This window comes from Nocardia sp. NPDC055053 (assembly GCF_053608285.1).
In genome coordinates this window covers 1-57,671 of sequence record NZ_JBSGVD010000003.1, presented here as the reverse complement: position 1 = coordinate 57,671, position 57,671 = coordinate 1, and the positions used below count along the sequence as shown (strand labels likewise).

At 69.7% G+C, this 57,671-nt stretch carries 34 protein-coding genes (1 of these 34 running past the window's edge); 19 read left to right on the top strand and 15 right to left on the bottom strand.

The window, feature by feature from the left end; genetic code table 11:
* The 6 genes in view from ACWF82_RS04070 to ACWF82_RS04045 are tightly spaced (at most 26 nt apart) and all read left to right on the top strand, a layout consistent with a single transcriptional unit that may run on beyond the window.
* On the top strand, positions 1-685 hold the 3' portion of the coding sequence (locus tag ACWF82_RS04070; protein WP_452497783.1) for an alpha/beta hydrolase family protein. 389 nt of this gene lie to the left of the window's left edge; the window shows 685 of its 1,074 coding nt (coding positions 390-1,074); the start codon falls outside the window, past its left edge; the stop codon is at positions 683-685.
* Positions 682-1,635: a cyclase family protein gene (locus ACWF82_RS04065; protein WP_452497781.1), complete on the top strand. Its 954-nt coding sequence runs from the start codon at positions 682-684 to the stop codon at positions 1,633-1,635. Before ACWF82_RS04070 ends, ACWF82_RS04065 begins: the two co-directional genes overlap by 4 nt.
* A 23-nt stretch (positions 1,636-1,658) precedes the next feature.
* Positions 1,659-2,441, top strand: a complete 783-nt coding sequence (locus tag ACWF82_RS04060) for a cyclase family protein (protein ID WP_452497779.1) — start codon at positions 1,659-1,661, stop codon at positions 2,439-2,441.
* Positions 2,438-3,409 carry a fumarylacetoacetate hydrolase family protein gene (locus tag ACWF82_RS04055; protein WP_452497777.1) on the top strand — a complete coding sequence of 324 codons (972 nt, stop codon included), beginning with the start codon at positions 2,438-2,440 and terminating at the stop codon, positions 3,407-3,409. Before ACWF82_RS04060 ends, ACWF82_RS04055 begins: the two co-directional genes overlap by 4 nt.
* Before the next feature lie 26 nt (positions 3,410-3,435).
* Positions 3,436-5,427 carry an acetoacetate--CoA ligase gene (locus ACWF82_RS04050; RefSeq protein ID WP_452497775.1) on the top strand — a complete coding sequence of 664 codons (1,992 nt, stop codon included), beginning with the start codon at positions 3,436-3,438 and terminating at the stop codon, positions 5,425-5,427.
* Between the two features lie 13 nt (positions 5,428-5,440).
* Positions 5,441-5,950 (top strand): PaaI family thioesterase, encoded by a 510-nt coding sequence (locus ACWF82_RS04045; RefSeq protein ID WP_452497773.1) that lies wholly within the window; start codon positions 5,441-5,443, stop codon positions 5,948-5,950.
* A 17-nt stretch (positions 5,951-5,967) separates the two neighbouring features.
* Here ACWF82_RS04045 and ACWF82_RS04040 read toward each other — a convergent pair whose 3' ends face one another.
* Positions 5,968-6,660 carry a TetR/AcrR family transcriptional regulator gene (locus ACWF82_RS04040; RefSeq protein ID WP_452497772.1) on the bottom strand — a complete coding sequence of 231 codons (693 nt, stop codon included), beginning with the start codon at positions 6,658-6,660 and terminating at the stop codon, positions 5,968-5,970.
* A gap of 91 nt (positions 6,661-6,751) precedes the next feature.
* Between ACWF82_RS04040 and ACWF82_RS04035 the strand changes: the two genes are divergently transcribed.
* The 4 genes from ACWF82_RS04035 to ACWF82_RS04020 are packed head-to-tail and all read left to right on the top strand — an operon-like array spanning position 6,752 to position 10,343.
* Positions 6,752-8,221, top strand: coding sequence for an MFS transporter (locus ACWF82_RS04035; RefSeq protein ID WP_452497770.1), 1,470 nt, complete (start codon positions 6,752-6,754; stop codon positions 8,219-8,221).
* Positions 8,222-8,280: 59 nt separating this feature from the next.
* Positions 8,281-8,931 carry an urease accessory protein UreF gene (locus ACWF82_RS04030; RefSeq protein WP_452497769.1) on the top strand — a complete coding sequence of 217 codons (651 nt, stop codon included), beginning with the start codon at positions 8,281-8,283 and terminating at the stop codon, positions 8,929-8,931.
* 37 nt (positions 8,932-8,968) lie between these two features.
* Complete coding sequence (ureG, locus tag ACWF82_RS04025; protein WP_452497767.1) at positions 8,969-9,676, top strand: urease accessory protein UreG; 708 nt, start codon at positions 8,969-8,971, stop codon at positions 9,674-9,676.
* Positions 9,666-10,343, top strand: a complete 678-nt coding sequence (locus ACWF82_RS04020) for an urease accessory protein UreD (protein ID WP_452497765.1) — start codon at positions 9,666-9,668, stop codon at positions 10,341-10,343. The genes ureG and ACWF82_RS04020 overlap by 11 nt, the downstream gene beginning before the upstream one ends.
* A 61-nt stretch (positions 10,344-10,404) precedes the next feature.
* Here the strand turns inward: ACWF82_RS04020 and ACWF82_RS04015 are convergent, their stop codons facing one another.
* The 4 genes from ACWF82_RS04015 to ACWF82_RS04000 form a co-directional block, all read right to left on the bottom strand.
* On the bottom strand, positions 10,405-11,214 hold the full coding sequence (locus ACWF82_RS04015) for a hypothetical protein (RefSeq protein ID WP_452497763.1): 810 nt from the start codon (positions 11,212-11,214) through the stop codon (positions 10,405-10,407).
* Between the two features lie 176 nt (positions 11,215-11,390).
* Entirely contained in the window at positions 11,391-12,824 is a 1,434-nt protein-coding gene (locus ACWF82_RS04010; RefSeq protein ID WP_452497761.1) for an NAD(P)/FAD-dependent oxidoreductase, read from the bottom strand.
* 204 nt (positions 12,825-13,028) lie between these two features.
* Entirely contained in the window at positions 13,029-13,925 is an 897-nt protein-coding gene (locus ACWF82_RS04005; RefSeq protein WP_452498172.1) for a tat pathway signal sequence, read from the bottom strand.
* 84 nt (positions 13,926-14,009) lie between these two features.
* Positions 14,010-14,276, bottom strand: coding sequence for a hypothetical protein (locus ACWF82_RS04000; protein WP_378848373.1), 267 nt, complete (start codon positions 14,274-14,276; stop codon positions 14,010-14,012).
* Between the two features lie 129 nt (positions 14,277-14,405).
* On the opposite strand from ACWF82_RS04000, the gene recC reads away from it, so the two are divergent.
* From recC to ACWF82_RS03985, 3 genes are read left to right on the top strand one after another with little or no spacing between them, the layout of a single operon-like run.
* Positions 14,406-17,741, top strand: coding sequence for an exodeoxyribonuclease V subunit gamma (gene recC / locus ACWF82_RS03995; RefSeq protein ID WP_452497758.1), 3,336 nt, complete (start codon positions 14,406-14,408; stop codon positions 17,739-17,741).
* Positions 17,738-21,103, top strand: coding sequence for a UvrD-helicase domain-containing protein (locus ACWF82_RS03990; RefSeq protein WP_452497756.1), 3,366 nt, complete (start codon positions 17,738-17,740; stop codon positions 21,101-21,103). Before recC ends, ACWF82_RS03990 begins: the two co-directional genes overlap by 4 nt.
* A complete protein-coding gene (locus ACWF82_RS03985; protein ID WP_452497755.1) occupies positions 21,100-23,175 on the top strand; it encodes an AAA family ATPase in 2,076 nt (691 codons plus the stop codon). Before ACWF82_RS03990 ends, ACWF82_RS03985 begins: the two co-directional genes overlap by 4 nt.
* A gap of 3 nt (positions 23,176-23,178) precedes the next feature.
* On the opposite strand, the gene ACWF82_RS03980 is transcribed toward ACWF82_RS03985, so the two are convergent.
* From ACWF82_RS03980 to ACWF82_RS03965, 4 genes are all read right to left on the bottom strand, one after another.
* Complete coding sequence (locus tag ACWF82_RS03980) at positions 23,179-25,359, bottom strand: DUF4153 domain-containing protein (protein ID WP_452497753.1); 2,181 nt, start codon at positions 25,357-25,359, stop codon at positions 23,179-23,181.
* Positions 25,360-25,435: 76 nt separating this feature from the next.
* Positions 25,436-26,479: a HAMP domain-containing sensor histidine kinase gene (locus tag ACWF82_RS03975; RefSeq protein ID WP_452497751.1), complete on the bottom strand. Its 1,044-nt coding sequence runs from the start codon at positions 26,477-26,479 to the stop codon at positions 25,436-25,438.
* On the bottom strand, positions 26,476-27,177 hold the full coding sequence (locus ACWF82_RS03970) for a response regulator (protein ID WP_379309531.1): 702 nt from the start codon (positions 27,175-27,177) through the stop codon (positions 26,476-26,478). Before ACWF82_RS03970 ends, ACWF82_RS03975 begins: the two co-directional genes overlap by 4 nt.
* A 67-nt stretch (positions 27,178-27,244) precedes the next feature.
* On the bottom strand, positions 27,245-28,486 hold the full coding sequence (locus ACWF82_RS03965) for a cytochrome P450 (protein ID WP_452497749.1): 1,242 nt from the start codon (positions 28,484-28,486) through the stop codon (positions 27,245-27,247).
* A gap of 151 nt (positions 28,487-28,637) precedes the next feature.
* Between ACWF82_RS03965 and ACWF82_RS03960 the strand changes: the two genes are divergently transcribed.
* A complete protein-coding gene (locus ACWF82_RS03960) occupies positions 28,638-30,260 on the top strand; it encodes a GMC oxidoreductase (RefSeq protein ID WP_452497747.1) in 1,623 nt (540 codons plus the stop codon).
* Positions 30,261-30,449: 189 nt separating this feature from the next.
* Positions 30,450-47,525 carry an amino acid adenylation domain-containing protein gene (locus tag ACWF82_RS03955; RefSeq protein WP_452497745.1) on the top strand — a complete coding sequence of 5,692 codons (17,076 nt, stop codon included), beginning with the start codon at positions 30,450-30,452 and terminating at the stop codon, positions 47,523-47,525.
* Here ACWF82_RS03955 and ACWF82_RS03950 read toward each other — a convergent pair.
* The gene (locus ACWF82_RS03950; RefSeq protein WP_452497743.1) at positions 47,486-48,166 is read right to left on the bottom strand and encodes a TetR/AcrR family transcriptional regulator; all 681 of its coding nucleotides are present in this window, start codon (positions 48,164-48,166) and stop codon (positions 47,486-47,488) included. The two genes, ACWF82_RS03955 and ACWF82_RS03950, sit on opposite strands and share 40 nt — an antisense overlap.
* Before the next feature lie 146 nt (positions 48,167-48,312).
* Between ACWF82_RS03950 and ACWF82_RS03945 the strand changes: the two genes are divergently transcribed.
* Together ACWF82_RS03945 and ACWF82_RS03940 are read left to right on the top strand one after the other, a co-directional pair.
* Positions 48,313-49,887 (top strand): succinic semialdehyde dehydrogenase, encoded by a 1,575-nt coding sequence (locus ACWF82_RS03945; RefSeq protein ID WP_379309536.1) that lies wholly within the window; start codon positions 48,313-48,315, stop codon positions 49,885-49,887.
* 35 nt (positions 49,888-49,922) lie between these two features.
* The gene (locus tag ACWF82_RS03940; protein ID WP_379309537.1) at positions 49,923-50,750 is read left to right on the top strand and encodes an SDR family NAD(P)-dependent oxidoreductase; all 828 of its coding nucleotides are present in this window, start codon (positions 49,923-49,925) and stop codon (positions 50,748-50,750) included.
* A gap of 174 nt (positions 50,751-50,924) precedes the next feature.
* Here ACWF82_RS03940 and ACWF82_RS03935 read toward each other — a convergent pair whose 3' ends face one another.
* Complete coding sequence (locus tag ACWF82_RS03935) at positions 50,925-51,737, bottom strand: putative protein N(5)-glutamine methyltransferase (protein ID WP_452497741.1); 813 nt, start codon at positions 51,735-51,737, stop codon at positions 50,925-50,927.
* A gap of 46 nt (positions 51,738-51,783) precedes the next feature.
* Positions 51,784-52,656 carry a YdcF family protein gene (locus ACWF82_RS03930; protein ID WP_452497739.1) on the bottom strand — a complete coding sequence of 291 codons (873 nt, stop codon included), beginning with the start codon at positions 52,654-52,656 and terminating at the stop codon, positions 51,784-51,786.
* Positions 52,657-52,826: 170 nt separating this feature from the next.
* On the opposite strand from ACWF82_RS03930, the gene ACWF82_RS03925 reads away from it, so the two are divergent.
* Positions 52,827-53,678 (top strand): bifunctional 5,10-methylenetetrahydrofolate dehydrogenase/5,10-methenyltetrahydrofolate cyclohydrolase, encoded by an 852-nt coding sequence (locus ACWF82_RS03925; RefSeq protein ID WP_452497737.1) that lies wholly within the window; start codon positions 52,827-52,829, stop codon positions 53,676-53,678.
* A 28-nt stretch (positions 53,679-53,706) separates the two neighbouring features.
* On the opposite strand, the gene ACWF82_RS03920 is transcribed toward ACWF82_RS03925, so the two are convergent.
* The 3 genes from ACWF82_RS03920 to ACWF82_RS03910 all read right to left on the bottom strand — a co-directional run bounded on the left by ACWF82_RS03920 (position 53,707) and on the right by ACWF82_RS03910 (position 56,437).
* On the bottom strand, positions 53,707-54,786 hold the full coding sequence (locus tag ACWF82_RS03920) for a hypothetical protein (RefSeq protein ID WP_452497735.1): 1,080 nt from the start codon (positions 54,784-54,786) through the stop codon (positions 53,707-53,709).
* Positions 54,787-54,896: 110 nt separating this feature from the next.
* Positions 54,897-55,649, bottom strand: coding sequence for a L,D-transpeptidase (locus tag ACWF82_RS03915; protein WP_452497733.1), 753 nt, complete (start codon positions 55,647-55,649; stop codon positions 54,897-54,899).
* 128 nt (positions 55,650-55,777) lie between these two features.
* The gene (locus tag ACWF82_RS03910; protein ID WP_452497731.1) at positions 55,778-56,437 is read right to left on the bottom strand and encodes a cyclodeaminase/cyclohydrolase family protein; all 660 of its coding nucleotides are present in this window, start codon (positions 56,435-56,437) and stop codon (positions 55,778-55,780) included.
* 150 nt (positions 56,438-56,587) lie between these two features.
* Here ACWF82_RS03910 and ACWF82_RS03905 point away from each other — a divergent pair, with 150 nt between their 5' ends.
* Positions 56,588-57,625, top strand: coding sequence for an LLM class F420-dependent oxidoreductase (locus tag ACWF82_RS03905; RefSeq protein WP_452497729.1), 1,038 nt, complete (start codon positions 56,588-56,590; stop codon positions 57,623-57,625).
* Positions 57,626-57,671: the final 46 nt, after the last annotated feature.

The following is a 57,671-nucleotide window of genomic DNA, read 5'->3' as shown; positions in this document are numbered from 1 at the left end:
GGCGGGCCTGCCCGCCGACGCGCCGGTGCTCCTCGCCAGCGGCGGGGTCGACACCTGGAAGATGGACCTGCACCAGATCTTTGCGGCCTCCGCGCTGCGCCTGGGGGTGCGAGTGCTGGCCTTCGACATCCCCGGAACCGGCGAATCGGCCATCCCGATGACCTCCGACGGCGGCGCCCACGTCGTGCGCGGCCTCGTCGAGTACGCCCGCACTCTCGGTAACGGAGTCGTCGCACACCTGGGTATCTCGATGGGCGGCCACTACTCGGCGCGATCCGGCCTCGCCGGTGAGGTCGATGCCGCCGTCGTCTTGGGCGGGCCCGTGGAAGCGGCCTTCACCGGTACGGGGTTGAGCCGATTCGGGATGGACGGCATCGTCGGCAACGCCTTGGGCTTCGACCAGCGCCCCACACCCGAGGAACTGTCAGCGCGGTTCGCCGCGTTCTCCCTCCGCCCCCTGCTCGACCAAGACCGCAACGCCCCGATGCTGATCGTCAACGGCGCCGACGATGTCCACATCCCCCAGCACGACACGCTGGTTTTCCAGGGCCGCCGCGACACCCGGGTTCATCTGATCCCCGATACCGGCCACTGCGCGGTCACCAAACTGCCCGAGGTGATTCCGACGATGTTCGACTGGCTCGAGCGGATCCTCGAAACCGTTGCCGCCGAGGCACACTCGTGACAGGCGCCGACATCCTCGACGACTACATCGCCCGCTACAGCCGCTGGGGCCGCTGGGGCGACGAGGACGAGCTGGGCGCGATGAACCTCGTCGGACCCGAACAGGTGCGCGCCGCCGCGGCTCTTGTCCAGACCGGCCAGGTCATCTCGCTGACCCTGCCCTACGACCAGGCCGGCCCGCAGCCCGGCGGGCTGCGCTCGAACCCGCAGCTGGTCACCACCGCCACTGGCACGGATCATCTGGCGGGCGCTCAGGAGGAAATCCTGTCGGCGTTCGGACCCACCGGCGGGTTCGGCTTCTCCGACGACATGATCGTCATGGGCACGCAGTGCGGTACCCAATGGGATGCGCTGTCCCACATCTTCCATCAGGGCAAGATGTGGAACGGCTACAGCGCCGCCGAACACACGTCCCGTGGAGCAGGCCGCAACGGCATCCAGCACTGGACCGACCGCATGGTCCTGCGCGCGGTGCTGATCGACCTGCCGGTCCGGCGCGGCGTCGCCGGCCTCGATCCCGGCTACGCGATCACTGTCGACGACCTCGAGGACACCCTCGCCGCACAGGGGGCCACCGTCCAGCCCGGGGACGCGCTGATCGTGCGGACCGGACAGCTCGGCATGCGCCGCGGCGACTGGGGCGACTACGCGGGCGGCGCCGCGCCCGGCCTGTCGCTGCACACCGCGCCCTGGCTCTCCGAGCACGACATCGCCGCCGTCGCCACCGACACCTGGGGCGTGGAGGTACGGCCCAACGAGATCGAGACGTTCCAGCCCTGGCACCAAATCGCGCTGGTACATATGGGTTTGGCGGTCGGGGAGATGTTCGACCTGGACGCGCTTTCCGCCGCGTGCGCCGCCGACGGCCGCTACGAATTCATGCTCGCCGCCGCACCGCTGCCGATCACCGGCGCGGTCGGCTCCCCGGTGGCCGCGGTGGCGATCCGATGAACACCCGAATCGATGGGAGTCCCATGCGACGAATTGTCGACCTGTCCGTGTCATTGCAGGCGGGTATCGCGTCCGACCCGCCCGGTCACCTGCCGGAGATCGACTACTTCGACCATCAGCAGACGCGTGCGGAACTGCTGCGGTTCTTTCCCGGAGCCGAGGCCGACGACCTGCCCGACAGCGAAGGGTGGGCCATCGAACGAATCCGTCTGACGACCCACAACGGCACCCACCTTGACGCTCCCTACCACTACGCGTCCACGATGGACGGCGGAAAACGAGCCATCACCATCGACGAGGTCCCGCTCGAGTGGTGCTTCGGGCGCGGAGTCAAACTCGACTTCCGGCACTTCGACGACGGCTACGTCGTCACTCCCGCCGACATCGATCGGGAACTGGACCGCATCGGATTCACCCTCGCGCCGTTCGACATCGTCCTGGTCAACACCCGCGCGGGCAGCCACTACGGCCACGACGACTACGTGATCACCGGCTGCGGCATGGGCAGGGAAGCGACGCTGCACCTGCTCCGCCAAGGCGTGCGGGTGACCGGCACCGACGCCTGGAGCTGGGACGCGCCGTTTACCTACACCGCCGAGCGCTACGCCGCCGACCACGGCCCGAGCATCATCTGGGAAGGCCACCGCGCGGGACGCGAGATCGGGTACTGCCACATCGAGAAACTCGGCAACCTCGAGTCGATTCCCGCTCACGGATTCCAGGTGGCGTGCTTCCCGGTGAAGATCCACCGAGCCTCGGCGGGATGGACCCGCGCGGTGGCGATCTTCGACGAGGCGGTGGCATGAGAATCGGTTCCCTGCTCGTCGACGGTATCCGGCGCTACGGCGTCATCGATGGTGATCGCATCGACCTGCTCGCGGAGTCCGCCGACGTCTTCGAGGTTCTCGCGACCGGAGACCCGGGTTGCTCCTCGGGCAATCTGCCCTGGGACGCGACCGGCTCGCCGGCGGTGCCGGTCCCGGTCGCCACCATCCGCGACTTCATCACCTTCGAACAGCACACGGCGGGCTCGCTGCGCGCGGTCACCGGGACCGCCGCGGTACCTGACGCCTGGTACGAAGCGCCGGCCTTCTACTTCACCAACCCCCATGCCGCGATCGGTTCGGGCACACCGGTTCCGGTCCCGCCCGGGTGCGAGCTGCTGGACTTCGAGCTGGAAGTCGCGGTCGTGATCGGCACAGCGGGTTTCAACTTGTCCGTGGCCGAGGCTTTCGATCACGTCGCCGGGTTCACCATCCTCAACGACTGGTCGGCGCGCGACCTGCAGAGCAGGGAAATGCGCGTCGGGCTCGGACCGGCCAAAGGCAAGGACACCGCAACCACTCTCGGCCCGGTGCTCGTCACCCCGGACGAACTCGTCGACTACGAGCGCGACGGTCGCTACGACCTCGCCATGGAGGTCTTCGTCAACGACACCCGCGTCGGCGGCGACACGCTGGCGAACATGGCCTGGACGTTCGCCGAGTTGATCGCCTACGCCAGTCGCGGCACCTGGGTGCGCCCCGGCGACGTGCTCGGCTCCGGGACGTGCGGTGGCGGGTGTCTCGCCGAGCTGTGGGGATGGCGCGGCGATCGACAGCCGCCGCCGCTGGGCATCGGCGACACCGTGACCATGACCGTGGAGGGCATCGGCACGATCCACAACACGGTGATCGCCGGTCCACCCCTACACCCGATTCCGCCCGCCGAGCGCAGGCCGATATCCGCGCCGGCCGACGGCGTTCGCCGACCCCGAGAGAATCGTGAGCAATGAACCCGACAGTTTCGGCGGGTGCCGCCGTGAGCCCAGCGAATGCTACGCCGAGCCAGGAGAATCCGGCGACCAGTGCCGTACCCCAGTGGGTTCCGTCGCCTGCCGATATCGACGGTGCGCGGATCACCGATTTCGCCGCCTTCGTCGAGCGCCGGACGGGTGTTGCGTTCTCCGGCTATGCCCCGCTGTGGCGGTGGTCGGTCGACCACCTCGGTGACTTCTGGGCCGCGGTATGGGACTACTTCCAGATCCGGGCCGAGCGGCCCGAGACGACGCTGGGCGATGCCGAAATGCCTGGCGCGGTGTGGTTTCCGGGATCCCAGCTCAACTACGTCGACCAGGTGCTGCGCAACACCCGCGACGACCGACCCGCCATCGTCGCCCCGGCCGAGAGTGACGGCGACGCCCACACCATGTCGTGGCCCGAACTCCGGCGGCAGACCGCCGCACTCGCCGCGACTCTGCGCCGCCACGGCGTCGGTGTGGGCGACCGTGTGGTCGGATACTTACCGAACATCCCGGAGGCGGTCGTCGCCTTCCTCGCCACCGCGAGTGTCGGGGCGGTCTGGAGTGCCTGCGGCCAGGACTATTCGGCGCCCGCGGCGTTGGACCGACTCGGCCAGCTCCGACCAGCCGTTTTGATCACCGCCGACGGTTACCGCTACGGCGGCAAGGTGCACGACCGTCGTGCCGAGGTGCGGGAGCTGCGCTCCGGTCTCGACACGGTCGACGCCACCATCCTTGTCTCGCGCGTCGGCGCACCCGACGACCGCGCCGACACCGTCGACTGGGCCTCGGCGGTCGACGGCGAGCACGAGCTCCGCCCGGTCCAGGTCCCGTTCGATCACCCGCTGTGGGTCGTGTTCTCCTCGGGGACGACGGGTCTGCCCAAGGGCATCGTGCACGGGCACGGCGGGGTGCTGCTGGAGCATCTGAAAACGCTCGCCCTGCAGATGGACATCGGCCGATCGGACACGTTCTTCTGGTACACCAGCCCGAGCTGGATGATGTGGAACATCCAGGTCGCGGGTCTGCTGGTCGGCGCGACGATCGTCTGTTACGACGGCAGCCCCGGCTATCCGGACCCGGACTCGCTGTGGCGCATCGCGGCCGACGCGCGGGCCACGGTCGTCGGAACCAGCCCCGGCTACGTGCTCGGCTGCGCCAAGGCGGGGGTGGTACCGAGGTCGGATCATGATCTCGGTGCCCTGCGGGCAGTCGGTATCACCGGGTCGACTCTGCCGTCGTCGTCGTCGATGTGGTTGCGGGACAACATCGGCGAGCACATCCCCGTCGTGTCGATCAGCGGCGGCACGGACGTGGTAGCGGCGTTCATCGGCGGTGCGCGGACCGTGCCGGTATGGCCAGGCGAGCTGTCGGCGCCGTGTCTCGGTGTCGCCCTCGACGCCTATGGCGAGGCGGGTGATCCGGTGCGCGGCGAAGTCGGGGAGTTGGTGATCACCGCGCCGATGCCGTCGATGCCGGTGCGATTCTGGAACGACCCGGACGGGCAGCGCTATCGCGAGGCCTACTTCGACGTCTATCCCGGTGTGTGGCGGCACGGCGACTGGATCACCATCACCGACCGCGGCAGCGTGGTCGTGCACGGGCGCTCGGATTCCACGTTGAACCGCAACGGAGTCCGGATGGGCAGTGCGGACATCTACCAGGCGGTCGAGCGAATGCCGGAGATCACCGAGGCCTTGGTACTCGGGATCGAGCAGCCGGGCGGCGGGTACTGGATGCCGCTGTTCGTGGTGCCTGCGGACGGTGTCGCGCTCGATTCGGTACTGATCGATCGGATCAAGGCCACGATCCGTGCCGAGGCGTCGCCACGACACGTACCCGACGACATCATCGCCGCCCCCGGCATTCCGCACACCCGTACCGGCAAGAAGCTCGAGGTGCCGCTCAAACGGCTGCTTCAGGGTTCCGATCCCACGCGCGTGATCGACCGCAGCACGGTGGACGCGCCCGAACTGCTCGACTGGTTCGCCACCCATGTCCGTTCGTCCTGAAGGAGCAGCCAACATGACAATCGACCAGGTCGCGGACGGTATCCGAACCAAGACGGTGTCCTGGCGCAACCCACATCTGACCGCTGAAGCCCGCCGGAGCCGTTCTGGTCTGGAGTTCTTGACCGACTGGATGCGTGGCGAGAGTCCGGGAGCGCCGATCTGCGAGCTGGTCGGCGCGCGACTGGTCGGAGTCGATGTCGGCGAGGTCGTCTTCAGCTGCACTCCGGACGAATCCGTCTACAACCCGATCGGCATGGTGCACGGCGGCCTGGCCTGCACGCTGCTCGACTCGGCCGCGGGCTGCGCCGTCCATTCCACGCTCCCCGCCGGGCTCGGGTACACCTCGATCGAAATCAAGGTCAGCTTCCTGCGGCCCATCCAGGTCCACACCGGTGAGATCTTCGCGCGCGGATGGGTCACCAAGCCCGGCAAGCGAGTCGCCTTCGCCGAAGCGGACCTCCGCGACTCTCGCGGCGCCGTGCTGGCAACGGTTACGAGTAGCTGCCTGGTCGTTCCGGTCTGATCGAGGTCCGCCCGGTACTAGCTCGCGTCCGCCGCCGCTGTGGCGCGGCGTTCGGCGCGGGCGGCGAAACCGTCGCAGAGGGCGTCGAGGCCGAGGAACAGCAGATCCTCCGAGGTGAGGTTACTCACGCCGGCGCCGTGCAGCTCCGCCAGCGCGGGCGGTACGGGGAACGACGGTGTGCCGTCGAGGAGGTCACGCAAGCCGTTCGCGTCGTCGGTCGCGGTGCGCTTCTCCGCGAGCAGCGCACCGCCGACCACCGGCAGGCTGGCGCCGGAGATGTAGTTCCAGACGGTGAACGCCATGGTGGTGGCCTCGCGGGCCGAGACGTCGAGCGCGCGCAGGCCCTCGACCAGCCAGGCCAGGCTGGTCAGGCCCTGCGGGCCGAAGCTGTAGCGGGGGACGGCGAAGGTGAGCAGCACCCAGGGATGCTGCTGGTAGAGCTCCCAATCGATCTCCGCGGCGATGCGGACCCGGTCGCGCCAGGTCCAGCCCTGGCCCGCCGGATCCGGGTAGGGATGCCGGGCGCCGATCTCGTCGGTCATGGCCGCGATCAGCTCGTCCTTGTTCGCCACGTGCCGGTACAGCGACATGGTGCCGACCTCGAGCCGTTCGGCGATGCGGCGCATCGACACCGCGTCCAATCCGTCGGCATCGGCGAGGGTGATCGCGGCGTCGACGATCGCGGTGCGAGTGAGTTTCGCATCAGTCATCCCATGACTCACTTTCGATTTTGCCCGTGTGTGCGTACACTGTACCCGTTCCCCGCGTACGGTGTACGCAAACCCCTGGAAGGATGTCGGAATGACGAAGCTGGAACCGGCGGTGCCCACCGCAGTCGCCGGTGGACGCCGCGCATGGCTCGGATTGGGCGTGCTGCTGCTACCGGTGCTGCTGGTGTCGATGGACATCTCGGTGCTGTTCCTCGCCATGCCGACCCTCACGACCGACCTGGATCCCAGTGCCTCCCAACAGCTCTGGATCCTCGACATCTACGGCTTCATGCTGGCGGGTCTGCTCATCACCATGGGTAACCTCGGTGACCGGATCGGCAGGCGCAACATCCTGCTCGTCGGCGCCACCATCTTCGGCCTCGCCTCCGTGCTCGCCGCGTTCGCCCCGACCGCCGCGATCCTCATCGCCGCGCGCGTGCTGATGGGTATCGGCGGCGCGACCCTGCTGCCGTCGAGCCTCGCGCTGATCTCGAGCCTGTTCCCCGATGCCCGCGAACGCGCGACCGCGATCGGCGTCTGGACCGCGTTCTTCGCCGGTGGCTCGGCCGTCGGGCCGATCATCGGCGGGCTGCTGCTGCACCACTTCTGGTGGGGTTCGGTGTTCCTGATCAACATCCCGGTGCTGGCGATCCTGCTGATCTTCGGGCCGATTCTGCTGCCCGAGCACCGGTCGGCCGCGCTCGGCCCGCTCGACCTGCCCAGCGTCGCCCTGTCGATCGGCGGCATCCTGCCGGTGATCTACGGGATCAAGCACATCGCCGCCGAGGGCTTCGACCTCACCTCGCTGGTGATCGCCGCGATCGGTGTCCTCGTGCTGGTGGCATTCGTGCGCAGGCAGCGTCACCTGGACGAGCCGCTGCTCGACCTCGGCCTGTTCACCCGGCCGCTGTTCCGGGTGGCGATCGGGGCGAGTCTGGTCGGCATGATGTCGCTGGCCGCGCTGAGCTACCTGACCAGCATCTACTTGCAGTCGGTGACCGGCCGCGATCCGTTGCAGGCCGCGCTGCTCGGCATCCCGATGGCGGTCGCGGTGTTCGTGTTCTCGATGAGTGGCGCGCGGGTCGGGCGCAGGCTCGGTGTGCGGGCGACGTTCACGCTCGCCCTGGTGATGTCGGCGGTCGGCAATCTGATGCTGCTCGGCGTCGGTGTCGACGGCGGATTGGTCTGGTACATCCTGGGTTCGATGATCGCCGGTATCGGTTACGGCATCTCGTTCACGCTCGTGTCGGATGTGGCGGTGTCGGCCGTCCCCGCCGAACGGGCAGGCTCGGCGGTCGGGATCTCCGAGACCAGTTTCGAGCTGGGCAACGCGCTCGGTCTGGCGCTGTTCGGCTCGGTCGCCGCACTCGTCTTCCGGTCCGGCGGCGACTTCGGCGACACCCTCGGTGAGACACTCACCCACGCGAACGGCGACACCGGCCTGATCCATGCCGCGCGCGAATCCTTCGTCAGCGGTATGCATGTCGCGACCGCGGGCGGCGCGTTGCTGCTGATCGCGATGGCGGTGCTGGCCTGGCGCTCGGCGCGCGACACCCGCTGAGCGAGGGCGCACGTCGCCCTCACCGGGCGGATGTCCAGGTCCGTGCATAGGATCGGCGGATGCGAAACGAGGGTGCGGCCGGACTGGCGACCTTGCTCGCGCTGGCCGATTCGCGCCTGCCGATCGGCGGGCACGTGCACTCCGGCGGTGTCGAGGAGGCGGTGTCGTCGGGGCTGGTGCGCGACACCGCGACGGTCGAGCTGTACCTGCGCCGGCGGATCGCGACCTCAGGGCTCGTCGCCGCCTCGCTCGCCGCCGCGGTGTGCGCCGCGACGCTGACCCCGGAACGCGCCGAACTCGAAGCCGACGCCCGCACCCCGTCGCCCGCGGCCCGCGCCGCCTCGCGCGCCCAGGGCCGCGGTCTGCTGCGGCTGGCCAAACAACTGTGGCCGCACCATGATTGGGCTCCCGCCGGGGCCCGGCCGCATCTGTCGACGGTGTTCGGCATGGTCGGCGCCGCCTGCGCGGCAGACCCCGAACAGCTCGCCGGTGTGGTCGTCTACACGACGCTCACCGGCGCCGCCACCGCCGCCCAGCGCCTGCTCGCCCTCGATCCCGCCGCCATCGCCGCGGGCACGATGCGGCTGGCGCCGCTGTGCGACCGGATCGCCGCCGAAGCCGCCACCGGTCCGGCCGCGCTGTCTGATCCGGTGCAGGACGCGCTGGCCGAACGTCATCTGCACCGCGACATGCCGTTGTTCGCGTCCTGACCGCGCCGAAGCCCCGTCCCAACGAGAAGGAGTTCCCATGCCTCCCCACCTGATCGATGGCGAACCGCACGATCACAGCCACGACCGCCCCAAGCGCCACCGCGCGCCGGGTGAGGCGCTGCGCATCGGCATCGGCGGCCCGGTCGGCTCCGGCAAGACCGCGCTGGTCGCCGCCCTGTGCAGGCAGTTGCGCGAGGAACTGTCCCTGGCCGTGCTGACCAACGACATCTACACCACCGAGGACGCGGACTTCCTGCGCAGGCACGCGGTGCTGCCCGACGAGCGGATCACCGCCGTGCAGACCGGCGGCTGCCCGCACACCGCCATCCGCGACGACATCACCGCCAACCTCGACGCCATCGACGACCTGGTGGCGGCCAACCCGCCGCTGGATCTGATCCTGGTGGAGTCCGGCGGCGACAATCTCACCGCGACGTTCTCCTCCGGCCTGATCGACGTGCAGATCTTCGTCGTCGACGTGGCAGGCGGGGACAAGGTGCCGCGCAAGGGCGGCCCCGGCGTCACCTTCTCCGACCTGCTGGTGGTGAACAAGACCGACCTCGCTCCGCTGGTCGGCGCGGATCTTGGTGTCATGGAACGCGACGCGGCCAAGGTGCGCGATGGCCGCCCCACCGCCCTGGTATCGCTGACCGACGACCCGGCCGCCACCCCGGTGCTGGCCTGGGTGCGCGAACAGCTGCGCGTCGTCGCCGAGCAGGACGCGGCCACCGGCGTTGCGCACTGAGCTGAGCATCGTCGCCGCACCGGGCAGGCTGCCCCGCATCGAGGCGGTGGGCGGCCTGGCCGGGCGGTACACCGGTGCCGACACCGTGCATCTGATCGGCACAGCGGCGACCCCGCTCGGCGGGGACGAACTCGACATCGGCATCGTGGTGCTGCCCGGCGCGCGGCTGGTGGTCCGGTCGGTGGCGGCGACGATCGCGCTGCCGAGTACCCGCACCCCGCTGTCGGTGGCGCGCTGGCGCTTCGAGATCGGGGCGGGCGCCGAACTGGACTTCGACCCGGAGCCGACGATCGTGGCAGGCGGCGCGCACCATCACACGGTGACCATGGTCGAGCTGGCGTCCGATGCCCGGCTCCGGCTGCGCGAACGCGTGCAGGTGGGGCGCAGCGGGGAGGACAGTGGTGGATGGCGCGGTGACCTGGTGGCCGACCTCGGTGCGATCCCGTTGCTGCGGCACCGCCTCGAGCTCGGGGCGGAGGCGTCCACCGACGACCGGCTGCGCGCGCCGCGCGCGCTCGACAGCGAACTGGTCTATCCGGACGATCGGGCCGCCTGGGCGGGAAGTATCGACGCGGTGCGGTTGCCGCTGGCCGCCGGTGGCTCACTCGCCACCCGCACGAGTACTCGTCTGAGTGCCGGCGTTCCGGTCGCGGCGGCCGTCGGATAGCGCACGAAACAGCAGTGGGAGCCGGACGGATACCCGGCTCCCACTGCTGTGTGCCCGAGGATCAGGCGCTGACCATCTCCGCGTCGTCGGCGATGGAATCCGGCTCCGCCGCTCGCGGCGGAGCGAGGAAGCCACTCGCCGCGCCCACCGCGGCGCCGATACCGGCGCCGACGATCGTGAACGGCACCGACACGGCCGTGTAGCCGGCCATCCCGCCCAGGATCGGGCCCGCGACCAGGCCGATCGGCAAGAAGACGACACCGGTGACGAGGCCGGCCACCGCGCCCGCCGTGCTCGCCGCCATGGCGAAAGGCGTGGCCACCGTCGACCCGACCGCTGCGCCGCGCGCGGCGGAGCCGAGGGTCGACGAGGCGATCCGGTCCGAACGGCTGCGCTCGAGCCCGACCGAGTCGAGGAAGGTCGCGAGATTGGCCTCGGCGTTGGCCGAGGCGTCGTTGATCTGGATCGAGGTGTCTACCGGAACGAAGTCCGGCACCGGAACCAGCTGGTCACCGAAGCGGAACTGCCCCGGCGGCGGCAGGATCGGCGGGACCGGCGCGACCGGGGCCGGCGCGTGCAGCGTGCCCACCGGCGACAGGTAGTCCGTCTCCGGGCCGGTCCGCGACCACTGCAGTGAGCTGCGCGTATTCTCCGGCATCTGCTGGCCCACATACGGAGTGGTGTTGGGCGCCACCGCGTCGAATACCGGTCCGGCCGGGTGCTCGGGCTGGGTCACCGCCGCCTGCGCGGGATCGGCATTCGCGGTGCCCGTGCCGATCAGGGCCATGACCAGCGGGACCGCTCCAGCCGCGACGACCGAACCAACCTTTTGTCGCTGCGGGCTCGGCGCCCTGTGTTTCCCCGTCGCCATAGATCACCTTTCATCCTGGGGATTGGTCTCACATATGACCTCCGGCATTCGGACCGGTGCCGGACCCGGATGGGTCCGAAACGATGGCAACCCGGAATGCCGGTGTGCGGAAAGGCAACTGGAAACGAGAAAGGCCGGGGGGTTCGGAGAACCACCCGGCCTGCGTGCGGCGTGTACTAGCCGACTTCGCGTTGCTGCTCGCGCACCCGCGCCCGCTTGTTGTTGCTGCCGGGGGGCGCGCCGAGGGCCGCCGCGAGTTCGTCGGCGTCGGCCTGGTCGGACTGGACCTCCTCGATCGCCAGCCGGGCGAAGACCCACTGCTCGGTGGCGGCCATCTGGCCGCGGTTGCGGCCGAGGAACGAGACGAACCAGCCGATCACGGTGACGATCCGGCTGCGGTAGCCCACCAGGTAGTAGAGGTGCAGCGCCAGCCAGGCCAACCAGGCGAGGAACCCGCTGAACTCGATCTTGCCGATCTGGCAGACGGCGTCGAAGCGCGAGATCGTCGCCATCGAGCCCTTGTTGAAGTACTTGAACGGCGCCCGCTGCTCGGGAGTCTGGCCCTTGAGACCGGCCTTGATGGCCTTGGCCGCATACGTCGAACCCTGGATCGCGCCCTGCGCCTGACCCGGCACGCCGGGCACCGACATGAGGTCGCCGACCACGAAGACATTCGGGTGGCCCTTGACGGTGAGGTCCGGTTCCACGATCACGCGACCGGCCCGGTCGACCTCGGTGCCGTCGGAACGCTCGGCGATCATCTTGCCCAGCGGGCTGGCCTGCACACCGGCCGACCACACCTTGCAGGTGGCTTCGATGCGCCGGGTGCTGCCGTCGGCGTCCTTGACGACGACACCGTGCGCGTCGACATCGGTCACCATGGCGTTGAGCTGGATCTCCACGCCCATCTTCTCGAGCCGCTTGGCGGCCTTGGCGCCCAGCTTCGGGCCCATCGGGCCGAGCACCGCGCCGGCGCCCTCGAGCAGGATGACGCGCGCGTCGCGCGGATCGATGGTGCGGAAAGTGCCGTCGAGCGTGCGGTCGGCGAGCTCGGCGATCTGGCCGGCGAGCTCGACACCGGTGGGGCCGGCGCCGACGACGATGAACGTCATCAGCCGGTCGCGCTCTTCCTGGCTGGTCGCCAGCTCGGCCTGCTCGAAGGAGCCGAGGATGCGCGCGCGCAGCTCGAGCGCGTCGTCGATGGTCTTCATGCCGGGCGCGAAGGTGGCGAAGTGGTCGTTGCCGAAGTACGACTGCTGCGCGCCGGTGGCGACGATGAGGCTGTCGAAGGGGGTGACGGTGTCGCGGTTGAGTAGTCGCGAGGTGACCGTGTTGTTGACCAGGTCGATATCGTGGACGTCACCGAGCAGCACCTGCGCGTTCTTCTGCTTGCGCAGCACCAGCCTGGTCGCGGGGGCGATCTCGCCGGTCGAGAGGATGCCGGTGGCCACCTGGTACAGCAGCGGCTGGAACAGGTGGGTGGAGGTCTTGGAGATCAGGGTGATGTCGACATCGGCCTTGCGCAGGTGCCTGGTGCCGAACAAACCGCCGAACCCGGAACCGATCACCACCACACGGTGTCGCTGGTTCCCGACAGACTGAGTGCTCATCGTCCTGCTCCTCGACAGACTGGGGTGGGCCCCGCAATGGTGGTGACAGGGTTAACCGTAGTCGGCTCCGGATGCGACGTCGCCACGAGATCCCGGTTCCGATCTTGCTGTGGTGCGTTCTTTCACCGGGTGCCGGGCGCCGCGGTGAGATCCACCAGGGCGCCCGGACCGGCTGACAAGATCGAGAATACGGGACGGGAAGGGTCAGCGACCGGCGAGCAGAAGCTCGGCCACCTTGGTATCCGTCTCGGCGCCCTCGGTGTAGCCGCCCTCGGCACCGAGCGCGTTCATGACGGCGAGGGTGTAGCGCTCCCCGTTGCCCGCGACGCCGACCGAGTTCACCACCCAGCCGTCGGCCTCGGCCGACCAGCCGTTCTTCAGGCCGGGACGCATCCGCGAGCCGGCGCCCCACACGCCCCAGTGCTGGTTGGAGTCGACCGAACGCATCCGGTCGAGCAGGTAGGCCAGGTCGTCGGGGTGCATGGTGTCGAGGATGGTGTTCATCAGCCGGTCGAGGTCGGCGGCGGTGCACTTCTGGAACGACCAGTCGGGGAACATCGCGGACATGGTCGGCTGCGGGATCAGGCTGACCATGCCGTAGGCGCGGAACGCGTTGTTGTAGGCCATCCGGTCGAAGCCGATGTACTTGTTCCACAGCACGTTGGTGGCGGCATCGTTGGAGGTGGCCAGCATCGCCTCGATATTGGTGCGGTCCTCGGGGGACAGGCCGATGGCGCCGACCCTGGCCCGGTTGAGCAGGTCCGCGGCGATGGCGAGCTTGATCGTCGACGCGGTCCACACCTGGTTCTCGGCGTGCTCGTTGGCGTAGATCCCGCCGGTCTGGCGGTCGCGCAGGACGTAGCCGACGACGCCAGGGCGCCCGGCGAGGTAGGAGTTCACTCGCGCGATCCGCGAACTCATGTCGTTGTCGAAGCCGGGTAGCGACACCTGGGTCAACGCGGGCGGCGCGGCGTGCGCCGGAGCGGTCAGCACAGGGACGCCAGGAGTGAGGACGGCCGCGGCGGCGAGGAGACAGGTGGTTGCTGCGACCCGGGATACGACGCGGGTGGAGGGGGAACGGTCACGCACGAGGGACCACACTCGCACACCCGGCGCCCCAGCGCACTATTTGCGAAGAAATCGGCGATGTTGTGACAGCGCCGTTGCGCCGCACGGGTTTTCCGCTCAGTGATGGGCGGCGTGCGGTGTCGCGATCGGGCAGCCGTTGAGACGATGGCAGTGTTCGAACGCTTCGCCGTGCTGATCGAGCGGCCAGGAGTGCAGCACCTGCTCCGGCCCGTAACGCCGGGAATTGATCAGCTCCCAGCGGGCGCCTGCGCGGCGGACGATGAAACCGCCACCGGGAACCAGGGGAATCACCTGCGCGATCATGAACCGGACCAGCCTTTCGCCTGCGGCCGAACTGTCCCACCCGAACGACAACGATCCCACGGGCGGCTTCCCCGATAGCGCAGGCGCGGCCGGTAACGCGTTGTGGTGTGGCCTATTTCACTAACCCTGCTCGGTGGCGACGGCGGGGCCGCACGATTGCGGGTCGGTCGCTGGGCGTATAAACAACGGATGCCGTTGCACCTCCATCGCGCCGAACGCGCCGACGCGCTGGCCGACGGACTCGCGGATGTGCTCGGCGCCGTACCGGCCGACCCGTTCACCACCGAGGTGGTCGCGGTGCCGGCCAAAGGCGTGGAGCGCTGGCTGGCGCAGCGGCTGTCGGGTGTGCTCGGGGTGGCGGGCACGGGGGACGGTGTGGCCGCCAATATCGCGTTTCCCGCGCCGACGGCGCTGGTGGCCGAGGTGCTGGCCGCGGCGAGCGGGATCGCGCCCGCCGACGATCCGTGGCACGGGCAGCGGCTGGTGTGGACCTTGCTCCGGGTGATCGACGAGGTCGCGGACCAGCCGTGGGCGGCGGTTCTCGCGCGTCATCTCGGGCTGCCCGGTGCCGGGCATCGGGTGGGCAGGCGCTACGCCACCGCCACGCACCTCGCGACCCTGTTCGACTCCTACGCCGCGCAGCGACCGCAACTTCTCCTCGACTGGGCGGCGGGCGCCGACACCGACGGCGCGAGCGGAACCGTGCCCGACGACCTGGCCTGGCAACCCCGGCTCTGGCGGGCATTGCGCACCGCCGTCGGCTCGCCGAGCCCGGCCGAGCGCCTGGCTGTCGCGTGCGCCCGGCTGCGGGCGGAACCGGATTCCGTCGATCTTCCCGAACGCCTGTCCCTGTTCGGTCTCACCCGGCTGCCTGCCGATCAGTTGGCTGTTCTGGCCGCCTTGGCCGAACACCGCGAGGTTCACCTGTGGCTCGCGCATCCGAGCCCGGCGATGTGGACGGCGCTGTCGGCGGCGGAAACCCCGGACCGCAGCGGCGCGGTCCCGCGATCGGCCGACCACACCGCCGATCTGGTTCGCCACCCACTCCTGGCCGGACTGGCCAGAGACGTTCGCGAACTGCAACAGCGTCTGGACCCGTTGCTGCACAGCGAGATTCACCTCCCCGCCGAGCCTGCGGCGACCACCTTGCTCGGCGCCGTGCAGACCGCCATCCGCGACGACCAGGTTCCGGCCGCGGGCGCCATGCCGGACGGCACCGTCGAAATACACGCCTGTCACGGCCCCTCCCGGCAGGTGGAGGTGCTGCGCGACCTGCTCCTGACGGCCTTCTCCGCCGACCCCACGCTCCAGCCGCGTGACGTGCTGATCATGTGCCCGGACGTCGAGGCCTACGCCCCGCTGGTGCGGGCCGCCTTCGGGCATCGCGGGGCAGGTGCGGTGGATCTGCCCGTCGAAGGCGAGCATCCGGCGCATCAGTTGCGGGTCCGGCTCGCCGATCGCGGGCGGGCGGTCACCAACCCGATGCTGGCCGTGGTCATCGAGCTGCTCGAGCTGGCCGACGGACGCGTCACTGTGACGCAGGTGCTCGACCTGGCGGCGAGTGAGACCGTGCGGCGCCGCTGTGGGTTCGACGACGACGACATCGAGCGGCTGCGCGAATGGGCGGCCGAGTCCGGCGCCCGCTGGGGGATCGGGCAGCGGCAGCGCGAGGCGTTCGGCCTCGCCGACTTCGCGCAGAACACCCTCAATGCCGCCGTCGACCGGATCCTGCTCGGCGTCACCGCCGACGAGTCCGGTGACGACTGGCTCGATCTGGCCTTGCCGCTCGACGACGTCGACTCCAACGATGTCGACCTGGCGGGCCGGTTCGCCGAATTCGTCGACCGGCTCGCCGTCTGCCTGCGCGATCTGCGCGGCCCGCGGCCCGCCGCGGAGTGGACGGCGGTGCTGCTGCGCGCGGTCGACCTGCTCACCGATGTGCCCGACGCGCACTCCTGGGTCCGGACCGAGGCGCGCCGCGAGATCGTCGCCGCCACCGAGCACGCCGGTGCCACACCGCTGCGGCTGGCCGACGTCGCGGTGCTGCTGACCGGGCGCCTGGCGGGCGGGCCTGGCCGGGCCAATTTCCGCACCGGCGAACTCACCGTGTGCACGCTGGTCCCGATGCGGTCGGTGCCGCACAAGATCGTGCTGCTGCTCGGACTCGACGACGACGTCTTCCCTCGCCCCGGCACCGTCGACGGCGACGACCTGCTGGCCCGCGACCCGCTGGTCGGCGAGCGCGATGCCCGCAGCGAGGACCGTCAGCTGCTGCTCGACGCGATCATGGCGGCGGGGGAGAAGCTGCTGATCCTGCACACCGGCGCCGACCCGGTGACCGGCGCCGCGCGCCCGCCCGCGGTGCCGGTGGCCGAGCTGCTCGACATCCTCACCGCGCAGGTGGGCCGGGCGGCGATGGACGCGGTCCATGTCCGGCACCCCTTGCAGTCCTTCGACCGTCGCAATTTCGACCCCGACCGTCCGCGCAGTTTCGACACCGTCGCCCTGGCCGGTGCCCGGGCCGCCGCGCGCCCGTCGAAGTCGCGTCCGCCGCTGCTGGCCGCGCCGCTGCCGCCCGCCCCGCTCGCGGATGTCGCACTGGCGGAACTGATCTCGTTCGCCGAACATCCGGTGCGCGCGTTCCTGTGGCAGCGGCTCGGGCTGCGGGTGCCCGAGGAGGCCGAGGACATCGCCGAACAGCTGCCGATCGAACTCGACGGCCTGGCGAAATGGGATCTGGGCGAACGGATGCTGACCGCACGGCTCACCGGCGCCGACCCTGCCGGGCTGCGCGCCGCGGAATGGCGGCGAGGCACGTTGCCGCCGTTCGGTTTCGGAGCCGCGGTACTCGACGAGGTGGAAGGCACCGTCGACACCCTCGTGCGCACCGCACTGCCCGACTACGAAGCGTCCCCGCGTGCCGTCGACATCGCGATCGATCTCGGCAACGGCCGCACCCTGGCAGGCACCGTCCCCGAGGTCCGTGGCGAGACGCTGGTGCGCACCACCTACTCCCGGCTGGCCCCCAAACACCGTCTGGCGGCGTGGGTTTCGCTGCTCGCGCTCGCCGCGACCGAGGACAGGTCGTGGCGGGCGATCAGCACCGGACGCGGCCAGTTCCGCAGCAGGCCGGTCGCTCGATCGGTGATCGTGGCGCCCGAGGCCCCCGCCGCGCTGGCCGCGCTGCGTGACCTGGTCCGCCTGCGCGACGAGGGGCTGTGCGAACCGCTGCCCGTCACGCCTGCCGCCACCGCGGCCTACGCCGAGCGCCGTTTCCGCGGTGACAGCGTCGCCGATGCCCTGCTCGCCGCCGAACACGCCTTCGACGGCGGACCCAACGGCCCGGACAAATTCGGCGACCACACCGACCGCTACCTGCGCTACGTGTGGGGTCGTGCACCCCGATTCGCCCAGCTCGCCGCCGAATCCGCGCGGGCGGGCGAGGCGGAGAGCACTCGCTTCGGCGCGGTCGCGCGCCGCTGGTGGGCGCCGCTGCTCGCCGCCGAGAGTCAGGGACAGCCATGACCGGGACGATGTCGGCGCCCGCCGCCTTCGACGCCGCGGGCGCGCTGCCCGAAGGCACCACCGTGCTCGAGGCCAGTGCGGGCACGGGTAAGACGCACGCCATCGTCGGGCTCGCCGTCCGCTATGTCGCCGAGGCGGGGATCGGCATCACCGAATTGCTGCTGGTGACCTTCAGCCGCGCCGCCACCCAGGAGCTGCGCGAACGGACCAGGGACCGCTTCGTCACCGTCGCCGCGGCCCTGGCCGACCAGGACATCGCGCGCGCACATCCGGACGAACTGGTGCGCGCCCTGGCCGACACCGACCCCGCGACGCTGCGGCTGCGCAGGCACCGATTGCTCACCGCCCTCGCCGATTTCGACGCGGGCACCATCGCCACCACGCACTCGTTCTGCCAGCGCATGCTCGACGAACTCGGCCTGGCGGGCGAGCACGATCCGGGTGCCCGGCTGGTGGAATCCGTCGACGAACTCGTCGCCACCGTCGCCGACGACCTCTACCTGGCGCGCTACGCCCGCGATCGGGCGCCGTTCACCCTCCGCGAGGCGCACACCCTCGCGGTGGCCGCCGTGCACGACCGGCACGCCGACCTCGCGCCACGCTCCGACGGCGCGGCCGGTGAGCGGGTCGCCTTCGCGACAGCGGTCCGCGCGGAGACCGAACGCCGCAAACGCCGTGCGGGACTGCGCGATTTCGACGATCTGCTGGTCCTGCTGCACGAGGTTCTCGCCGACCCGGAGCACGGCCCGCCGGCCCGCGCGCGGATCCGGCAGCGGTACCGGGTGGCGCTGGTCGACGAGTTCCAGGACACCGACCCGCTGCAGTGGGACATCCTTCGCCTTGCCTTCCACGGACACGCCACCCTCGTCCTGGTCGGCGACCCGAAACAGGCCATCTACGCGTTCCGCGGTGCGGAGGTGCTCAGTTACCTCGACGCCGTCGCTCTCGCCGAGCAGCGCACCGAACTCACCCGCAACTGGCGCAGCGACGCGGGTCTGCTGCGCGCCGTCGACCATCTGTGCGGCGGTGCGGAATTGGGCCACCCCGAAATCAGCGTCTACCCCGTCACGCCGACCCGGCCCGCGACCCGGCTGCACGGCGACCCCGAGGTGATCACGCCGTTGCGGCTGCGGGTGCTGCCGCGCACCGGGGCAGGGCCACGCAACCGGTCGGGGTTCCCCTCGGTCGGCAGGCAGCGGGCGAAGGTGGCCGACGACCTGGCCGCCGACATCGTGACCCTGCTCGAATCCGGGGCGATGATCGAGGCCAAACCCGAACGGGGCGCGGATCATTCGCTGACCGAGGTCGGGGACGGGCGGGTGCGCAGGCCGATCGGGCCTGGCGATATCGCGGTCCTCGTGCGCACCCGCACCCAGATCGACGTGGTGCGGGCCGCCTTGGACCGGGTCGGCGTCGCGTCCGTCCTGGCCGGTGGCACCAGCGTGTTCGCGACTGTCGCCGCCACCGACTGGTTGTGGGTGCTGCGGGCGCTGGAGCAGCCGCATCGCGGCGACCGGGTGCGGCTGGCCGCGTGCACGCCGATCCTCGGCGTGACCGTCGCCGAGATCGACTCCGGCGGAGCCGATCTCGTCGGCCGGGTCTCCACCCAATTGCGGGAGGCGGCCCGGCTGTTCGGCCGCGCGGGATTCGCCGCCGTCTTCGACAAGCTGGCCACCGAAACCGATCTCGCGCCGCGACTGCTCGCGGTAGAGAACGGCGAACGTGAACTGACCGACCTGCGCCATATCGCCCAGCTGCTCGACGAGGTCGCCCTCGCCGACGGGCTCGGCCTGACCGCGCTGACCCGCTGGCTCGCCGACCGGGTGCGCGACCCGGAGGCGGGCAGCGTCAGCGGCCGCAGCAGGCGCCTGGACCGGGACGCCGCGGCCGTGCAGATCGCGACCGTGCACGCCAGCAAAGGCCTCGAATTCCCCATCGTCTACCTGCCTTTCGCGTGGGACAGCGCCAAGAACCCCTATCCGGCGACGCTGCTGTTCCACGACGACAACGGCACCCGCGTCCTCGATATCGGCGGCAAGGAGGCGCCCGGCTACAGCGAACGCCAGATGCGCTGTGAGGCCGAGGAATCGGGGGAGGAGCTGCGGCTGCTGTATGTCGCGCTGACCCGCGCCATGTGCCAGGTCGTCGCCTGGTGGGCGCCCGCGGTCACCACCGGCGCCGCGCCGCTGCACCGGATGATCCTCGGTAGACGGCCGGGATCGGCGCAGGTACCGCGCCGGGCGGAGATTCCCGCGGATACCGCGGCGGTGCAACGGATCTCGGAGTGGGCCGCACCCGCGTCCGAGGTGATCTCGGTGACCGCCGTCGACCGCCCCGAGGACGTCGCGCCACGGCGGGTCCGCACCGAACTGCCGACCGGTGAGCTGGCCGCGGCCGGTTTCACGCGAGTGCTCGACCAGCAGTGGCGACGGACCTCGTACTCCGCGCTCACGGCCGGCGCTCACGACATCGCCGGGGTCACCGAGGAAGAACCGGAGGACGGCCCGGGTCCCGACGACGAACCGGTCGAAGCTCCCGTCGACGCCCCCACCGGCGGCATGGGCGCGCCCTCCCTGATGAATGCCCTGCCCTACGGCGCGGAGTTCGGCACGCTCGTGCACGGCGTCCTCGAAATGGTCGACACTTCGGCACCCGACCTCGCCGCCGAGGTCAACACCCGCTGCGTGGAAGCGGTCGAGCACACCATGGCCGAACTCGATGTCGACCTGCTGTCCACCGCGCTCCTCGAAGTCCTGCGCACCCCCGCCGATTTCGGCTCGCTCGCCGGGATCGCGACCCGTGATCGACTGTGCGAGCTGGAATTCGAGCTCCCGCTCGGTGGCGGCGACACCCCCGGTGCCCGGTCGGCTGGCATGCACGCGATCGCCGACCTGCTGCGCACCCACCTGCCCGCCGATGACGTGCTGTCCGGCTACGCCGACCACCTGGCGGCGCTCCCGGACACGGTCCTGCGCGGCTACCTCACCGGCAGCATCGACGCCGTGCTGCGGGTACCCGACGCCGTGGGGGAGCACCGCTACCTGATCGTCGACTACAAGACGAACCGGCTCGGCACCGGCGACCTCACCGTCGAGCACTACCGCCGCGAACACATGGTGACGGAGATGATCCGCTCGCACTATCCGCTCCAGGCCCTGCTGTACGCGGTGGCGCTGCACCGCTACCTGCGCTGGCGGCTGCCCGGTTACGACCCCGCCCGCCACCTCGGCGGCGCCCGCTACCTGTTCGTGCGCGGCATGATCGGCGCGGCCACCCCGCCCGGCCACGGCATCTTCGACTGGCATCCTCCTGCCGAACTCGTTGCCGCGCTGTCGGATCTGCTCGCGGAAGGGGCCCGATGACGTCTATCCAGGTGGCGCAGCGGGGAACCGGGCTCCTGCGTGTCTTCAACGAGGCCGGTGTGCTGTCCGCTGCCGATGTGCACGTCGCGGTGCGGCTGGGGCGGATGGGTCGTGAGGACGACGAGGATGTGCTGTTCGCGGCGGCGCTGGCCGTGCGTGCGGTGCGGTCGGGGTCGGTGTGCCTGGAGCTGGCGCGGATGCGGGAGATCGGTATCGATGCCGACGAAACGCGCGACACCGCAACGGGAATCGACCCGGCGACGCTGCCGTGGCCGGACACCGATCGGGTGCTCGCGGCCTTGCGGCGCAGTCCGCTGATCTGCGGTGGGCAAGCCGGGCCGTTGCGGCCGTTGCGGATCGTCGAAGCCGACGCCGAGGGTGGCGCGCTGCTCTACCTCGACCGGTACTACCAGCAGGAGCAGACGCTGCGGCGGGTGCTCACCGAGCGCAGTGCCGATCACCCGTCGATCGACACCGAACTGGTGCGCGCGGAACTCGATCGGCTCTTCGCCGATCCCCTCGGCGAGGGACCGGACCGGCAGCGGCTGGCGGCCGCGCTCGCCGCGACCCACTGGACCACCGTCGTCGCGGGTGGTCCCGGCACGGGCAAGACCCACACGATCGCCCGGATCCTCGCCCTGCTCACCGCCCACCGCCGCGCCACCCCGAAACTGCCCGCCCTGCGCATCGCGCTGGCCGCGCCGACCGGCAAGGCCGCCGCGCGGCTCCAGGAAGCGGTGCGTGAGCAGGCCGCCGAGCTGGGTCTGCCCGAGCTGACCGCCGCCACCTTGCATCGTCTGCTCGGCTGGCAGCGGGGACGCACCACGCGATTCCGGCACCACGAACACAACCGGCTGCCCTACGACGTGGTGGTGGTCGACGAGACGTCCATGGTGTCGCTGACGATGATGAGCCACCTGTTCTCCGCGCTGCGGCCCGACACCCGGCTCGTACTGGTGGGTGACCCGGATCAGCTCGCCTCCGTCGACGCCGGCGCGGTGCTGGCGGATCTGGTCGCCGGGCCGATCAGCGGTGCGCCGAACCCGGCGCTGCGGGAGTTGCTGCAGTCCGATGTGGCACTCGGCGAGCAGCCCGCGACGGGAGCCGGCGCGGTCGAACAAGCGTTGCCGGGCCCGCCCCCAACGGAAGATCGGACGCACGCCGTGTCGGGGCATCACGCAACGGAACACCGAATGTCCGCGAGGCCGGACAGCGGGGCCGAGTCGCCGCTCTCGACGGGCGCATCGGCGAATCTCTCCGGGCCGCAATCGGATACGGAGTCGCTCACCGCGCTCGAGCAGCGCCGCCTGCGCGGTGGCATCGTCCGGCTGACTCGGGGAAGGCGCTTCGGCGGCCGGATCGCGGATCTGGCAGTCGCCGTGCGCGCGGGTGACGCGGACGCCGCGCTGGCGATTCTGCGGGCGGGCGGTGACGACGTCTCCCTGTGCGCGCCCGACGACACCGCCGCGGTGCGCGCGGATGTGACGACCGCGGCCCTCGCCGTCACCGAGGCCGCGAACGCGGGCGACGCGGTCGGCGCCCTCACCGCCTTGGAATCGCATCGACTGCTGTGCGCCCATAGGCAGGGCCCGTTCGGTGTGGAGCGCTGGGACCGGATGGCCGCGGAGTGGGCGGCGGCAGGCGGCGCGGGACCTGAAGGGCCGCAATCGGTCTGGTACCCGGGTCAGCCGCTGCTGGTCACCGCCAACGATCACGAGGCCCGCATCTACAACGGCGACACCGGGGTGATCGTGCGCCGCCCCGACGGTTCGCTGCGCGCGGCCCTGCAGCGCGGCAGCGAACCGTACCTGGTGCACCCGACCCAGTTCCCCGCGGTGGTCACCGTGTTCGCGATGACCATCCACCGCAGCCAGGGCAGCCAGTACGACACCGTCTCGGTGGTCCTGCCCGAACCCGAATCCACGCTGCTGACCAGGGAATTGCTCTACACCGCCATCACCCGGGCCAGGCTCCACGTGCGCATCATCGGCACCGAGGAGTCGATCCGCGCCGCCATCGGGCGGCGGGTGCTCCGGGCCAGTGGACTGTCCCGGAGCACCCCGCCGTCGTAGCGGTCAGCGGGCGGAACTGCGCGAGAAGTTCCAGGACCACCAGTGGTCGTCGTCGAGGTCGGCGCGGATGGGGTCCTCGATCTCGGTGCGGAGTTCGGGGGGCAGCTGCGTCAGCGCGGGAATGATGTCGGGGGAGAGGTCGCTCAGATAGGCGGTGTCGAGGCGCTTACCGTTCTCCCATCGATCGATATTCCGTTCGGCGACAAGATGTTCCGGGTTGAGGATCGCCAGCGCGATGAGCGTGCCGAGCGCGGTACCGACCGCGGCGCGCGGTACCCAGCTCCACCGCAACCGGGCGATCGCGACCAGGACGAGGACGTACACGACACCCACCCACAGCTCACACACCTCCACCAGCAGCCGCAGCACCGTGAACCCGTAGGCCTGCTGATAGGTCCACATCCGCGCGAGCGCCGACCCGACGATGACCAGCGCCAGCACGCTCACCGCGCTGAGCAGAATCCGCAGCCAGCGCCGGTCGGCCGCCGTCTCGTGCGAGGACCAGCGCAGCACCGCCAGGATCACCGCCAGCGTCAGGATGCTCACCGCCGACAACTGCCAGAACCCACTGCGCGCGTACTCGGCGTAGGTCAGGCCCGCGGTCCGCTGCACATAGTCGTCACCACCGAACAGCGCGACGAACTGGGCCCCGACGAACACACCGAACAGCACGGTCAGCGCACCGACCGGCAGCACCCACTCACTCCGCGACCACAACCGCGCCGGCCGCGGTGACGCCGCCGCCGCGGCAGGCGGACCGGCGAGCAGATACAGCGCACCGAGCGCACCCACGGCGACCACGCCGAACAACAGAATCCACTGCCAGGCGGTCGCCGCGTCCACGGTGGGCACCAACCCGCTCAGCAAGTCGGCGAACGTCGCGTCCGCCCCACCCAGCAACGGCACGAACACCACCAGCAACGCCGCCGTCGCCGCGACCGACACCCCGTACCGCCGCACACTGGACAGCTCCGCGGGCCGCGCCTCCCGCATCCCCGAAAACGCCCACGGCACAGCACCGAACGAGGCGAACGGCACCGCGACCATGTCGTGCACGATGCCCCGCGACGTCCGCCGCCCCAGCACCGCCAGCGAACCCGCGACACACGCCGCCAGCACACACAGCGCGAACAACCACCCGGCGGCGCGGACCGTACCGACCCCGAGCAGTACGAGTGCGGCGATGGTCCACCACAGGCGATCACGAGCGGTGACGGGCTCGGCACTCGGCACAGTGCCGCGGCCGGTGCCTTGCGCGCGCTTCCGGACCGTAGCGCCGGGCGACGCGTTATCGGGTGCTGTGTGCGAGGAGTCGCCGGGCTGGATTGCGGGCGAAGGCTTCTCGGCCGCTGAGGGCGAAGAGCTGCCCGGCGCCGCGGTAGTCGAGTCCCTGCCGTGCCCTGCGGGCTGATCGGTGTCGGTCGCGTCTATTGTCTCTGCGGAAGTTTCGCGGGACGACTCCGTGGTGTCGGTGGATTCCCCGACGCTCGCAGGCGGTTTCGCTACCACGTGGCCTTCACCGGTACTCGCGACCGAGTCCGCTTCCACATCGGCTGACCCCTCGACAGCCGATGTGGACGCGGCGGTCTGAGCGTTGCCTGCGGGCGTCCGCGCCGCCGCCTGAACCTCCGCGGTGGCCTCACCTGTCGTCCCGGTCGCCGCGACGGCGGACGTACCTACCGCTGGGTTGTCGGCTGACGGCGCGTTCCCCGTGGAGGCAGGCGCTTCCGTGCCCGCCGCGACCTGTGTCGCCGAAGGCTGCGAGACCGTCTGCGATTCCGCTGTATCGCCGCTGACGGTGTTGCGGGAACGGGCGCGGTAGTCGACGAGGCACAGGGCGCCGGTGATCACGCCGCCTGCCAGGAGCCAGCCGATGCCGGGACGGTCGACCGGAATCACTGTCGCGCCGACGATTCCGGCCACGGCGGCAGCGGGGAGGACACCGGCCGGTCGGGCGACGCGCTGCCAGCGCTGCGGGACCGGGGGTGATGGCGGAGGTAGTGGCGGCATGGGGCGTACCGGGGACGTCGTGGCGGCGGCCTGCCAGCCCGCGGTCCACGGCTGTGGTGAATCGGTACTGCCTTGTCCCGCAGGCGATGTCGTGCCGGAAGTCGGCTTTTCGGCAACGGTCACCGCTGGTTCGGGTCCGTCGGGTGTTCGCGGGGTCGTGGGTTTTTCGGTCATGATGTCCCCTCACATGGGTGTGCTGGATCGTCCCGGGACCTGAGGTCACGGGATGGTGTGCCTGGATGTGGTCGGGTCAGTGGGTGGGCAGGACGACGCGGATGCGGGAGCCGGGGTCGGCGACGGCGATGGTGCCGTCGTGCAGGTCGATCACCCAGCGGGCGATGGCGAGGCCGAGACCGGTGCCGCCGCCGTCGGTGCGGCCGCCCCGGGTGAAACGGTCGAAGACGGTGGCGCGGTCGGCTTCCGGGATGCCGGGACCGTCGTCGGAGATCTCGAGCACCGTCGCTCCCGGCGCGGTGTGCGCCCAGACCCGGACCTCACCGCCCGCCGGGCCGTGCCTGGCGGCATTGTCGAGCAGGTTGAACAGCACCTGGTGCAGCCGGGCCCGGTCGGCGTGCACGGTGGCGTCGGCCGGTTCGATCGATGTGGTGAAGCGGACACCGCGACCGAGCGCGGCCGTCATCACCTCCGCCTCGGCGATCACCTCCGCCAACAGCGGTGCGAGCGGCAGTTTTTCCCGGTCCAGCGTGAACGCGCCCGCCTCGATGCTGGACAGGTCGAGCAGTTCGGACACGAGCAGGCCGAGCCGTTCGGTCTGGGCCAGCGCGGTGCGCAGGGTCGCCGGATCGGGTTCGCTGATCCCGTCGACGATGTTCTCCAGCACCGCGTGCAGCGCCGTCACCGGCGTGCGCAGTTCGTGGGAGACATTGGCGATGAGGTCGCGGCGCTGCCGATCGGCCGCGGCCAGATCCGCCGCCATCTGGTTGAACGCGTTCGCCAGCTGACCCACCTCGTCCCGGGAACTGGCCCTGACCCGGAAGCTGTAGTCGCCGTGCGCCATTCGCCGTGCGGCCGCGGTCATCTCCCGCAGCGGGCGGGTGATGCCGTGCGCGAGGAACTGCGAGGTGACCAGCGCGATGATCATCGCGGTGAGCGTGGTGAACGTCGGCAGCCAGCCGATCCGCAACCAGAAGTAGGCGAACGCCACCGCACCGGAACAGACCATGAGCACGGCCAGCTTCAGCTTGATCGAGCGCAGCGGATCCAGCGGTCGCGGCATCCGGTCGGCGACCCGATCGAGGAAGCCGCGCGGTGCCTCGGCCGGCACCTCGCTCATCGCGCGTCCAAGGCGTAGCCGACACCGTGCACGGTGCGGATCAGATCGGCGCCGAGTTTGCGGCGCAACGCCTTGATGTGGCTGTCGACCGCGCGGGTGCCCGAGGCGTCCGACCAATCCCAGATGTCCTCGAGCAGCCGCTCCCTGGCCAGCACCGCCCGCGGCCGTTGCGCGAGACGGGTGAGCAGATCGAACTCCAGCGGGGTCAGCCTGGCCTCGGTGGCGCCGCGCCAGACGCGCCGTTCGTCGAGGTCGATGCGCAGATCACCGACGACGATCGCGCTGTCACCACGCTCGGCGGCCCGCTCGACCCGCCGCAGCAGGGCATGCACCCTGGCAGCGAGCACCCGCATCGAGAACGGTTTGGTCAGGTAGTCGTCGGCGCCGACGCCCAGCCCGATCAGCTGGTCGGTCTCGTCGGTGCGCGCGGTCAGCATGAGCACCGGGACATGCCGGTCGGCCTGGATACGTCGGCACACCTCGAGCCCGTCGAAGCCGGGCAGCATCACATCGAGCACCACCAGATCGGGTTCCCCCGCGGCGGCCGCCGCCACCGCACCCGGACCGTCGTGCGCAAGGTCGACCGCGAACCCCTCGGCCCGCAACCGCGCCGCGACCGACTCGGCGATCGTCACCTCGTCGTCGACGACGAGGATCCGCCGCGCGGGCTGTCCTGACCCGCCCCCACTGAATTCCATGGTCAGACCCTAGCGAGCGGGTGTGGAGGGTTGCGTCGCCAATTGTGGAGATTCTGTGTGCAGCGCGTCAGGCGGCATGCAGCATGGCGGGCATGGAGCGGTAGCTGTTCAGGTTCACCAGGCCGCGCGGGATCGGGGGGCCGTCCAGGTGGAGGTCGGGGTACCGCTCGAAGAGGGCGCGCAGCGCGATGGTGCCTTCCAGGCGGGCGAGGCTGGATCCCAGGCAGCTGTGCACGCCGCCGCTGAACGAGAGATGTTCCGCGGCATTGGGTCTGGTCACATCGAATCGTTCGGGCTCGGCGAAGACGGTGGGGTCCTTGTTGGCGCCCGCCAGCAACAGCAGGACAAAGGAACCGTATTCGACGTGCTGATCGGCGATGTCGATGTCGGAGCTCGCGATGCGGCCCGTGATCCGGATGGGACCGTCGTAGCGCAGGATCTCCTCGACCGCGCCCGGCCACAGCTCCGGCCGCTCCATCAGCATTTCCAGCTGTTCCGGATGTCTTGTCAGCAGGGCGATTCCGTTGCCGAGCATGTTCACCGTCGTCAAGAATCCGGCGTCGAGCAGCAGGGCCGCGTTGGCCACCTGCTCGCGGTGGGTGAGCTCGCCACCGGTCACCAGCGTACTGAGCACGTCGTCGCCCGGGTCCTCGGTGCGCTGGGCGATCTGCTCGTCGAAATACGCCTGCCCCTCGGCCATGTCCTCGACGGCGCGGCGGAAAGTGGTCCAGGTCAGGCCCCGGTCGAGTAGCGGCGCACCGGTGTCGCCCCACCGCAGCAGGGTGGAATGCATGTCGTCGGGCAACCCGAGCAGCTCGGCGATGATCGCGATGGGCAACCGCTCGCAGAACTCGTCGATCAGATCCGGTCGCGGCGTCGACTTCATGCCGTCGAGCAGGTCATCGGTCACCTCGACGACCCGTTCCCTGAGCTTGGCGATCGCCTTCGGCGCGAACGCCTGCCCGACCAGGCGGCGGTAGACGGTGTGTTCGGGCGGATCGGTCACCAGCATCGAGGGCGGTTCGGCGAGGTTGGGAAGTTCCAGATCCGTCTTGGTCAACACCCAGCGCATCAGCTGCGGCAGGGCCTGATTGTTGGGCGTGACCACGCCGAAGCGACGGTCCCGCAGGATGAGCTTGCAGATCTCGTGGTCCGCGGTCACGCGCACCTTCGAGACGGTGGGCATCCGCCCCAGCTGCCGGATCTCCTCGATGGAGCGCGGCGCGCCACGCCCGCGATCAGGTCCGGCCAGGATCTGCGCGAGGGGATCACCGCGCCGCAACGACATCAGGAGATAGGTCCGAGTCATGCGATGGACAATCAGCCACCGAAACCATGCGCGCGTCAACATCGTCGTCACCTCCCACGCAAGATCTCCCCATGGTAGAGCGCCTCAGGCATGGTTGGCTAATTCTCGGCTAGCCTGAATCGGCAAGCCTTCAGCTCAGGTGAGGGGCACGATGGACAGGCGCGGATTCATCAAGGGTGTCGGCCTGGCTGCGACGATGCTGTCCACGGGCACGTCCGCGGCGTGGGCGCAAGACTACGGCCTCAGCCCACCGGTGTTGGTGTACCGCGCACTGGTGCCGGAGATCTTCGCGCCGCTACCGGATCCGGCCGATCATGTGCCCGCGATCGTCATCGGATCGGGATTCGGGGCGTCGATCGCCGCGCTGCGCCTGGCCCAGTCCGGGACCGAGGTCGCCGTGCTCGAGCGCGGGTCGCGCTGGCCGAATGATCTCTGGCGTGACATCTTCGCCGTCGACACGTTTCCGGACGGCCGTGGCTTCTGGCAGCGCACCGCCTTCACCGCCGTGACCGGGAGGCCCATCGCGCTCGATCCATTCGGCGGGGTCCTCGACATCACCAGTTACCCGGGCATCGACGTGTGGCGCGGTGCGTGCGTCGGCGGCGGCTCGGTGGTGTTCACCGGAGTGATGATCGAACCGGAGCAGCGGTTCTTCGACCAGCTGTTCGGCGGTGTGGTCGGCTACCGCGAGATGCACGATGTCTACTACCCCAGGGTCCGGGAGACCTTGCGGCCGAGCCCGATACCCGACGACCTCTACCACTCCATCGCGTTCGCGCACGCGCGAGCCTGGGACGGGCAGGTCCGCACGGCAGGCTATACGCCGCAGCGCATCGACGGCATGTGGAATTGGCACGTCCTCCGCGACGAGCTGGCCGGGCGATCGATGCCGTCGGCGACGGTCGGCTGTTCGAACCTCGGCAATTCCAACGGCGCGAAGTTCGATCTCAACCAGAACTACCTGCGCTATGCCGAGGCCACCGGTCGTGCCCGGATCTATCCCGGCCACCGGGTGGACGCCATCGCCGCGGACGGCCCGGGTCGCTATGTCGTCAGCGTGACCAAACTGGCACCTACCGGCGAGGTGCTCCGAACCCGGACGCTGACCTGCGACAAGCTGTTTCTCGGTGCGGGCTCCATCGGTACCTCCGAGCTGCTGGTGCGCGCGCGGGACACCGGCGCGCTGCCGAACCTGAACGAACACATCGGCGAGGGCTGGGGCACCAACGGCGATGTCGGCCTGGCGCGGCCGCTGACCTCACTCGAGGTGGGCACGCAGGGCGCGCCGTCCACGAGCCGGATTCTGGACGAGGCGGGGGGCGCACCGGTATCGCTGGAGAGCTGGTTCATCCCCGGCGCGCTGCCGGTCGACGTCGGCACGCTCGGATCGCTGGGCATGGTGCTCGACGACACCCGCGGCCGGTTCGTCTACAACCCGGCCGATGGGCGGGTGAACCTGTGGTGGCCGCCCAACGGCCAGGCGGGCTATCTCGCGCGAGCGCAGGAAGTCAACGACAAGATCACCGCGGCCTGCGACTGCGTGCCCATCGGCCCGCCGGTCGCGAGCGGGGACGCCTCGTTCACCTCACATCCGCTGGGCGGCGCGGTGCTCGGCCGAGCGACCGACGGATACGGCCGGGTCGTCGGCTATCGAGGCCTGTACGTCATGGACGGGGCGGCTGTGCCCGGTAGCACCGGAACGGTGAACCCGTCGTTGACGATCAGCGCGCTGGCTGAGCGCAATATCGAGCAGATCATTGGTTCAGGGGAGTAATAAGCGACGGGAGTGTTGCAGACACACCCTGCAATTGGGCATCGAAGTAATTGCAGTGGGGTATCGAAGTCGAGCTGCATATCGCCTTCGTAAATTTATTCATTACTTCGCGGTCATGATCATCGGTCCGGGGTACACGGCGGCCGACCAGTCGGCTTACACTGGCGCGGTGGGTTCTGGAGGCCGCTGATGACCATTGCGCGACAACAGTTTCCGTCCGACCGGGGTGATCGCCCGGTGCCACTGTCGGCAGGGCAGCGGGGGCTGTGGCTGGCGCAACAATGGAGCCCTGACGTGCCGATCTGCGAGGCGCAGTATCTCGAGTTCCATGGGGATCTGGATCTCGAGATACTGCGGACGGTGTCGATTCAAACGGGTCTCGAATTTCAATCGGGTTATTTGCGGCTGGTAGAGGTCGACGGTGAGCCGTATCAGTTGTTCGACCCGTCATTGGCTTCGCGGGGGCCGCTCATCGATCTGCGTGGGGAACCGGATCCCATGGCGGCGGCTTTGCAGTGGATGCGCCGGGAGTACACGACACCGCTGGATATGACCAGGGACCGGTTGGTCGCCTGGGTGGTGGTGCAGGTCGGGGATCGGCATTTCCTGTGGTATCTCAGGGTTCACCATGTCGCTGTGGATGGTTACGCCGCGATGACGATCGTGAACCGGGTCGCGGCGCTGTATACCGCGGCGGTGGAAGGCCGGACAGCCGAGCCGAATCGGGCGGCGGACCTGCGCACCCTCTACGAGGCCGACCGCAGTTACCGGGAGTCGACCCGGTTCACCAGCGACCAGGCCTATTGGGTGGACAGACTCGCCGATGTCGACGGCGATTCCAGCCTGGCCGCCGGGACAGCCCCCGCGAGCGCGGACAGTGTGGTCGCGAAAGCCGAACTGCCCACCGACACAGTGGGACGGATCGATCAATCCGCGACCCTGCTGGAGGCGACCCCGGCCGCGGTGGTGATCGCGGCATTCGGGACCTATCTGGCCCGGATGACCGGACGGGACGAGGTCGTGGTCAATATTCCCGTTTCCGGCCGCACGACCGCGGTATTGCGGCGCTCCGGGGGAGTCTTCGTCAACGTCGTGCCGCTGCCGATCGTGCTCGGCCCCGGCGATACGGTCGCGTCGCTGGTGCGGCGGACGCAGGCCGACCTGATCGGGGCTTTGCGGCATCAGCGGTGCGGCCTGGTCGACATTCGCGCCGCCGCGGGGAACAACGGGCAGCGGCGTTTCGCCGGCCCGGTGGTGAACGTGATGTTCTTCCCCCAGGAACTCCGGCTCGGGTCGATGACGGCGGAATTCCACATACTCAGCTCAGGCCCGGTCGATGATTTGCTGGTCGACGTGTACCAGGCGGGAGACCCGCCGCAGACGATCCTCCATTTCCTGGCCAACCCCAACCGCTACACCGAAGCGGAACTCTCGGCGCATCACACCGGATTCACGGAGTTCCTCGACGCGTTCGCCGCCGCCGCACCGGACACTGATCTCGGGCAGGTCCACCCCGGCAGCGCCCGCCACGGCGCCGGCATACGGCGCCGACGCGAGAATCTGGCGTTCTGGCGAGCCGCGCTCGCGGATCTGCCGCTGGAGCTTCGTCTGCCTGCCGACAGGCCGCGGCCTGCTGTGCTGTCGAGCCGGGCCGCGACCGCCGATTACCGCGTGGATGCCGAGTTGAGACAGGAGCTGGAAAGACTTGCACGGCAATATCATTCGGACTTGCCGACGGTGATTCAGGGCACGCTGGCTGTCCTGCTTGCCCGGTTGAGCGGGACGACCGATATCCCGATCGGCATGCCGGTCGCCGGGCGCGGCGAAGCCCCGCTAGTCTTGCGGACCGAGATCGATCTCGACGAATCGTTCACCGATCTGCTCGACCGGACCAGACACCTCGATCTCGATGCCTCGGAGCATGCCGATGTTCCGTTCGAACAACTGGTGGACGAACTCGCTCCGCAGCGGTCGCAGTCCCGGCATCCCCTGTTCCAGGTGCTGTTGGCATTCGAGAATCTGGATCGGAAGGCGCTGCCCGATGAGGTGACTCCGCTCGATCTGCGGATTGCGCTGTCGGACAACCACGGTGGTGGCGCGATGGCGGTAGCGATCACCTACGCCGCGGAGCTGTTCGACCCGGCGACGATCGATTCTCTGATGCGCCGGTGGATTCGGATACTCGAGTCGGTGGCCACCGATCCGACGGTGCCGGTCGGGATGATCGAAGTCCTCGAGCCCGCCGAGCGAGCCGATCTGTTGTCGCGCTCCGGCGCACCGACCGCGCCGCCGACCACGCTGGCCGACTTGCTGGTCACGGCCGTCGCGCACGACCCCGAGGCCGCGGCGATCGTTTTCGACGGGCAGCGGCTGAGCTATGAAGAGCTGGACGAGCGTTCGAATCGATGGGCTCGACAACTGATCCAGCGTGGTCTCGGCCCCGAGGATGTCGTCGCCATCGCGATGCCGCGTTCTCCTGAATCCGTGCTCGCGGTGTGGGCTGTCGCCAAATCGGGTGCCGCGTTCCTGCCGATCGATCCGACCCATCCCGGCGAACGCATCACACACATGCTGACCGATTCGAAAACCGTGATCGGCCTGACGGTTTCGTCGGTGCGATCTCGGTTGCCCGGCACCATCACCTGGTTGACACCGGAGGACCTCGACGAGGGGGAGAACCTTCCCGTTGCCGACGGTGACCGGGTGCGCCCGTTGCGTGTCGACGATATCGCCTATGTCATCTACACCTCCGGCTCGACCGGGCTGCCCAAAGGTGTCTCGGTCACCCACCGCGGCCTCGGCAACTGTGCTGCCGAGCACTGCAGCGCCATGCGCATCGAATCTGGTTCCCGTACTTTGCATTTGGCCTCGCCGAGCTTCGACGTATCGGTCCTGGAATTGTTGCTGGCTCTGTGTGCGGGCGCGACGATGGTCATCGCACCCCACGATGTCTACGGCGGCGACGAACTCGCCACACTGCTCGACCGCGAACAGGTCAGCCACGTCCTCATCACACCGACGGCACTGTTCACCATCGACCATACCCGCTGGCCACTACCGGATTTGCGGTATCTGCTGGTCGGTGGCGAGAACTACGGCAGCGAGCTGGTCCAGCGCTGGAATGGCAGCCGTAGCGTATTCAACGAGTACGGGCCCACCGAGACCACCATTGCCGCGACGATGTCCGCACCGTTGGTGGCTGGGGAGCTGGTCACGATCGGTGGCCCGATTCGCGGTGTCTCGCAATGGGTGCTGGGTCAGCGGCTGCAACCGGTGCCGGTCGGTGTGGCGGGCGAACTGTATGTCGCGGGTCCGCTGCTGGCCCGTGGATACCACCGCCGCGCCGATTTGACGGCGGAGCGTTTCGTCGCGTGCCCGTGGCTACCTGGTGAACGGATGTACCGGACCGGTGATGTGGTCCGGTGGACGGCCGAGGGGACGATTCAGCATCTGGGCCGGTCCGATTTCCAGGTGAAGATTCGTGGTCTGCGGATCGAGCTGGGTGAGATCGATGCCACGCTCGCCACTCATGAGACGGTCGGTTTCGCCACGACCATCGGCCACCACAGCGAGTCCGGGGCCGCATCGCTGGTTTCGTATGTCGTTGCCGCGCCTGGGCGTTCGATCGATACACAGGCCCTCACCGAATTCCTCACCAGCCGGTTGCCGTCCTATATGGTTCCGGCTTCGATCATGGTGCTGGACCGGATTCCATTGACGCCGGTGGGCAAACTGGACCGAAAGGCATTGCCGGATCCGGTATTCACCGACCGCAAGCCGTTCCGGGCACCCGAGACACCGATCGAACGCATGATCGCCGAATCCTTCGCCGAAGTCTTGAGAATCGACGCGGTCGGTCTCGATGATTCGTTCTTCGCCCTCGGCGGTGACAGCGTGGTCGCGACCAGGGTGGCAGCGCGACTCGGGTCCACCCTGGATACCGAGATTCCGGTGCGGGTGTTGTTCGAGGCACCCACGGTAGCGGCGCTCGCGGCCCACATCGAGCAGTATGCGGGTGCCGGGCGACGGCGTCCACCACTGGTCGCCGGGCCGCGCCCCGATCTCGTGCCCCTGGCGCCTGCCCAACAGCGGATGTGGTTCTTCAACCAGTACGACACCAGTTCGGGTGCCTACAATGTGCCGATCGCCATCCGGTTGCGTGGCGAGCTGAACGTCGACGCCCTGCGATCGGCCATGGTCGACGTGCTGCGCAGGCACGAGTCTTTGCGGACGCGGTACCCGGATCACGACGGAACACTGATCCAGGTGATCGAACCCGCCGACGAGGTAGAGCCCGAGCTCGCCCTGGTCTCGGTATCGCCGAGCGAACTCGACGCGGCGATCACCGAATTCGTCACCGAAGGCTTCGACGTGAGCACGCGGGTGCCGGTCCGAGCCCGATTGTTCCGTGCGGCCGGTGACGAGGAGCCCGACCACGTGTTGGCCGTCGTGGTGCACCACATCGCCGCGGACGGTTTCTCCATGACACCGCTGGCCCGCGACGTGACGATCGCGTACACCACCCGGACCCGCGGAGAAATCCCGTCGTGGACACCGCTGCCTGTCCAGTACGCGGACTACGCACTGTGGCACCGAGCCGCCCTCGGCTCGCCCGACGATCCGGAATCACTGTGCGCCAGGCAAATCCGATACTGGACCGCGATGCTGGACGGCGTCGCCGAGGAACTTCGGCTCCCGGCCGACCGGCTGCGGCCCGCGGTGGCGTCCCATCGCGGCGCCACCGCCGGCTACACGGTCGATGCCGAGGTGATCCAGTCCTTGGGAACGCTTGCGCGGCAACACAATGCCTCCCTGTTCATGGTGATCCACGGCACGCTCGCTGTCCTGCTCGCCCGGTTGAGCGGCACCACCGATATTCCGATCGGCACACCGGTCGCCGGACGCGGTGCGGCCGAACTCGACGATGTGATCGGCATGTTCGTCAACACCCTGGTCTTGCGGACCGCCATCGATCTCGATGAATCGTTCACCGGCCTGCTCGACCGGATCAGGCAGACCGATCTGGATGCCTTCGGGCACGCCGACGTTCCCTTCGAACAACTGGTGGATCACCTCGCTCCGCACCGTTCCCCGTCCCGGCACCCGCTGTTCCAGGTCATGCTGGCATTCCAGAATCTGGAACAGGTGCGGCTGACGTTGCCCGGTCTCGACGTCGAGGTGCTCGACCTGCCCAACGACGTGTCGCGCTTCGACCTGCAATTGGTGCTGTCGGACAACCAGATCGGCGGCGAGATGGCTGTGGCGGTCACCTACGCCACGGATCTGTTCGAGCCCGGCACGATCGATGCGCTGATGCGGCGGTGGATGCGGATACTCGAGTCGGTGGCCACCGATCCGACGGTGTCGGTGGGGGCCGTCGAGATACTGGACTCCGCCGAGCGCGCCGATCTGCTGACGCATTCCGGTGCGCCCATGGCAACGCCGACCACGCTGGCCGACTTGCTGACCGCGGCTGCCGCACGGGATCCCGACGCCACCGCGATCGTGTTCGAGGGACAGCAGCTCAGCTATCAGGAGCTGGACGAGCGTTCGAACAGCTGGGCCCGGCTACTGATCCGACGCGGTATCGGTCCGGAGGATGTTGTCGCGATCGGGATGTCACGGTCCACGGATTCCGTGCTCGCGGTGTGGGCTGTCGCCAAGTCGGGCGCCGCGTTCCTGCCGATCGACCCGACTCACCCCGGCGAACGCATCACGCACATGATGGCCGATTCGAAAACCGCGATCGGTCTGACGGTAGCCGCGGTGCGCGCGCGATTGCCCAGCGATATCGAGTGGTTGACACCGGACGATCTCGACGAGGGGGAGAACCGTCCGGTGGCCGACGGTGACCGGGTGCGCCCGTTGCGTGTCGACGACATCGCCTACGTCCTCTACACGTCCGGCTCGACCGGACTACCCAAGGGCGTGGCGGTCACCCATCGCGGACTCGGCAACTGCGCCACCGAGCACCAGATCGCCCTGCACATCGAATCCGATTCCCGGACTCTCTATCTGGCTTCGCCGAGCTTCGATGTATCGGTGCTGGAACTGCTGCTGGCGACGTGCGCGGGCGCGACCATGGTCATCGCACCCAGCGATGTGTACGGCGGCGACGAACTCGCCGAACTCCTCGACCACGAGCACGTCACGCACGTCCTCATCACGCCCACCGCCCTGTCCACCATCGATCACACCCGGTGGCCGCTACCGGATTGGGGACACCTGGCGGTCGGTGGTGAGGACTACGGCACCGAGTTGGTCGAGCGGTGGGGCAGCACTCGCGACATGGTGAACGAATATGGTCCGACCGAGGCCACGATCACGACGAACCAGAGCGCACCGTTGGTGGCGGGGGATCTGGTCACGATCGGCAGCCCGATTCGCGGTGTCTCGGAATGGGTGCTGGATCAGCGGCTGCAACCTGTGCCGGTCGGTGTGGCGGGTGAACTGTATGTCGCGGGGCCGCTGCTGGCGCGGGGATACCACCGCCGGGCAGCTCTGACGGCCGAGCGTTTCGTCGCGTGCCCCTGGCTGCCTGGTGACCGCATGTACCGGACCGGTGATGTGGTCCGGTGGACGGCTGAGGGGACGATTCAGCATCTGGGCCGATCGGATTTCCAGGTGAAGATTCGTGGTCTGCGGATCGAGCTCGGTGAGATCGATACGACGCTCGCAGCGCACGAGTCCGTCGGTTTCGCCACCACCATCGGCCATCACAGCGCTTCCGGGGCGGTATCGCTGGTTTCGTATGTCGCTGCCGCACCGGGCCGTTCGGTTGATGCGGCGATCCTCACCGAGTACCTCGGTGGCCGGTTGCCGTCCTATATGGTTCCGGCTTCGATCATGGTGCTGGACCGGATTCCGTTGACGCCGGTGGGCAAATTGGACCGAAAGGCTTTGCCGGATCCGGTATTCGCCGATCGCCAACCGTTCCGGGCGCCCGAGACATCGATCGAACACGCGATCGCCGATGCTTTCGCCGATGTACTGGGTATCGACAGAGTCGGTCTCGATGATTCGTTCTTCGCGCTCGGCGGTGACAGCATCATGTCGATCCAGGTGGTCACCCGAGCTGGAGCGGCGGGTGTGGTGTTCTCCGCACGCGATGTCTTCGAGCGCAAAACCGTCGCCGGTCTGGCCGCGATCGCCGTGCGCGACAGCACCGCGGCGACCGGTCTTCCGGAGGAACTGCCCGGCGGAGGTGTCGGGCCGATGCCGCTGACGCCGAGCATGCGAGCGCTGATCGAACGAGCGGAGTCGGGGTTCGACCTCCTCTCGCAGGGAGTAGTACTGGATCTGCCGGTGGGAATCGACCAGCAGCGGCTGGCGGACGCGGTGCAGGCCGTACTCGATCGGCACGACATGCTGCGCGCACGGCTGGGCCAGGGCGCCGACGGAAGCTGGACGTGGGAGGTGCTGCCGGTCGGGGCGGTTCGGGCCGACGATGTCGTCTCTCGGGTGGCGATGGCGGGGAAGCCCGGAGGCGTCGAGTTCCGTGCGGCGGCGGCGGAGCTGGATGCCGCCGCGGACCGGCTCGATCCGGGCGCCGGAACTGTCCTGCAGGTGGTCTGGTTCGATCCGGCCGAAGCCGGGGAGCCGGGCAGAGTACTTGTGCTGGTACATCTTTCGGTGATCGACAGGGGGTCCTGGCCGGTGCTGGTGGGGGACCTCGCGGCTTCGTCGGCACGGATCGCGTCCGGCGAGCTACCGGACCTGGCCCCGGTCGGGACATCGATGCGCAGGTGGGCGCACGGACTGGTCGAGTCGGCCCGAAGCCCGGAGCGGGTCGCCGAACTCGTACTGTGGCAAGCGATGACAGCCGCGGACGATCCGGTGATCGGGTCCCGTCCCCTCGACCCCGCGATCGACGTGGCTGCCACCACACGCACGGTCGAGGTCGAAGTCTCGGCCGAGGTGACCGAGGCGCTGCTGACCGAGGTGCCCGCGGCATTCCACGGCAGTGTGGACGACGGACTGCTGGCCGCGCTGGCGATAGCGGTGACGAAGTGGCGGCGCGATCGTGCGGCCTCCGGTGGCCCGCGCACGGATGTGGTGGTCGGCCTCGAAGGGCGCGGCCGCGAGGAAGCCGCCGTCCCCGGCTCGGATCTGAGCCGGACGGTCGGCCGGTTCTCGACGAGTTATCCGATGCGCCTGGATCTTTCGGGCATCGATCTCGACGACGCGGGTGTCGGTGGCCCGGCGCTGGGTGCGGCGGTCAAGTCCGTCAAGGAACAGCTGCTGGCGGTCCCGGATCATGGAATCGGCTACGGCTTGTTGCGCTACCTCGACGACGAGACCGGACCGATACTCGCGACTCTGCCGACGCCGCAGATCAGGTTCGGCTATGTCTCCGAAACAACGCCGTCGGCCGGATGGCTGCCGGTGGACGATCTCGCCGGGGCACAGAATCCGGCTACGCCGGTGTCGGCGGCGCTCGACATCCACGCCGCCACCTTCGACAGCGAGGGCGGGCCACGGTTGCGGGCGGTCTGGTCGTATCCCGCGGGGGTGCTCACCGCCGACGAGGTGCGCCACATGGCGGAATCGTGGTCCCGGGTATTGACCGCGCTGGCGACACACATCCACCGCGCCGGGACCGGCGGCCGCACGCCGTCGGATCTCGAGGTGGTCAGGCTCGGGCAGGCCGAGATCGAGCGACTCGAAGCCGGCTATCCGGCATTGAGCGACGTTTGGCCGTTGACTCCGCTCCAGGAGGGGCTGCTGTTCCATACGCTGGTGTCCGAGGATTCGATGGACGCCTACCTGGTGCAGTTGGTCCTCGAGTTGCGCGGACAGGTCGATCCGGAGCGGCTGCGCCGAGCCGGGCAGGTACTGCTCGACCGGCATCCGAATCTGCGCAGCGCCTTCGTCGCCGACACCGCCGCGGGACCGGTGCAGGTGGTCGATGACGACGCCGCGGCGCCCTGGTCGGAGATCGACCTGTCCGGGCTGGACGACGGTGCCCGCCGTCGCGAGTGGGATCGGCTGATGGCCGCGGACCGCGCGACCCGGTTCGACCCAGCTCGTGCCCCGCTGCTGCGCTGGATGCTGGTCACCACGGAGCCGGAGCACTACCGGCTGGTGCTGACCAATCATCACCTGCTGCTCGACGGCTGGTCGACGCCGCTGCTCCTCAAGGAGTTCCTGATCCTCTACGCCACCGACGGCGACCCCGCGATACTGCCGGATGTCCGTCCCTATCGGGACTTCCTGGCGTGGATCGCCGAGCGGGACCCGGCCGCGTCGCTCGACGCCTGGACGCGCGCGTTCGACGGCACCGACGGACCGACCCTGGTGGCCCCGACCGACCCCGGCCGCCGATACACCGGATTGCGTGCGGTGCTCGGCGAACTGACCGAGGAGCAGACCGCGGCGCTGACCGACCTCGCGCGGGCCCGTGGCATCACCGTCAACACCGTGCTCCAGATGGCATGGGCGATCGTGTTGGGCGCGTTGACCTCCCGCGACGATGTGACCTTCGGCGCCACGGTATCCGGACGACCCGCACAGGTCGCGGGCATCGAATCGATGATCGGGCTGTTCATCAACACCCTGCCGGTGCGCGTGCGGCTCGACCCCGTCGAGAGCGTGGGGCAATTGCTCGGCCGGATCCAGGCCGAGCAGGCCGCCTTGCTCGAGCACCACTACGTCGGCCTGACCGACATCGAGCGGGTGGCCGGGCCGGGGACGGTATTCGACACGATCACGGTGTTCGAATCCTTCCCGATCGATCGTGGTGGGCTGACCGCGGACACCGATATCGCCGGCATGCGGCTGGTCGACGTGACCGGCACAGACGGCGCGCACTATCCACTGGCCATGATCGCGCGCATCGACAACACGCGACTACGCCTGGAAATCAAGTACCTGCGCGAACTCTTCGACCAGGACACGATGGCGGCTACCCTGCAGCGGGTTCTGCACGTGATCGGCGCCGCCGTCGCCGACCCGGATCTGCCGCTGGCCCGGCTGGATCTGCTCGCCCCGGCAGACCGCCGGGAGCTGACGCCGGTGTCGGGTGCTCCGGCGGTGCCGGAGCAGGTGTTGCCGGAGATGCTGGCGGCAGTGGTGCAGCGGGATCCGGGGGCGGTCGCCGTGGTCTGCGGGGATCGGCGGTGGACCTACAGCGAGCTGGACGCGGAGTCGAATCGGCTGGCTCGCGTGTTGATCGGTCAGGGGGTGGGGCCGGAGGCGAGTGTCGCGGTGGGATTGCCGCGATCGGTCGAAGCGGTTCTGGCGGTATGGGCGGTGGCCAAGTCGGGGGCAGCGTTCGTACCGGTGGATCCGCAGTACCCGGCAGGCCGGGTCGAGCACATGCTCTCCGATTCGGGTGTGGTGGTGGGAATCACCCTGTCGGAGTGGTGTGCTCGGCTGCCCGGGCAGGTGCGGTGGCTGGTTCTCGACGAGCCGGCGTTCGCCGCGGAGGTCGCGGAGGTGCCCGCGGGGCTGGTGACCGATACGGAGCGAACATCGCCGGTGCGGGCCGGCACCGCGGCGTACGTGATCTACACATCCGGCTCGACAGGTGTGCCGAAGGGGGTGATGGTGTCGCATCGAGGTTTGGCGAATCTGGTGGCCGAACAATGTGCGCGATTCGGCATCGGGCCGAGTGCCCGGGTGTTGCATTTCGCATCACCCAGTTTCGATGTGGCGGTGCTGGAACAGCTCTGGGCGTTCGGGGCGGGCGGGCGACTCGTGATCGCGCCGCCGACCGTCTACGGCGGGGGCGAGCTGGCGCAGATCCTGTCGCGCGAGAAGGTGACCCACACCGTGATGACTCCGGCGGCCTTGGGGACGGTCGATCCGGACGGGCTCGATGACCTCGGGACCGTCGTGGTCGGCGGCGAGGCGCCCTCACCCAAACTGGTGTCGCGGTGGGCACCGGGCCGTAGCTTCTTCAACGCCTACGGTCCGGCGGAGGCCACGATTCTCACCGATGCCGGTCCGCCGCTGGCGCCGGGCGTGGCGGTGACGATCGGCGGACCGATTCGCGGGGTCGGGCAGGTCGTGCTCGACGGGTGGTTGCGGCCGGTGTCGGTCGGGGTCACCGGGGAGTTGTATCTGGCGGGCCCGGGTCTGGCGCGCGGTTACCGCAACGCGAGGGGTCTGACCGCGTCGCGGTTCGTCGCCGATCCGTTCGCGGTCCCGGGACAGCGCATGTATCGGACCGGCGACCTGGTGCGGTGGCTGCGGCTGCCGGACGGGAGTCTGGCGCTCGACTATGTGGGCCGGTCGGATTTCCAGGTCAAGATTCGTGGTTTCCGCGTCGAACTCGGCGAGGTCGAATCGGCTCTGGTGGCCTGTCCGGGCGTGGCCGACGCAGTGGCGACGCTGCATCGGGACCCCGTCATCGGTGATCGGTTGATCGGGTATGTGGAGCCCGAGCCCGCCGTCGATCTCGACGCGGCCGCGATCCTCGCGTTCGCCGGCGAGCGGCTGGCTTCGCACATGGTGCCCGCGATCGTCGTCGTCCTCGATGCGCTGCCGGTGACGGCGAACGGCAAGCTCGACCGCACCGCACTGCCGGAGCCGGACTTCACCACGGGCAGAGCCGAATTCCGGGCACCGGCCACCGAGGTGGAGACGACGCTGGCGGGACTGTTCGCCGAGGTATTGGGTATCGACACGGTCGGTCTCGACGATTCGTTCTTCGCGCTGGGCGGCGACAGCATCATGTCGATCCAGTTGGTGACCCGGGCCAGGGCGGCCGGTGTCGCGTTCTCCGCGCGCGAGGTGTTCGAGCGCAAAACCGTTGCCGGGCTTGCCGAGATCGCCGTTGTCGACGACGGCGCCGCGGCGACCGCCCTGCCCGCGGAACTGCCCGGCGGGGGAGTGGGGCCGATACCGCTGACACCGATCATGTGCTGGATGTTCGAACGCGGTGGCTTCGACCGGTTCTGCCAGTGGGTGCTGCTCACTTTGCCGGCCGACATCGACGCCGCCGGCATCGATGCCACCATTCAGGCGGTGCTCGACCAGCACGACATGCTGCGGGCCCGTCTGCACCCGGACCCCGCGCACACCTCGGGCTGGGCGCTGCGGGTACAGCCGACCGCGCCGCCCGCCGCCGAACTGATCCGGCGCGTTCCGGTGGACGCGGCACTCGACTTCGCCGCGCTCCTCGACGCCGAGGCGAATGCCGCGGCCGAGCGCCTCGACCCCGCGGCCGGGATCACGCTGCAGCTGGTCTGGTTCGACCGGGCGGGACAGCCGGGCAGGCTGCTCGTCGTCGCACACCATCTGGTCATCGACGGCGTGTCGTGGCGGATCCTCATTCCCGATCTCGCCGCGGCGTGGGCCCAGCGCAGCGTCGGTCAACGGCCGAGGCTCGCCCCGGTCGGTACCTCGATGCGACGCTGGGCGCACGCGCTGGAGACCGCCGCCGATGGCCTCGACGAACTCGACTGGTGGCGGTCCACGCTCGGTGCGGCCGATCCGCCGCTCGGTGCCCGCCCGCTGGATCCGGCCGTCGACGTGCACGCCACCGCCGCCACTGTCGAGGTGGCGCTACCTCCCGCGGTGACCCGCGCCGTCCTCACCACCCTGCCCCGGGCGTTCCACGGCAACGTGGACGACGCCCTCGTCGCCGGGCTCGCGCTGGCGCTGGCGCGATGGCAGCGCCGTCGCGGCAACACAGTCACCGAGACGCTGCTCACCCTCGAAAGCCACGGCCGCCACGACACGGTGCTCCCCGGCGCCGACCTCACCCGCACCATCGGGTGGTTCACCACCAACTATCCGGTGCGGCTCGACCTGTCCGGTATCGACATCGACGACGCGTTCGCCGCCGGGCCCGCCGCGGCGGCGATCGTCAAGTCGGTCAAGGAACAACTCCGGCAGGTCCCCCACCGCGGGATCGGCTATGGGCTGCTGCGCTATCTCAACGCCGAGACCGCGCCCATCCTGCGTGAATTGCCCACCCCTCTAGTGAGTTTCAACTATCTCGGCAGGCTGGACACCACCCCCGTCGCGTTGCGCGATGCCGGGTGGCTGCCCGCGGGCGAGGACACCGATGGCGGCAGCATCCAGAACCCCGACGCACCCGTCGCCTCCCCGCTCGGCGTCAACGCGGTCACCATCGACACCTCGGACGGGCCGACTCTGACCGCCGCCTGGGAGTATCCGAGCGGCCTGCTCACCGCCGCCGAAGTCACCGAGCTCGCCGACATGTGGCGCGACGCGGTGACCGCGCTGGCCACCCACGCGTCCCGGCCCGGTGCAGGCGGCCTGACCCCCTCCGACCTCGACCTCGTCGACCTCGACCAGGAGGCGATCGACCAGCTGGAGGCCGGACGTTCGGCGCTGGACGACATCTGGCCACTCACGCCGCTCCAGACGGGGTTGCTGTTCCACGCCCAGCTCGCCGACGGCACCATCGACGCCTACCTGGTGCAACTCTGGGTGGAACTCGGCGGGCGCGTCGACCCGGACCGGCTGCGCCACGCGGCACAGACGCTCCTCGGACGGCACCCGAACCTGCGGACCGCGTTCCCGCGCAAGGGCATCGGCGACGCGGTCCAGGTGGTGCACCGGTACGTCGATGTGCCGTTCACCGAGCTCGACTGGACCGGGCGCGACGACATCGAGGTCGCGCTCGAACGGCTCATGGACGCCGACCGCCGCGACTGCTTCGACCTCACCACGGCGCCGTTGCTGCGACTCACCTTGGTCAGCACCGCGCCCCAGCGGTACCGGCTGCTGGTGAGCATGCATCACATCCTGATCGACGGCTGGTCGACGCCCCTGCTGATCAGGGAACTGCTGACCCTCTACGCCGGCGCGGGCGACGCCACGATCCTGCCCCCGGTGCGCCCCTACCGTGATTACCTGAGGTGGCTGAACGCCCAGGACCAGGACGTGGCGGAAGCCGCGTGGGCGCGGGCACTCGACGGCATCGCCGAGCCGACCCTGCTGGCGCCCGCGGACCGCGGTCGCCGGACCACCGTCGCCGCGCGCGAAGTCCGGGTGCGGCTGAGCGAACAGCGCACCGCGGCCCTGATCGCGGCGGCCCACCGGCACGAGGCCACGCTGAACACCGTCGTCGAAGCGGCCTGGGGGATTGTGCTCGCCACCTCGACCGCCCGCGAGGACGTGGTCTTCGGCACCACCGTCTCCGGGCGTCATCCGCAGATCCCCGGTATCGAGTCGATGGTCGGGATGTTCGTCAACACCGTGCCCGTCCGGATCCGGCTCGACCACCGCGAAACCCTGGCTCAGCTGTTGCGGCGCATCCAGACCGAGCAAGCCTCGCTGCTCGACCAGCAGCACCTCGGGCTCGCGCAGATCCAGCGCGTGGCCGGGCCCGGCGCGATGTTCGACACCGTGACCGTCCTCGAGTCCTACCCGGTGGATCGGTCGGGGCTGTCCGCGGACACCGACATCGCGGGCATGCGTGTCCTCGACGTGCACGGCCGCGACGCCGCGCACTATCCGCTCGGTCTCGTCGTCCACCACGACACCCAGGTGCACCTGACGTTCAAGTATCTGCCGGAACTGTTCACCCGGAACCAGATCGACGTCATCGCCGACCGGATGCTGCGCGTGCTCGACACCATCGCCGAACACATCGACCTCCCGCTGGTCCGGCTGCAACTGCTCTCGCCGGCCGAGCGCGCCACGCTGGTACCCGTTCGCGGCCTGCCCGGTGCGGCGATGTCGGTGTTGCCGCGGGTGCTGACGGCCGCGATGACGCCGGATACCGAGGCGGTGGTCTGCGACGGTGTCCGGTTGACCTACCGCGAACTCGACGAAACCTCGAACCGCTGGGCCCGGGTTCTGATCGGCGCGGGCATCGGACCGGAATCGTTGGTGGCCATCGCGTTACCGCGCTCGATCGACGCCGTGGTCGCCGTGTGGGCGGTCGCCAAATCCGGCGGCGCGTTCGTCCAGGTCGACCCCGCCCATCCACACGACCGGATCACCCGCATCCTCACCGATTCCGGTGCCGCCGTGGGGCTGACACTGTCCGCCCACCGGGATCGGCTGGCGGACACCGTGAACTGGCTCGCCCTCGACGACCCGTCCTTCGCCACGGCGACGGCGTCGGCCTCGCCCACCGCGATTACCGACGCCGACCGCACGAGCCCGCTGCGGCCGCAGCATCCGGCCTACCTGATCTATACCTCGGGCTCGACCGGGATTCCCAAAGGTGTGCTGGTCACCCACAGCGGGATCGCCGATCTCGCCGCCGAGACACGGGAACGGTTCGGCCTCACCCCGGACTCGCGCGTGCTGGCCGCCGCCGCGCTGACCTTCGACGTCTCGGTCCTCGAATTGGTCAGCGCCGCGGCGGCAGGCGCCACCCTGGTCCTCGCCCCCGCAGCCGTCGTCGCCGGCGCCGAACTGGCCGAGTCGATCGCCGCCGAACACGTCACCCATGCCGCCTTCACCCCGACGGTGCTCGCCTCGCTGCCCCCCGGCGAACTCGATACCCTGCGCACCCTGATCCTCGGCGGCGAGACCTGCCCACCGGCCCTGGCCCGGCAATGGATACCGGGCCGCACGGTGATCAACTCCTACGGCGCCACCGAAACCACCATCATGAGCTGCGCCGACGCTCCCCGGACCAGCACCGGCGACAGCCCGATGACCTTCGGCGGCCCGACCCGCGGATTCACCGCCGTCGTCCTCGACCGCAGGATGCGCCCCGTCCCACCCGGCGTCGCGGGTGAACTGTACGTGTCCGGACCAGGCCTCGCCCGCGGCTACCACCATCAGCCCACCACCACGGCGGCCCGGTTCGTCGCCGATCCCTACGGCCCGCCGGGGACACGGATGTACCGCACCGGCGACCTGGTCACCTGGACCGCCGACCGGACCCTGCACTACCGAGGCCGCAGCGACCTGCAACTCAAGATCCACGGCCACCGCATCGAACGCGGCGACATCGAAGCCGCGCTGCGCAGCCACCCCGACATCACCTACGCCGCCGTCACCGTCCATACCCACCCCAACGGCACCGACCAGCTCACCGGCTACGTCGTTCCCGTCCCGGACACCACACCCGACATCGGCGCGCTGACCGGCTACCTCGCGACCCGGCTGCCCACGCACATGATCCCCACCGCCATTCTCACTCTCGACCGAATCCCCTTGGCCCCCACCGGGAAACTGGACTACAAGGCTCTCCCCGCGCCCGAGCTGGGACCCGCCCGGTTCCGGTCGCCGTCCACCCCGCTCGAGGCCACCGTCTGCGACGCCTTCGCCCGGACTCTCGATATCGAACGCGTCAGCGTCGACGACGGCTTCTTCGCCCTCGGCGGAAACTCGCTGGCCGCCACCCAACTCGTGGCGCGGCTGGTGGACGCGACCGGTGCCGACGTGCCGATCCAGTGGGTCTTCACCGATCCGACACCGCAGTCGCTGGCCCGCCGCATCGACGCCCGCCTGCGCGGCCTCGACGAACAGGAACCCGGCGACGCGCTCTCGGTCCTGCTCCCGCTGCGTGCCGCGGGCGCCGAGCCACCGCTGTTCTGTGTCCACCCGGCCATCGGAGTGGCGTGGGGTTTCAGCGGACTCGTGCAGCACCTCGACCACGACCGACCCGTCCTCGGGCTGCAATCCCCGACGCTGAGCGACCCCACCGCCCGGTTCGGCTCGCTCGACGACCTCGCCGCCCGCTACGTCCGGGAGATCCGGTCCATCCAGCCGCACGGCCCCTACCACCTGCTGGGCTACTCGCTCGGCGGCACCATCGCCCACGCCATCGCCGTCCAGCTGCGCCGCGCCGGCGAACCGGTCGCGACCCTGGCCATGATGGACACCCGCGTCGTCACCGACCGCGGCGGCCGCACTCCCGAACCCACCGCCGTCGACCTGCTCACCGAGTTCGGTGGCCTCACCGCCGCCGAGCTCCCCGCCGAGCCAACCATGGAGCTCGCGGCCGAGCTACTGCACCGGCAAGGCGGACTCTTCACCGTCCTGACCCCCGAGCATCTGGAGACCCTGCACCGCGACTACACCCGACTCGTCGATCACACCCGCGACCACCGCCCGGCACTCTTCGACGGTGACCTGATCTACTTCAGCTCCGCCGCGGACGGCACCGACGACGGCGCCTCACCCGCTCTCGCCTGGCACGACCACATCACCGGCCGGATCGCCGAACACCGCATTCCCGTCCGGCACGAACGGATGACCGACCCGGACGCGCTCCGCGCCATCGGGCTCGCTCTCGCCGAGCACTTCAGGCGCGGTGGAGCTGGTTCCGGGGTCGGCGCGGGTCAGGCGTCGCGGAAGAGGCCGGGCAGTTCCATGGCGTAGGCGAGGTCGTCGCGGGTGCCGAGCGTGACCAGCAGGACCCGGATCATGGTGACGCGGGCTTCGGAATCCAGAGCCGGATCGGGATCACTGCCCGGCTCGGTGCCCGCGGTGAGGCGGTAGACGATGTATTCGCAGACATGCAGGGCCGCGTCCATATCGAGCGGGGCGGGCACAGGGCGGCCCAGCTCATCGAAGGTCTTGCGGACCAGGTCGCGGATATCGTCGAGGGCCCGCTCCCGGTAGGCCGAAACGGGGGAGCCGGGGTCGTGGAGCTCGGCGAAGAGTGGACGCAGCATCGGGCCGTGGCCGCGAGCCCAGTCCACATAGGCGTCGATCAGCCGGATACCCAGCTGGACCGGTTCGTCGGTGCCGGTCAGCGCCTCCCGGATCCCGCCGACCAGACCGTCGTTGGACGCGGTCAGCACCGCGTGCAGCGGCTCGGTGGCATTGCCGAAATAGCGGTAGAAGGTGGGCCTGGCCAGCCCGGCCTGCTCGATGATCTGGGCGACGCTCAACCCGCGCGAGCCGTTGCGCGCGAACACGGCCGCGGTCGCCTCGACGATCCTGGCGCGGACCTCATCGGCCTGCTCTTGCGTCTGCGGCGGGCGACCACGGCGCACCGTGGCGGAATCACCGGACATCGCACCTCCCTCACAACCGCGGGTCAACCGCGGAAAGCTTGACACGGTACCGCCATCAACCATTAATCTAACACTAGTGTTCAGGCAAATAGCCGAACCTGCGCGATCGATCCGCGCGACCCATCTGTTGAGGAGAAGGGCCGACAATGACGACAGCCCCCGAGCTGACCGCCGAACCAACCGCGCTGCCGACCGCGCTGGTCAAGCCCCTGTTCGACCGTGCGGTGGCGGGTGGCGCCGCGTCGGTGCCGGTCTTCGCCCCGGCCACCGGATACAAGATCGGCGACCTGCCGCAGTCCTCGATCGACGACATCGACCGCGCCTTCGCCGTGGCCCGCCACGCGCAGCGCGACTGGGCCAAGGTGCCGGTCAAGCAGCGCGTGGAGATCGTGCGCCGCTTCCACGACATCGTGCTGGCCGAGCAGGACACCATCCTCGACATCGTGCAGACCGAGACCGGCAAGTCGCGCCCGCACGCCTTCGACGAGGTCGCCGACGTCGCGCTGAACTCGCGCTACTACGCCGCCGTCGCGCCCAAGCTGCTGGCCGACCGCAAGCCGCGCGGTGTGCTGCCGGTGCTCACCTCGGTCGACGTGCGCCACCGTCCCAAGGGCGTCGTCGCGGTCATCTCGCCGTGGAACTACCCGCTCGCGCTGTCGGCCTCCGACGCGCTGCCCGCGCTGGTCGCGGGTAATGCCGTCATCGCCCGCCCCGACAACCAGACCGCGCTGTCGGCGCTGTGGGCCATCGACGCCGCCGAGCGCGCCGGTCTGCCGCGCGGCCTGTGGCAGGCCGTGCTCGGCCGCGGCCGCGAGATCGGCGGCGACGTGATCGCGCGCGCCGACTACGTCGACTACACCGGCTCCAGCGCCACCGGCCGCACCATCGCCCAGCAGGCCGGTGAGCGCCTGATCGGCTACTCGCTCGAGCTCGGCGGCAAGAACCCGCTGCTCGTGCTCGCCGACGCCGATGTCTCCAAGGCGGCCAAGCTCGCCGTGCGCGCCTGCTACTCCTCGGCGGGTCAGCTGTGCGAGTCGATGGAGCGCATCTACGTCGACGCCTCGGTCTACGACCAGTTCGTCGCCGAGTTCGTCGGCAATGTCAAGAACATGACCCTCGGCGGCGAGCTCGACTACAGCAAGGACATGGGCTCGCTGACCTTCCAGCGCCAGCTCGACACCGTCACCGCGCATGTCGACGACGCTGTCGCCAAGGGCGCGAAGGTGCTCGCCGGTGGCCGTGCCCGTCCCGACCTGGGCCCGTACTTCTACGAGCCCACCGTGCTCGCCGACGTGGCGCCCGGCATGACGGTCTACCGCGAGGAGACCTTCGGCCCGGTCGTCTCGGTGTACAAGGTCGACTCCGACGAGGCCGCCATCGAGGCAGCCAACGACACCGCCTACGGCCTCAACGCCAGCGTGTGGAGCAAGGACGCCGAGCGCGGCAAGGCGGTGGCCGCGCGGATCAACGCCGGTTCGGTGAACGTCAACGAGGGCTTCAGTGCCGCCTGGGGCAGCGTCGACGCGCCGTCGGGTGGCCTCGGCATCTCCGGCCAGGGCCGTCGCCACGGTCCCGAGGGGCTGCTGAAGTACATCGACACCCAGACCATCGCGGTCCAGCGGGTGCTGCCGATCGCGCCGCTGCCCGGCATGTCCGAGCAGATGTGGGCCAAGACGATGACGCTGGTCTTCGGCGTCATGAAGACGCTACGCCAGAAGTAGCGGCAAGCAGGAAACGAAGCAGGGGTAGGCATTACATGAAACTGGAGACGGTCGCGGGCAAGCGGGTGCTGGTCACCGGCGCCGCCATGGGCCTTGGCAAGTTGTTCGCCGAGACGGCGGTCCGTGAGGGCGCCGACGCGGTGGTGCTGTGGGACGTCAACGAGATCGCCCTGCGCGAGACCGCGGCGCAGCTGACCGCCCAGGGCGGCAAGGTGCACTCCTACATCGTCGACGTGTCCTCGCAGGACTCGATCCGCGAGGCCGCCGACGCGGTGCGCAACGAGATCGGCGGGATCGACATCCTGGTCAACAACGCCGGAATCGTGCGCGGTAACACCTACTTCTGGGAAACCGAGAACCGCGGCGACATCGACATGACCATGGCGATCAACTCGCTGGCCCCGATGTACATCGCCCTGGAGTTCCTGCCGGGCATGGTCGCCGGTGCCGGTCAGGCGCGTGTCCTCAACATCGCGTCCTCGGCCGGTCTGGTCGCCAACCCGCGCATGGCCGTCTACGCGGCGTCGAAGTGGGCGGCGCTCGGCTGGTCGGACTCGGTGCGCCTGGAGCTCGAGCAGGCGGGCCACGACCACGTCAAGTTCACCACGGTCTGCCCGACCTACATCAACACCGGCATGTTCGACGGCGCCAAGGGCATCCTGTTCACACCGATGCTCGAGCAGAACGAGGTCGTCGAGACGTCCTGGCGGGAGATGAAGAACGGTGGCGCCCTGGTGGTGCTGCCGTGGACCTCGCGGATGAACCGCGCGCTCACGGGTCTGCTGCCGATCAAGGTGCGCGACTTCTACCTCAACGCGGTGGGCGTGTACCACTCGATGGATCAGTTCACCGGACGCAAGTAGGCACCGGAGGGGATGCCCCGTCGACCGGCCGCGGACGCGGTTTGTCGGCGGGGCATCGCCGTTTCGGGACGACGCACGCCGAGGGCGATCGGCGCGCTCGGGGTTCGGGTCGGGGAACGATGTCAGGTCTACCTGGTGTGCCGCGACTGCCATTGTCGCCGGGCGCGGCGCCGCTCAGTGTGGATCGACCACGCGGGTGCCCAGGACGACGGTGGCGTAGTACTCCTCGGAGTGTTCGACGCGCGGCGCGAGGCCGTACTCGGCGAGGACCTTGCACGCCGTGTCGACCTGGCCCGTCGAGGTCTCCACGAGCACCGTGCCGCCCGGCGCCAGCCAGCTCGCCGCGCCCTCGGCGACCCGCCGGAACACATCGAGCCCGTCGGCGCCACCGTCGAGCGCGACGAGCGGTTCGTACTCACGCGCCTCCGGCGGCATGTCCGCGACCCGCTCGCTCGGCACATACGGCGTATTCGCCAGCAGCACATCGATGCGCCCCCGCAGATCGCCCGGCAGCGCGTCGAACAGATCGCCGCCGAATACCGGCGCGCTCAACGGCACCAGATTCTCCCGCGCGCAGCTGACCGCGACCGGATCGATATCGGCGGCCACCAGCTCGACATCGCAGCCGCGGGCGATGAGCTCGCCGGCCGCGGTCAGCCCGAGCGCTCCACAGCCACAACACAGGTCGACCACGCACACCTGGGCCGTCCCCGGCGCGACCCCGGCCACCGCCTGATCGACCAGGAACGCGGTGCGCTGGCGCGGCACGAAGACGCCGGGCCGCACGCCGACCCGCACGCCGCGGAATTCGACCCAGCCCAGCAGATATTCGAGCGGTGTGCCCGCGACCCGCTGCGCGACGAGGTCGTCGAGTCGGCCGGTGTCACCGGCGGCGGCGTCGAGCAGCAGCGCGGCCTCGTCCTCGGCAAACACGCAGCCGGCGGCGCGCAGCGTGGTGATCACGCCGTCGATGGCGGAAACAGTCATGTGGCGATTGTCCCGTGCCGGACAACCGATTATTCGCGACCCGGTGTCAGCGCGCGCTGTCGAGCTCGAACGTGCGGGTCGCGTCCAGGTAGATCCCGCGCTGCGCGGCCTTGGCGGGCGGCGGCAGCTGCGAGACCAGCTGTTCGAGCGAGGTCATCGCCCCGACGACGTTGGTTCCGGCGACGATGAAGTCGGCGACCGCGCGCCGGATGTGGTTCGGCGAGGTCACCACCACGGCACTGGTCGCCCCGAGATCACGCAGCATGCGGGTGCTGAACAGCGCGTTCTGCACCGTCGACCCGGCCCGGTCCTCCACGTGGATCCGGTCACCCGGCAGACCACGCCCGACCAGCCAGCGCCGCATCGCCTCCGCCTCGGAGATCCCGTTCTGCGGATTGCCACCGGTGACGATCACCGGCGAGAACGGCGCGGCGACGGCCTGCAACCAGGCCGCGGTGAGCCGGTTCTCCAGCTCCGGCCGCAGCGCGCCGTCGGGCAGCAGCCCGTAGCCGAGGACCACGATCCCGGTCTGCGGACCGACCAGCGCCGGCAGCGGATTGGGCAGCGTCGACGCCGCCGCGGTGACCGCGCGCAGCACAGTGGACGTCCCCGCGGCCATGCCGGCGTCGACGGCACCGAGCCGCGCCATCGCCTCGCCGACCGCGGCGTGGTCGCCCGCGTAATGCGACCAGATGGCCTGCAACGCGAGGGCGTCGGCGTCGTCCGGATCGGCGGCGATCAGGGCGCGCAGGTCGGCGCGGCCCGCGGCGTCGTCACCGTCGGTGAAATGCCGCTGCGCGGAGTTGTAGAGCGCGGTCACGTCCGCCTCGGCGGCGGCGGGGCCGATGGTGGCGCTCGTGACCGCGGCGACCGCGGCGACGGCGGCAGCCACCTGTTTCCAATGCCTCGAGATCTTCACGACAGTCGACACCCTTCCCGCGAACGGTTCGGCACGTGCTGGCAGAGCTGATGGCAGAGCTGCCGACACCCTACGACCGCGTGCGGCGGGCGCCCCGGATCCCGGCGACGCTCCGCGCGTCGCCGCCCGGTGGACCGCGCGGGGGGTAACGACGGATAAGCTGACCCACCGTGGATACCGCTTCGCTGACCGGCAAGGAACTCGCCGCCGCCATCAACGCCGACACGAAGGAGCGCGCCGCCGCGCTCACCGCCGCGGGCACCGCGCCGACACTGGCGCTGATCGTGGCCAACGACGACCCGGCCAGCGCCTGGTACGTGAACTCACTGCGCAAAGCCGCCGAGCGCCTCGGGATCGCGTGCGAGCGCATCGATCTCGGCGCCGATGCCGACGCGGAGACGATCCGCGCCGAGCTGACCGCGCGCAGCGCCGACCCCGCCACCGACGCGATCATGCTGCAGACCCCACTGCCCGCCGGCGTCAGCCTCGACGACGTGAGCTCGGCGATCGCCGCGAGCAAGGATGTCGACGGGGTCAGCCCGCTGTCCCTCGGCCTGCTCGCCTCCGGCCTTGACGGTTTCGTCCCCGCCACCTCCGAGGCCGTGGTCGAGCTGCTGAAGCATCACGGCATCGCGCTGCAGGGCCGCCTGGTGACCGTCGTCGGCCGCTCCAACATCGTCGGCAAGCCCCTGGCCCAGCTGCTGCTCGCCGAGAACGCCACCGTCACCGTCGCGCACTCGCGCACGGCCGACCTGGCCGCCGTCACCACCCCCGCCGACATCGTGGTCGCCGCCGCGGGCCGGATCGGGCTGGTCACCGGCAAACATATCGGTGACGGCGCCGTCGTGATCGACGTTGGCACCAACGAGGCCGCCGACGGTGGCATCGTCGGCGACGTGGACGCGGCTACGGTCGACGGCAAGGCGGCGGCGCTGAGCCCCGTCCCCGGCGGCGTCGGCCCGGTGACCACCGCGCTGCTGATGCGCCACGTGGTCGTCGCGGCCGAGAAGGCCCGCGCCTGACCAGGTTTCGAGCCGGCCTCGATCGGGTCTAGCGCACCGGCCCGATCGAGGTGATCAATGTCTTCCCGCCGACCTTGGCGGTGCCGACCAGCTGTGGGTTGTAGATGATCGGCGCCGAGTCGGGCCGGAACTCGGTGATCACCACGAAGTACTGTCCGGCGAACGCCGCGGGCGTGATCGACAGGCAGTGGGTGGTGCCCACCGGGATCGTGTCGATGCCTGCCTGGATGTCCGTGCCGGAAGGCAGTGCGGCGTCGCCGGATACCAGCGTCCGGGCCTGATCGCCGGAGCGCGCAACGTAATACGCGTGCTGGAACGCCAGGATGGCCGCGACACCGTTCTCGGTGCCGCCGGAACCGTTGCCCTGGATCTTGCTGCCGACCTGTTCGGCCGGACAGTCACCGGCATCCGGACCGGCGTTGGCGGGCGCGGGCGCCAGCGCGGTGCTCGCGGCCGCGGATTCCGGTGCGGGACCGCGTAATTGGTAGTAGCCGCCGCCGATCAGCAGCGCGCCCGCCACCGAGGCGGCCAGCGGCGCCGCCCAGCGCGGCGGGCGTCGCCTGCCCCGCGACCGGTCGATCATCCGCGCGAAGACCTCGTCGTCACCGGAGTAGTCGGGCGCGGGCCGCGGTGCCGGTTCCTGGCCGGCCGTGACCCAGTCCGCCCAGGTGCCTTCGGGTGCGGGGGCGACGATCGGCAGTTTGTCCGTGTTCGGCCCGTTGTCGGGTTCGGGGCTCGCCATCGGCGGGTCCGGAAGTGCGTGGCGCGCACCGGGATCGAACGGGCCGCCGACGATGGGCAGCCGATCGGTGGCGTAGTTGTCCGCCGGGGCGAGACTGTGCACGGGAGCGGGTTGCCCGGTCCACTCGGGCGCGCGCGCCGCGGACAGCGAGATGACCGGAATACCCGCCGGGGTCGCCGGTCCCTCGACCCGGTGCCGAGGGCCGGTAACCGGCTGCGGGCCAGTCGTTTCGGTCAGCCTGCGCGGCCGCTGCGCGCCCAGGTCACGACCGGGCCGCCACGGCGTGGCAGCAGTGAACGGATCACCGGCCGAACCGGGGTCGTGCTGTCGAGCCCCGGTCGGTCTGTGTGCATCCGATCGATCCATCGCCCCACCTTCATCAGGGGAGTCGCCGTCAGGTTCCGTCCCGCAACGATTTCGTTACGGGCACGATACTGCGCTGACGGTGGGAACGCCGAATGCCACGAGGGAATTACTCACCAGTGAATGTAAACCGGGTCACCGATGCCGACATTTTCGTAGTACCAGGCCGCGTCGCCGGGGGCGAGATTGATACAGCCGTGGCTCACGTTGGCATAGCCCTGCGAGTCCACCGACCACGGTGCGGAGTGCACGAAAACACCACCCCAGGTGAGCCTTTCGGCCCACTCGCCGTCGATGATGTAGCCCTCGGGGTCGTCGAGCGGAATGCCGATGGTGCGTGAGTCGAAGACCACGGACCGGAACTTCTCCAGCACCGTGAAATTGCCCGTCGGCGTTTCGAAACCGGGCTTGCCCATGGACGCGGGCATGTCGCGCACGACCTGTCCGCCCATGCTGACGATGAACCGGTGCGCCGACAGATTCGCTTCGGCGTAGACGCCCTGGTTGGTTTGGAACTCGGTGCGCTGGTTGCCGAATTGCACCGAGATCGGTGAGCTCGCGGGCAGCGTGCCGGTGGGAGTCCAGCGCAACCGGGTGTCGTCGACCCAGGCGAAGGTGCCGGGCAGCGCGTCGGTGGACCGGATCGCGACGGCGCGTTCGGCGCCGGCCCGGTCGGTGACCGGCGCCGCGAAGGTGAACGTGACCGGCGCGGCGACGCCGACGACCTGTCCGTTCGCCGGTGATATCGCGGTGACCGTCGCGGTCGGAGTTCCGCCGATCAGGGCCGCTGATGCGGATCCGGACCAGAATGCGGCCAGCAGTGCCGCCATGGCCGCGACGAACAGGAAACGAAGTGCGTTTCTCATAAACGCCACCCCTTCAGTCACTCGTAGGCGGATTCCAAGTCTAGGCCGCCATGATCAACTAGACCTATCGAAGTGGTAACGGCCGACGGGTCTTACGGTGTGTCGTCTTGTGTTCGCGCTGCCGTGGTTCAGCCGCGTACCGCGTGCAGGACGTCGGCGTGCAGCGCATCGGCGCGGGCGGCGATCGTGTCGACGCGCAGCAGGGCCGCGGCGAACGTGTCACCGAGCGCCGCGGGCAGCGAGCCGACATTGATCTCGATATTGAGCTGCGAGCTCATGGCCGCCGCGCGGGCGGCGTCGGCGGCCGCGCCGATGTCGGTGACCACGTTGGGATTACCGATCGGCAGGAGCTCGGCGGCCAGCGACAGGATCTCGTCGGCCTCGTCGACCACCGCGGCGGGCACCCGTGCCGCCTCGACGAGCGCGGCGTTGATCGCCTCGGTGCGAGCGGCGATCTCGTCGTCGGTGTCCTTGGGCAGTTTGTAGGCGGCGCCGACGGCGGTGAACGCGGCGGCGTCGGCGTCGGCCAGCGCCAGCGAGCGCGCCTGGGCGGCGTCGGCGGCCTCGATGATCCGGTCGACGATCGGGCGGTGCACGGCATCCTTGGCGCGGGTGGTGTAGCGGGCGACCATCGCGACCAGCGCCGCGGCCTGGGCCGCGTGCAGGGCGGCCACCGCCCCGCCACCCGGTGCGGGCACCTTGGCGCCCAGCTCCGACAGATAGTGCTCCAGGGTCACCGACCCGAAGGAGGGGGCGATCTGCTGCGGCGAGGCGGTGGGCTGCGACACGACGTGGTGACCTTTCGATGCGGCGAGAACTGCGGTGGTGCTCGCCTTTAACGCTACCGCGTGGTGACCGGAACACCCCGCCCGACCAGCACCTGCGCCGACAGACCGACCGGTCGGGGTGGCTGCGCGCGCCGGGGCTATGTTGGGTGCATGCGGATCGGATTGAGCATCAACTACTCGGGCGGATTCAAGGAGGTCGCGGCCGAGGTCGCCGACCTGGAACGCGCGGGCCTCGACATCGTCTTCGTGCCGGAGGCGTACTCGTTCGACGCGGTCAGCGCCCTGGGCTTCCTGGCCGCCCGCACCGAGCGGGTGCAGCTGGCCTCGGGCATCCTGCAGCTCTACACCCGTACCCCCAGCCTCACCGCGATGACCGCGGCGGGCCTGGACTTCGTCTCCGACGGCCGCTTCATTCTCGGCATCGGCGCCTCGGGCCCGCAGGTCATCGAGGGCTTCCACGGCGTGCCCTACGACGCCCCGATCGGCCGCACCCGTGAGCTCGTCGAGATCTGCCGGAAGGTCTGGCGGCGCGAGAAGCTCAACTACCAGGGCAAGTACTACCAGATCCCGCTGCCCGCCGACCGTGGCACCGGGCTGGGCAAAGAGCTCAAGCTGATCAATCACCCTGTGCGCGAACGCATTCCGGTGCTGCTCGCCGCGCTCGGCCCGAAGAACGTCGAGCTGGCCGCCGAGCTCGCCGAGGGCTGGCAGCCGATCTTCTTCCTGCCCGAGAAGGCCAAGGACGTCTGGGGCGACGCGCTCGCGGCGGGCAAGGCCAAGCGTGACCCGTCGCTGGGCGAGCTCGAGATCTTCGCAGGCCCGCCGCTGGCGATCGGCGAGAACGTCACCCCGCTGCTCGAGTTCGTGAAGCCGCACCTGGCGCTCTACATCGGCGGCATGGGCGCCAAGGGCAAGAACTTCTACCACACGCTGGCCACCAAGTACGGCTACGGCGACGCCGCCGACCGCATCCAGGAGCTGTACCTGGCCGGTGACAAGCAGGCCGCCGCGCAGGCCGTGCCCGACGAGCTGGTCCGCGACGTGTCGCTGATCGGTCCGGAGGGCTTCGTCAAGGATCGCATCGCGGCCATGGCCGAGGCGGGCGTCACCACGCTGAACGTCACGCCGCTTGCCGAGAACGCCGCGGGCCGGGTCAAGCTGATCGAGCAGCTGCGCGCGCTCTGCTGACCCGCCGACGACAACGCGCCGCCGCCCGGAGAGTTCTCCGGGCGGC

Bases quoted from the DNA above. Each gene is read 5' to 3' on its own strand.
- ACWF82_RS04060 (WP_452497779.1), top strand. From the start codon at position 1,659: ATGCGACGAATTGTCGACCTGTCCGTGTCATTGCAGGCGGGTATCGCG.
- ACWF82_RS04055 (WP_452497777.1), top strand. From the start codon at position 2,438: ATGAGAATCGGTTCCCTGCTCGTCGACGGTATCCGGCGCTACGGCGTC.
- ACWF82_RS04045 (WP_452497773.1), top strand. From the start codon at position 5,441: ATGACAATCGACCAGGTCGCGGACGGTATCCGAACCAAGACGGTGTCC.
- ACWF82_RS04040 (WP_452497772.1), bottom strand. From the start codon at position 6,660: ATGACTGATGCGAAACTCACTCGCACCGCGATCGTCGACGCCGCGATC.
- ACWF82_RS04035 (WP_452497770.1), top strand. From the start codon at position 6,752: ATGACGAAGCTGGAACCGGCGGTGCCCACCGCAGTCGCCGGTGGACGC.
- ACWF82_RS04030 (WP_452497769.1), top strand. From the start codon at position 8,281: ATGCGAAACGAGGGTGCGGCCGGACTGGCGACCTTGCTCGCGCTGGCC.
- ureG (WP_452497767.1), top strand. From the start codon at position 8,969: ATGCCTCCCCACCTGATCGATGGCGAACCGCACGATCACAGCCACGAC.
- ACWF82_RS04015 (WP_452497763.1), bottom strand. From the start codon at position 11,214: ATGGCGACGGGGAAACACAGGGCGCCGAGCCCGCAGCGACAAAAGGTT.
- ACWF82_RS04010 (WP_452497761.1), bottom strand. From the start codon at position 12,824: ATGAGCACTCAGTCTGTCGGGAACCAGCGACACCGTGTGGTGGTGATC.
- recC (WP_452497758.1), top strand. From the start codon at position 14,406: ATGCCGTTGCACCTCCATCGCGCCGAACGCGCCGACGCGCTGGCCGAC.
- ACWF82_RS03990 (WP_452497756.1), top strand. From the start codon at position 17,738: ATGACCGGGACGATGTCGGCGCCCGCCGCCTTCGACGCCGCGGGCGCG.
- ACWF82_RS03985 (WP_452497755.1), top strand. From the start codon at position 21,100: ATGACGTCTATCCAGGTGGCGCAGCGGGGAACCGGGCTCCTGCGTGTC.
- ACWF82_RS03980 (WP_452497753.1), bottom strand. From the start codon at position 25,359: ATGACCGAAAAACCCACGACCCCGCGAACACCCGACGGACCCGAACCA.
- ACWF82_RS03975 (WP_452497751.1), bottom strand. From the start codon at position 26,479: ATGAGCGAGGTGCCGGCCGAGGCACCGCGCGGCTTCCTCGATCGGGTC.
- ACWF82_RS03970 (WP_379309531.1), bottom strand. From the start codon at position 27,177: ATGGAATTCAGTGGGGGCGGGTCAGGACAGCCCGCGCGGCGGATCCTC.
- ACWF82_RS03965 (WP_452497749.1), bottom strand. From the start codon at position 28,486: ATGACTCGGACCTATCTCCTGATGTCGTTGCGGCGCGGTGATCCCCTC.
- ACWF82_RS03960 (WP_452497747.1), top strand. From the start codon at position 28,638: ATGGACAGGCGCGGATTCATCAAGGGTGTCGGCCTGGCTGCGACGATG.
- ACWF82_RS03955 (WP_452497745.1), top strand. From the start codon at position 30,450: ATGACCATTGCGCGACAACAGTTTCCGTCCGACCGGGGTGATCGCCCG.
- ACWF82_RS03950 (WP_452497743.1), bottom strand. From the start codon at position 48,166: ATGTCCGGTGATTCCGCCACGGTGCGCCGTGGTCGCCCGCCGCAGACG.
- ACWF82_RS03945 (WP_379309536.1), top strand. From the start codon at position 48,313: ATGACGACAGCCCCCGAGCTGACCGCCGAACCAACCGCGCTGCCGACC.
- ACWF82_RS03940 (WP_379309537.1), top strand. From the start codon at position 49,923: ATGAAACTGGAGACGGTCGCGGGCAAGCGGGTGCTGGTCACCGGCGCC.
- ACWF82_RS03935 (WP_452497741.1), bottom strand. From the start codon at position 51,737: ATGACTGTTTCCGCCATCGACGGCGTGATCACCACGCTGCGCGCCGCC.
- ACWF82_RS03920 (WP_452497735.1), bottom strand. From the start codon at position 54,786: ATGGATCGATCGGATGCACACAGACCGACCGGGGCTCGACAGCACGAC.
- ACWF82_RS03915 (WP_452497733.1), bottom strand. From the start codon at position 55,649: ATGAGAAACGCACTTCGTTTCCTGTTCGTCGCGGCCATGGCGGCACTG.
- ACWF82_RS03905 (WP_452497729.1), top strand. From the start codon at position 56,588: ATGCGGATCGGATTGAGCATCAACTACTCGGGCGGATTCAAGGAGGTC.